Origin of the sequence: Kitasatospora sp. MAA4 (assembly GCF_029893355.1) — a bacterium.
Taxonomy (GTDB): Bacteria; Actinomycetota; Actinomycetes; order Streptomycetales; family Streptomycetaceae; genus Kitasatospora.
The window spans coordinates 55691-111752 of sequence record NZ_JARZAI010000015.1 but is presented as its reverse complement, the minus strand read 5'-3'; the positions used below and the strand labels follow the sequence as shown (position 1 = coordinate 111752).

Genomic DNA, 56062 nt, shown 5'->3' with positions numbered 1-56062 from the left:
GCGCGGCCGGGTGTTGGGCGGCACTACGGAGTGCCACCGAAGCGCGAACCCACCCCTGGCCGCGAGGTGGGCGAGCTGGGAGGACAGAGGTGGTGGCCAGGGCGACGACGATAGTCAGCCCGGACCCGGATGGACGCCCCGATACACGGGCTAACCGAGTTGGCTGGCCCGGACCAGTCGGCGGTGTTGGCTGGCGGGACGCTGGATGGGCGGCTCGCCCGCGGTTGGTAGGTTGAGTGGATGGTGGGCTGTGTCTCCTGGTGTCCGGCGCCGGCGGCACGGTGTGCACTGCAAGTACGGTGCCCGCCTCTGGTCCTAGGATGGCTCGTCAAGACGAGAGCATGGCGGACTCTGTACGGCTGGGGGCGGCATGGCTGGCTACACCTTCATTGAGCTCACTGCATTGCCTACCAAGCCGCGAGGCACAGCGATCAGTCCGGCGTGGCGGTACCTCAAGGGTGCCCATGCCACCGTTCAGGGAGTGTTCGACGGGCTCACCGCTGTTTGGGTTGCCAAACAGAAGGATGACCCCCGTGGTCGGCTTGGCAGGGATGAAGCGGATCTGCTGCGGGCCGCCATCGTCTTCACCTCCAGCGGTATCGATGCCTGCGCCAAGAGGCTACTCCGGGACACCGTCCCGCTGCTGATCAATGGCAATGCCAATGCCGCGAGAAAGTTCGATGACTATGTGAAGCAGGATCTTGCTGAGGGGCCATCAGACTCTATGTCCAAAGCGATCCTCAGCCTGAATCCGCGCGAGGAGATGGTCCGGCTGTACGTCGCAGCACGCGCTAAAGCCAGCTTTCAAGGCAGTGGCGACTTGAAGTCGCGCCTCTGTGACACCCTCGGCCTGACCAATGCTCAGATGCCAGCGGCGAAGCTCAAGGCTCTCGATGACTTCTTCATCGCGCGAAACGCCATTGTGCACGATCTTGACTACGTCAACCCGAGCGGGACGAGTGAGGCCCGAAACGTGCGGAGTCTCGATGGTGTGTGGGCAGAATGCGACGCAGCTCTGGTACTGGTCGCCGAAATCATCGCCGAGGTCGCGGTGAACATTCGAGCTCTACCGAAGGTGTGAACCACCCCGCTGCCTCTGGTGGTACCTGGCGGCTCCCGCTTGGCTGAACTGGGCCAACGGCAGGAACGAGGTCTTCTACGAGTAGGCTGTGAAAATGATTGATATCGCAATCCCAAGGAAAATTCCAATGCCAAGCCACCGAAATCTTCCTTCCCAGTCGGGGAGGACTATTGGGGGAGGTGGCGTTACTCTTGCCTCAACTCGTTTCGCGATCTCCGCAAGTGATACAGTCACTTGCTTGAGCTCTGCTGTGTGGATGCTGCCACCTTTTAGATGATTAATTTGATCTGTTGCAGTGCCAAGGATTTCAATGCTGCTTTCGAGTCGGACTGCGAGCTCGTCGAGGCTGCCATTGTTGTGAGATCCGAGAATTCCCTCAAGGCGCCTAACTAGATTAGCAAGCGATTCGAAGTCGATTCTTGTAGAGAGCCGGGAAAGCTGATCCGCGGCTTGGGCTATCTGGCCTGCCACGTCTTCGTTGATGCTGCGGCTTGCATGGGTGAGAAGGCCGGCGACGTCCTCATTTATCCGATGTGAGGCGTATGTGAGCCGGTCGGCTACGTCTTCATTTATACTTCGGGCGGCCACGGAGAGCTGGCTGGCCGTGTCGGGTGAGATTATTCCGTCGCGCAGGGCATTTTCGAGCAGCTGGGAAAGCCTAGGTGCCGACTTTCCCAGCTTTGCGAGTGTGGCCTTGGTTTTCGGGTCGATCTCATGGTGAATATTGATATCGCCATGCTGGTCGCCGCCGATAAATGCACCGTTGCCGTAGTTGTTTTGAACCGGCTGCGACTTTTGAGGCACTGGGGCGTCGGCGGTCACCCGCCGTTCCGGGTGCTGATATTGATTTCACCATAGTGATTGTTGCCGATGAACACCCCAGAGCTGTAGTTGTTTTGAGAGCCGATGGTATTCGCCCTGTTTGGTGCTGCGCTCGCGAGTTCCTCGATATCGGCCCGGGCGTCGGTGTGGGCACCAAGAAAAGCTGCGAACAGCTCGGTCCAGTTGTCGGTGACGGCGCGCTCAGTAATCTCGCGCCGGCTCAGCGCTTCCGCGTGCTCATTCAGCATCTGCAAGGCGGAGGTCTCCTCGTGGGGGTTGCTACTGCGACGGAAGATGGCTGAGATCCGAGTGCTCAGTACGTCGACCTGGCCTTGGAGTAGGTAGGAGAGAACTCCACTGGCGGCTCCCGTGCTCACTGCCATAACTGCTTCTCCGTACATGGGACGGTTCTCCTTTGAAGTAGCTGGACAGCCCTCGAATGGGTTGCACAACCCGGCCTGGACCGTCTTGCGTGCCAGGTTCGTCGACAGTATCGGCCGTAGTGCGGTCCTGGCCGGGCAACGTTGAGCGCTGTCTGAAAGGCGATGCTGGGATGTCTGTGCACCGCGTCTACTGCGCGGACAGGTGCCTTCCTCACTCACGAGGTACCTGGGCCAGGTCGACACGGGTGGGGAGGACGGCCGGAACGATGCCGCCGTGGGAGGGCGATGACGACGCCGTCGAGTGTGACCTCAGTCGGGAAGCAGGCGGTGCAGGGCGCTGGCCTGATCGATCAGGAGCGGGACGAGCAGGGTGACAGCGGCGCAAGTCCCGGCGACGGTAAGCACCGCGATGAGCAGGCCAAGGATGACGGGGTGAGCAGGACGGCGGTGAACCGAGCGGGTGGCGCCCGCGGCTCGACGGCTGGTCAGCTCACGGGTCCGGTCACGGACGGTGGCGAGGCCGATGTTGAGCAGGCCAAGCGCGGCGGCCAGGAGCGTGGTCAGAGCGATGCCGAGGAGGGCCTTGTGGAGGCAGGAAGGTCCTCGGCGAGTTGGGTCGGCGGTGTGGGCACGCCGGACTTCTACCTCGCCCGGGTCCAAGCTGTTGGCGTCGCTGCGGAGGAGGTTCCAGCCACTGCGCCAATGGTTCACCGCGCGGCTACCCGGCAGCAGTAGCCTCCCATGGTTGGCCCGCCGCCCGACGCAACCTCCCTTTCCGGGCGGGCTCTTGGCGTACTGCTGATAGCATCAACGGCCAACCGGGCACCTTCCGGCGCATCAATCGCAGGAGGCGTTGTGCTGCACCAGCCGGTCCAGTCCACTAATGTCCTGTCCGTCGGCTACGACGACTGCTCCAGCACTCTGCAGATCGCCTTCCACAGCGGATCGCTTTACGAGTACACGCGCGTGCCCGCGCAGGTGCACACCGCACTGATGGCTGCCGCGAGCAAGGGCGGGTTCGTGGCCCGGTATATCAAGGGACGGTACCCGACCCGCAAGCTTGCGGGCTGACCCGGCTCTGAGTCCCACTCGTTCCTGGCCAAGTCGAGGCGTGCGTGCAGATTTGTGATGTGTCGGTCGAGGGTTTTCGCTGCCTCGCGGAGATCAAGCAAGTGCCGGTCTTGCGGCAGACCGTACTGACCGGCCAGAACGAGGGGGGCGGGAAGACGGCGCTGTTGGACGCCCTCGCGTTCTTGTTGAAGGGCACGGCACTCAGCGAGCGTGACCTGACCTACCTCGGTGAGGGTGAAGCCGAGGATGCCGGCGTACAGGCACGCGTTGCATTCTCCATCGTTCGGCACTCTCATGAGATGACTCGCCCATGGGGCATCCGGTCGCTGCTACCGAGCCCGCGTCGGTGCTGATCGAGAGATTTGGGAGCGCTTGGACTCGACGGCGAGTCCACCCGTGAGTGGGATGCCCGGGGATCGGCGTGTCGACGGCTTCGGGGTACGCCTTTCGCACAGAGCCTCCCCTGTTACCCGTGCGGAGTAGCCTCCCGCTGTGGACACCCAGGAGCTCATAAAGCGTCACCCGGTGCTCTGGCACATGGCCGACGCCCGCGCCGAACAGCTGATCAACCAGCACGGACTTCTCAGCACCGCGGTGCTCCTCGACCTCTTCGAAGTCGACGACGCCCAATGTGCCCGAATCCTCGGCACCGTCCGGCGCTCCAGCATCCAGATCAAGCACCCCGTCCACGGAAGCGCCATTATCCGCGACCAGACCCCGCTGATCGGCCTTGAGGACAACCTCGCCGACGGCACCACCGCCCAACAGTTCCTCGACGCCCTCAACTCTCGCGTCTTCCTCTGGGCCGACCAGGACCGGCTGACCAAACTCCTCAATAGCTCCCGGTACAGGCCCATCCGGCAGACCGTCTTCAGTATCAGCACCGCCGAACTGCTCAAGCGCCACGGCGAGCGCGTCCAGCTCAGCGCCTTCAACTCCGGCGCCATTCCCCAAGGCAAGAACCTCCCCCGCGACGCACGCTTCTTCACCAGCCCCGAAGACTTCCCCGGCCCCGCCGTCCTCACCCGCAGAAGCAGTCGGAAGGTCGCCGAGGTCACAGTCCTTGACGCCATTCCCGACCTGGCCGAACTGACCACCGCCACCAAGCACTGGCAGCACGGCATCAGCCTCGACTGAACTTCATCACACGAGTCACCCGAAAGGAGTTCTAAGTTCGGGTTTCTACGACAGAAGGACAAGTAACTCAGAGTGACCGAGTTGGGTAGCCCTCCATCTGGAGGGCTACGAACTCGGCACGGGCCTGCCGGACGGCTTCGGGGTACGCCTGGCGCTTCTCGTGTTCGGCGAGCGCCCGGTAGATGCTAGGAGCGTGTCCCAGTAACGGGCAACCCGCCTTCGTTTCGTGATCTTTCGTGCGAGATGATGGCGGTATGCGTGGTGGGGATGGGCTGTTCGAGGTCGAGCCGGTCGAGAAGAAGCAGCCGCAGGACCGTCCGGCGGCGGTGGACAAGCGGTTCAGGGCGTTCGACCCGCACCAGGTCCTGCTGCTGCCGCCGTCGCTGGACGACTGGCTGCCGCAGGACCACCTCGCCCGGTTCGTGGCCGACCTGGTCGACGAGGTACTGGACCTGGGGCCGGTCCTGGCGGACTACACCGAGAAGCGGGGCTACCCGCCGTATGACCCCAGGCTGATGCTGCGCCTGCTGATCTACGGCTACACCACCGGGGTCCGCTCCTCGCGGGCGATCGAGCGCAAGTGCGCCGACGACGTCGCGTTCCGGTTCCTGGCCGCCGACCAGGCCCCGGACTTCCGCTCGATCTCACGGTTCCGCCGCCGCCATCTGGACGCTCTCGCCGGCTTGTTCACGCAGTTGCTGCACCTGGCGCAGAGGCTGGGCATGGTCAAGATGGGCCGCGGCGCCCTGGACGGCACGAAGCTGGAGGCCAGCGCCTCCAAGCACAAGGCGATGAGTTACGGCCACCTGGTCGACAAGGAAGAGCGAATCAAGGCCGAGATCGCCACCCTGGAGGCCATCGCCGCCGCCCTGCTGGCCGCCGCCGAGGCGACCTACACCGCCGAGGACCAGCGGTTCGGCGCCGACGGCAAGGACACCGACCTGCCCGCCGAGCTGGACCGCCGCGAGAAGCGCCTGGCCAAACTGCAGGCGGCCCGCGCACAGATCGAGGCCGAAACCGCCGACAAGGCCCGCGCCCACGCCGAGGAGAAGGAACGCCGCCGCCAGGAGCGTGCCGGCGCCGACGACGCGCAGGCCGTGACCGACGCCGGCGAGGCGGCCGCCGCGAAGTCCCGTCCCAAGCCCAAGGCCCAGGCCAACTTCACCGACCCCGACTCGCGGATCATGAAGAACGGCGACGGCGCCTTCATCCAGGCCTACAACGCCCAAGCCGTCGTGGACGCCGAACACCAGGTCATCACTGCCGCCGACGTGACGACCAACGCCTCCGACGCGCTGAACTACACCACCATGCTCGACCAGTGCGCAGCCAACACCGGCGCCCACCCCAAGCAGGCACTGGTCGACGCCAGCTACTGCTCCCAGACCAACCTCGAAGCCGCGAGAGAGCGCCAAGCGCCAACTGACCGGAAAGCAGAGGGTTTGCCGGGCAGCACGGGATGGCCCGTCGGCGGTCGGTGCCGGCGGGCTGGGTAGCGAGGCTGTCAGGCGGTCGTGGGGGTCAGGGTGACGTCGTGGCCTAGGGCGTTGAGCTGGCGGACGAGGTCGCGGGTCTTACGGGCGGGATCTTGGTGGCGGGTGTGCCAGTCGGAGCCGAGGTCACGAAAGCGGCTGTGGGGGTTGGTCATCAGGTGCCAGACGATGACGAGGATCGAGCGGGCGACGGCGACCAGGGCCTTCATGTGGCCGCGGCGTTTGACCAGGCGCCGGTAGCGGGCGCCGAGGAAGGTGCCGGTGCGGGCCGCGGAGATCGCGGCCTCGCCGAGCGCACCGCGCAGCCAGGGGTTGCCCTTGCCGGTTTTGCCGGAGGTGTTCTTGTTGCCGGACTGGATCGTGCGCGGGGGCAGTTTCGCCCAGGAGACCAGGTGCCCTGGGGTGAGGAAGACCGCGGCGAGGTCGAGTCCGGTCTCGGCGAGGATCACCTGCGCGGTGCCGGGTCCGATGCCGGGGATCTCGTCGAGCCGCTCGATGTCGGACATCGGCACCAGCAGGCCCTGCCCCGTGCCGTCCGTGGAATCGGTGTCGGTGAACGTGGTGGGCGCGTGGTCGGCGAACAGGTGCGTGATCCGGGCGGTGAGCTTGTCGATCTGCATGGTCAGGTGGTCGATCATGTCGAGCAGGGTGCGCATCATGAAGGCGTGGTGCTCCTCGAAGCCGCCGCGCAGGGCCTCGGCCAGCTGGGCCGGGGAGGCCTTCACGGTGCCGTGGGCCAGGGAGGCCAGCGCGATCGGGGACCGTTCGCCGGCGATCAGCGCTTCCAGCATGGCCCGGCCGGAGACGCCGTAGATGTCGGAGAGCACCGTGGCCAGCTTGATCTGGGCGTGGTGGCCGAATCTGTTGTAGCGCACGGGGAGCACGGTGCAGGTCACCGGAGTCGACATATACGTGAACCATCCCGAGTTGCACTTGGGGCGACCGACTGGGTTCAGCTTTCCCTCGCGCTGGAGGCAGCCCCGCAGCCAGCTGCGAAACCCACGTGGCAATACGGCTCCGAGCCCAGCGGGGACTCGTCAAAGTAGTCTCTTCACGGAGCCCCAGAGGCAGGACAGCGAACGACCCGACCTGGCATTCACCACAGTCTTCGACGGCTCGCTCCTGCTGTCTGACGGCCGCATGGCCGTCGGTGACGTCGAACAACTGCCCCGTTTCGTCTACCAGGTCGGCCACCGCAGTGAGTTCGACGTGCGTGTCGCAGTGGATTCGCCGGGGGTGATTGCCGGCGCCATCGACGTCACGATCACCCGACGCAGCGGCTAATCCGGGGAGGACGACCAGCCCAGTACGCGCTGGCCACTCAGTCTCCAGTCCCCTCCAGCAGCAGGATCATGATCTAACACTGGAGTTCTATGACATGAACGCTGTACGGACCACTGCCTGGCTGACGGCCTCATAGAATTCGGCGTCCTCCGGACGGCTGGCGCCTTTCAGCGCATTGAAGACTGCGATGATCTCGCCAATGCCGTGTCCATCATTCTCATCGAGAAGCAACTGGCCGATGCGAAAGCGGGCCTCAAGCAGCAGGCGGTCATCCGACGCACGACACGAAGCCAGGTCGTCCACGAGCATGCGGAGATGATTCAGCGCCTCCTTCAGGTGCCCCAGGTGCGCTAGGCAACAACCGTGCCTGAAACGACACCACGCGGCCTCTTCTGCATAATCACGCCCAAGCGCCTCCAACTCTCCTTTCAGGTGGGCGAAGCGAGGAAGCGCCTCACCGATCTGGCCCCGCTCAAAGAGGACCTGAGCCTGTGTAAGTCGCACATCGATCGGCATGGGATCGTTCGGGACGGCTGGTGCCAGCACCTGGGCATAGTTCAGTAGCGTCGGAACCCTCGGACCGACTGCGTTCCGTCCCACGGAGTTGAGCTGTTCACGATATTCCTGAGCAGACGCTGGGCGGTCGCTCATCCGTTTCGCCAGCCCGGCCATGATGACCTCTTCCAGCACGGGGTCGACACCAGGGCACAGCAGACTTAGCGGATTCGGCGCGCGCTTTAGGTGCTTAAGCATGACACTCGCGACATCGCCGGAGAATGGCGGTTGGCCAGTGAGGAGTTCGTAGAGTACACAGGAGAGGGAGTAGAGATCGCTACGTGGATTTACGTCGCGGCCCTCGAGTTGCTCTGGGGGCATGTAGGTCACGGTGCCCAGGACCCTGTCGCCCTGGGTCAGCCGCGCTTGATCCGTTCTGAACATCCTGGCCACCCCGAAGTCCAGGACTATGATTCGCTGGTCGCCGGTAAGCATGAGGTTGGCCGGCTTGATGTCGCGGTGGATGACCGGGACTGTGTGGGTGTATTCCAGGACGTCGCAGATCTGAACAGCAATAGACACGACCTCCTGCTCGGTAAAGCTGCCTCCTTTCCCGATAATCTCTGCGAGGTCTCGACCGAGGACATGTTCCATTACAAAATAGGATCTATCTTGGCCAGATCCCATCCGGGCGCCAAGGAATGCCGGGATACCCGCGTGCTTCAACTGCGCGAGCAGTCGGGCTTCCCGCGTGAAACGCTCGGCCAGCTCGTCCGGGGGGCAGGAACCCAACAACTCCTGATGGATTAGCTTGACGGCGACGGATTGCCGCGAGTCTCGATCACGCCCGAGCCAGACCTCGCCCATGGCGCCGCTTCCGAGTAGCTGACGGAGCTCGTAGCGTCCGTCTATAAGGCGCCATTCACTCCGCACCAGAACCGTCGCCCATTGCGTCCGTGTCGGTCAGGATTTCCTCAGCAAGGTCAGTGAGCGTACCCTCGCCCGGCAAGTACCAACGAGCCGTGCCCTGTACTGCAAGAGGCCGTTCGACCCACCCGGCCTCTTCCCACATCTGCATTACCAGCGCCGACGGCGAGTAGCGCTTATCATCTACCGCCCAGATCAGGGGTTTGCGAACGTCATTGACCCAGGACGCTAGGCCCCGTTCCGGAGCTCTGCTCAACCAGTGGTGAAGTGCAGCCCTCTCTGTGTCGTGCGTGGGCCGGTAGATTAGTTGAGTTCCGTCCTCAATGCGACCATGCTCCACCAGCACAGGAACGGAGTTAGGGCGTCGCTGCTTACGACCTGGCTGCTGAGGAGTAGAGGGACGTTGATCGGCACCTTGCTCCATGGATAGCAGTACACCCGACACCAGGTGTCGGCAGCTCTCCGCGCTGCGAAAAGTCAGGTTGACAATTCTGTATTGGCCGTATCGGGCATTCAGTTGATCGCGGAGTCTGTCGAGAATAGCACCGGTCCGTTTAGCGGTAGGTTCGAGCCGTTCTTCCCAATCGTCACCCGGATCGTCGATACCATCGATGCCAATCAGCTGGAATGCGATGTGGATGATCAGCAGATCGGCCTGTTCGGCAATGACACGGTCACGGCCTTCAAGGTTTTCATTAAGGGTGGCCAGTTCATTGCGGACCCCACGCATAAACCTGACGGATCGCCAGATCTGCAGAGCTGAAGGTCGGCTACCGAAAATCTGAGAGTAAATCCCATCGGGGCCTTGGCGCCACAGGACATCCATGTCTTGCCGAATGCGGGCGGCCATCGACGCATCCGGATGCGAACAGGCCAGGGCAAGAGCGGCTTCGACTACGCTGCAACCTGCGGCAGGTGCCGGCTCCTGCACGCCTCGCTTGAGGACGTACGACTTCCCCAACGACAGAGAAAAATCCTCACGGATAAGCTCCTGCTGAGGATCGAGCGCAGCAAAGTCCCTTTCCTGCACACTATTTTGCTTATTGGTGGCCTGGGTGATCCGTTGTGCGAGGTCAACAGGAGCGCCGTCCAGACAGATTACTCGGATTGAGACGGCTGCATCCTGGACGGCCCCGGAGTCTCGCGTGTGGGCGTAATGAAGAGAAGCAACAGTCTGCGCGCCATTGACGACCCGGGCGTTAATCATCTCAAGATGTACCGGATGGCTTGTCGGCTGCCGAAGGCTGGAAAATCTAGTGCGGATCGAATCACACAGAACCGTGATCCCATTATTGAAGTACCAGAATTCATGGGGGCTTTCCAGCAAAGTTTCGACCATGCCTGCGTTGACACTGGTGAGACCCAGGGAGTAACGGACATTCTGGTCAAAGAGCTTTTCCCCGTGTTCCGCATACCATGCCGCCGGCTCGTCGGCGGCCACGGTCCCAACAAACGTCTGATAGGGAATCGTATTCGTGTGCCAGCCCTGGGTCAGCATGGCTTTGACCGATACCGGAGCTGGGCGAGTATCTTGCCGGGCGGCCGCATGGAAGTCGGCGAATCCCAAGACGCGGAAGTCGAGTAGCTCTCCGTGCGCGTTGTACTCCGCCACTGCCCTGTCTAGTAGATCTTGACCCTCGAGTGTCAGGCCATTTTCGCCCAAGGCCGCCAGGACAAGGTGGATTCGCGGCGTATATCCATTAAGCACCGAATTGACTTGACCAACGAGCCGCTGAAACTTCCCGTTGAACCGGTCGTATTGATAGTCAACCAGCCGTTCGAGGCCCTGCAGTAGCTTTGAAACGGCTGTTCCGTCCAGCCGTGCCGCTCCCCTGTTGCTCCACTTTGCCTGGACCAGCCAGATCTCAGCAGTGACGGGTGAGATCAGCACAGCGTCGATGCCGTGGTCGTCGGCTCCGTCGGTCACCGCCTCTGCCGCCTCCGCCGCTGTGTAGTCGGCGACCAGCATCGCTGCCTTTGCAGCCAGGGCTCGTGAGAGGAAGACTTGCTCGCGCTGTGCCTCAGGGAGACCTGGGAGGTCGGTCAGGTCCAAGAGGTCTGCGAACTGCCGGGTCAGGGCGTGGCGCACCTGACGAACCTGCAACGGCATGCCGGTCCGATCTTCCATCGTGCCCCCCTTCAGGTCGATTGCTTAGGGAAACGCTGTGGCGTGCCACGCGCAATAGGTTAAGCGTGCTGCTGCACGTACTCCACGACCAGCGGGCTCGCCACCACGCAGCCGACGTCAGTGGATGTCCCTTCTAGCACTGCGCTGACTCGGGCGAGGCCGGTCACTACAGCGGAGGTGCTGACCTCGGTGCGCTCGGCGTCAAGTGCTGCCAGCAGGTCACGAAGGCCCTTGCGGGGCAGCGGAGCGATCGGCTCAGGGAAGGGCTCAGCGTCTGCCCCGGCCTCCGGTCCAAGCTCATCCGGGGAATTAGCCAGCACGTCAACAACCTGTCCAGCGCTGGTGACGAATATCGTCCCGGCGCTGTAGCCGCCGTCGATCCCAGTAAGCGCAGGACCGTCAACCTGGGTTGGCAGCCGACCAAGCAAGTGTCGGGCCGATCCGTGCAACAGCAGTCGACGTTGGCCTCCTGCCTCGTGACTGAGATCCGAGTCCACAAACAAGACCAGGCCCTGATACCTATCCCGCAGCGTGACCCAGTCCAGCCGTGTCTCGAATTTGATCCAACTGCCGGTACCAATATTGGCATCTGTGTGGTACCGCAATTTGCGGGCCAGGGTTTTTTCTACCTGCTTCAAATGGCGCCGCAGATCGTGGACATTGTTCGAGGTGGGCGTCGTCACGCCTACCCCAGCAAAGGGCAATCCAGCTTTTAGTGTGACAGAGGGAAGAGCTCGGCGCGGCTCTGGCAGGAACTCCCTAAGCTTGCCCTCGGATAGGTAGATGACCTCACGCACTGGACCCCCCAGGCTCTCTGCTTGTCTTGTCCGCACTGTACCCGAGAGGCGGTGAGAAACTGTCAGTTGTGGCCGGTCCTGTACGGAGGTATCGGCCCGGCGCCGCTGTCGAAGGTGTCCGCACTGCCCAAGCTGGCGGCGATGTCGAGCTCGGCTCTGCTGGCCGTCCTGGCGATGCAGCTCCGCTGCGGGGCTTCGTCAGTGAGGCCACCGACATACCCAGGGCGCTTTCGAACGTGCCAAGGCGAACGCGCCCCCAGGGTGCCAGTCGCGGTTACCAGCGTGGATCAGTCTCGGGGCTTGGGCGACAACTCGGTGACGTTTCCAGCGTGATGATGCTCGGTTCGTAGAAGCTGGTTGTCGTGGTGCAGGGCCGCGATCACCGTGGCGGCCGCCGTGAGCCGGTGGTTCAGCTCGGTGATCTCCGCCTTGGCGTCAGCGAGCTTGCGCCGAAGTTCCCGCAGTTCCGCGTCCCTGCGAGCCTCCCCCGGGGTGACGGCGCCGTGCTCGGCGACGTGAGCGTCCCACTCGGCCAGCACGTCCTTGGCTCGGAACACGGTGGCGGGGATGACCCCGGCCTCCCGGCCGAGGTTGTCCTTGGTCAGCCTACCGTCCGTACGTCGCGGCTGACCGGTGAACAACCGCGCCATGGCCTCACGCAAGGACCGTTCGGCGGCGGCGGAGACACCCGCTCCTGTCGTCACTGGACGGCCTTCCGCAGGATGGCCTGAGTCTCGGCGCGCTGGCGTTCCAAGGCCGCCCGCCGCCCCGGCGGCAGGCCCGGAGACTCCAACAGGGCCGCCAGGCCGCGTTCCTCGCTCTCCCAGATCGGGACGTGCTGGGTACCGATCATGCTGTTGCCGCACCGCTCCGGACGGCAGCGGTCCACCAGCGGGCCCGTGTGGCCAGGCGGGATGACGGCCTTCTCCAGGCATGCGGCGCCGGCCGGACTGGCCTCGTCGAACAGGCAGTTGTTCAGGGTGCCGAACCTGATGGAGATCCGGGCCCGCCGCAGCATCCCCTCCTCGACCAGCGTGTCCCCGCCCTGGGCGGCGACCGTCTCCCTGATGCTGTCGAAGGCGTCCTTGAGCTGTTCGGCACCGGGGCCGAAGCCGATCGGCTGCCCCTCCCGGTGGAGGGCGAACAGCTCGCGCAGCCCCCGGAACCGGGCGGCTTCGACAGCCTGCTCCAGGAACCGTGTCCAGTCCGCCGCGGGGGCGGCGTATCCCTGGGTGACGCGGTTCGCCAGCGCGCGGGCCGCCGTGTGCTTGAGCTGGATGCCGAGCGCGATCTCCGAGCCGGGGAACTGGTCGGTGAGCATCGCCATCGTGCGGCGGAACATGTGCGGGGAGACGTTTCCGGCGCCGATCTCCGACAGCCCCGTCCACCCGGTGGTTGCGTTGACGTGCGCGATGAACGACATGATGCGCTCAGCGGCGGCGAACGTCTCGGAGCCGTCGGTGCGGCTGCGGACGCCGGTGAACACCCGCTCCTCGTGCGGGGAGAGGTGTTCGGCGACGGCGATCGCCCGGGCGACGGGCTCGATGATCCACCAGTGCTTGACGGGGAAGTCCTCCTCTCCCTTGTGCTTCGCAGAGGCGATGGCGGGTACCTCGAAGTACTGGACCACCGACCCCTTCGTGATCTCCTGGATTACTGGCGGGAGGGGGTTATTCCGACCGTGCACTATTCCCACCTCTCCCACAGAACTCGTTCGGCTCAGCCCGGTTCCAGCGAGTCGGCCCGCCGCTTCAGGTCTGCCGCGATGTCGTCCCAGTCCGGTCCATGCAGCCAAAGGTTTTCGGCGGCCTCTCGCAGCAACGCCGGCTCGTCCGGCCGCTGCAGGAGCACCAGACGGTAGGCCAGGTTGCGAACCCAGACCGGCAGATGGCCATCAACGACGTGCGAGCACAGCTCACACAGCATGGCGAGGATCGAATCTGCGTCAGCGAAGGTCAGCTCTTCGACGAAGTAGTGTTCCTGGTGGTCGCCGTCGCACTTCGGTGTAGGTCGGTACTCGTCTCCGTAGAGACACCGGGCGTGCTCCGTCAGGGTGCTGTGCATGCCCTGGAGCCTATGCCGCCTCGATCCGCCGGACAGAGCCTGCCCGGACCGCTCCGCGATGGTGATCCGTTGGGCGATGACCGTAACGGTGCCCCGACGCTTCTCAGCCGCTCGTCTGCGAAAATCGCACAGTGCTGCGAACCGTTGAGATCACCGCCGAATTGACATTGCCCCTCCGAGGTGAGGTCTTCCACAACCTCCACTGGCAGAAGAAACTGGACCTGAGCTTGGACTGCTTCATCTGTAAGCGCACCGGGCGTACCACTCACCTCCGATATGGCGAGGAATGCGCGGTTTGTTCAGGTAGTCAGAGAGCGGAGCATCCGGCTGCGGGTCGCGTTGCCGCCTTCGACGTCACCGACGAGCGGGAGCGGACGGCACTCCGGGCCGTCGTCGACTACTGGTGGGCGCCGTTCCATGACACCAAGCGAGACGAGCCAGCAACCGCGCTGACGCGCGCACCATGGGTCCGGCTGTACCTGGGATACCGCTGCCCAGAATCGCAGCAGCCGAAGCATTCAGTATCCAGAGCAACATGGTTCGCCCCGTGAGCCAAGCCTGCACCCACTGTGCTCACCCCCTCGCCGCCAGCGCGCAGGCCCCCAACATCCGCTTGTTGTCTTGATTCCGGTCGGTGTGTTGTTCGGCGAGCGCGTGAGTGTCGTTTCCGGTCGCTATGGTGCGGCGCATGAAATCGCTGATCACCGCCATTGAGGTGACCCCGGCGATGTGGACACACCTGACAATGGATCTTGTAGATCCAGGAAGGTGAAGATCCGCGTGGCAAGGCCATCGAAGTACAGTCCGGAGTTCAGAGCCGACGCGGTCGCGCTGTGGCGGGCATCGGCGGGCAGGCGGACGTTCAAGTCCGTCGCCGACGACCTCAACATCAACCACGAGACCCTGCGCATCTGGGTACGCGAGGCTGAGGGGGAAGCGTCCTCCGGTGGCAGGCCGCAGGCCGGCGGGTCCGAGGACGAGCTGGCCCGGCTGCGGGCGGAGAACGCCCGGCTGGTCAAGGCGGAGAAGGAGTGGCAGTTGGAGCGGGAGATCCTGCGCCGGGCGGCCGCCTATTTTGCCAGGGAGATGAAGTGACGCCCCGCCGCTGGGACTTCATCTCCGTCAACGCCGGGGCCTTCGGCGTGCAGCGGCTGTGCCGGGTGCTGGGAGTCTCGCGCTCGGGCTACTACCGTTGGCAGGCCGGCACCCCGGCCCGTGCCGCGCGCCAGGACGACGAGGACGCCCTGGTCGAGGAGATCCGGGAAATCCACGCCGAGCACAAGGAGACCTACGGCGCGCTGCGGGTCCATGCCGAACTTCGTGGTTACGGAAACACCGTGAACCGCAAGCGCGTGGCGCGGCTGATGCGCAAGCATGGCATCGTCGGCCGCCACCTGCGCCGCAGGAAGCTCACCACGATTCCCGATCCGGTCGCGCCGCCGGTCCCGGACCTGGTCCAGCGCGACTTCACCGCCACCGACCTCGACGAACGCTGGTGCGGCGACATTACTTACATCCAGGTCGGCGCGACGTGGCTCTACCTGGCCTGCGTCGTCGACATCCGCTCACGCCGGGTGCTCGGCTGGTCGATGGTTCCCCCACATGCGGGCCGAACTCGTCATCGACGCGCTGCGGGCCGCCGTCGCGGCTCGTGGCGGGAACGTGGGCGGAGTGGTCTTTCATTCGGACCGCGGGTCGCAATACTCGTCGGCCGCGTTTGCGCGGGTCTGCGACTCGCACGGCGTCCGCAGAAGCATGGGGCGGGTCGGCTCGAGCTACGACAACGCCCTGGCCGAGAGCCTGTGGCAGGGGCTGAAGCGAGAGGTGATGCACAGGAAGCTGTTCCTGACCATGAGCCAGGCTCGGCTGGAGATATTCCAGTGGCTCACCTACTACAACGCTCGCCGGCGCCACAGCGCGCTGGGCTACCTCTCCCCGATGGAGTTCGAACAGCAGCACCACGCAGCAGCTAAACTCTCACTCGCAGCATGAACCCTGTGTCCACAATCCGGGGGTCACCTCACGGCGCCTCGACCTCCACAACGCCTTCGTCTCACTTGCCTGCGCGCTCATTTGCTGGCGACAACTCAACACCCAAGGCCAGTGATCGTGTTACGAGTTCTAAGCACAGGAACGCGATCATTCACGCGGGTGTGGTCGATGGGCAGTTCGACATCGCGGACGCGCAGCGTTGCTTCGTGCTGTGCTTCATGGAGCTGGCCAACAGGACGGCACACCTCGCCGCCCGCGAAAGCGAACCCATGCGCACGATGACCGGCGATCTCCCTGATCTTGTGCCTACCTCTTGAGGCGAGCGAGGAACCCGTCAACGAACCGCTCGACCTGGAGCGGTTGAGTCGAGTCCTCTACGTTCAAGCGATCGACGTGCTTCACTCCGGCGTTCAACAGCAGGCGGCTGCGGCTGTGGTCGTAACCTGCGTGTCCTCGGTGCTGTGGGCCATCGATCTCGATCACTCCGACATACCCGCAGTACGTGATCAACAGGTCCGGTTCAAAGGTGTGGCCACGTACTCGCATGCCTCCGAGTGGCATGATGCCGATCGTCTCGTTCTCATCCATGCTCTCCTGGCGCCTCTTGAGGGTCTGGTACACCCTCAGCTCCCACTCGTTAGTGAAGCGGAGCTGGTCCTGCACGGGGTGGCCTGGCTCAAGTTGGTGCTTCCGACCCTGATTGCTGACCTTGGGGCCGTCGGTGGCCTTGATCTGGCTGCGCCAGGCGGGACCGAGCCGGAGGATCGACGGGCGAGCATCGACTTCGTCGATGTCCTTTCCCGACCCCCTGAGCACTTGCCGCATAACGCCAGCGATGTTGCCCTTGACCGCCTCGTTGTCATACGCGGGATACAGGCTGGGGTCCACCACGAGCACGATCCGGTATCCCTCATGGTCGTAGTCGGAGTTCCAGAGCCGGACCTCTGCCACCATCACGTCAGCGATCATCCTCGCCGTGTCGGCCTGCCCGAGGTGGTGAGCGAGCACGGCGCTCGTGCCGAGCAGCCACTCACTCACCAGGGGCGCGTTCGCATCAGCGTCCAACGGCAGGGACATGTTGGGTGACGCCAACTCAGCACTCATGCATGGAATTGTGGCAGGTGATACCAACAACTTGCCTACCTGGAGGCGATTTCACTCAGCATGTGCCGTCGGCAACATCCGCAACCTTGGCGACCGCGCCATGCTCGGCCTGGCGCCGTACGGGGCGGTGCCCAAAATGCCAGGAGCGATATCGGCCGACCCGCTGTCTGGCACCCTCCCCGGTGCTGGCTGGTGCCAGTGTTGCTGAGCCGTGTTGAGGCCCGGTTGTACGGGAGCTCGACCGCGGGCGGCTCTTCTCGGCGCCCGAGCCCGCCGCGGCGCGGCTCCGCAGGGTGGTGGTGCTCGGCTTCGCGCAACCGAGCCAGTGCTGCGGCGTACTGCTCGGGGGTGTGCTTGCGCAGTTTGGTGTCGCTCTCCTGGTCCAGACGGTCGGCGTACTCGCGCAGGGTGGCGGCGCTGTGCTGAGGGATCGAGGTGAGCGAGAGAGGATCTACGGACACGGCCGGGTTCGCTCTCGATTCCCACTTGGTTGTGCGTGTGCTGAAGGCGGGAGTCGGCAGTCTCCGCCGGGTCGCCGGTGCGTCTCCTGGACGCATGTGTGCCCGCCGCGGACGGGTCGGTGGCGGGCGCATGGCACGTGCGGTGGATCAGTTGGCGTAGCTGAAGTCACCGGCCAGTGCTGCGGCGATCTTGTCGACACCGTTCAGGGCGGTGAACGTGGTGACCGGGGTGGGGCTGCCGTGGTGGTGCCGTTGCCGATCTGGCCGGAGCTGTTGGCGCCCCAGGAGCGGACCGTGTTGTCACCCAGCAGGGCGATGGTGTGCTCATGGCCGCCGGCCACCATGCGCACGCCGGTCAGGCCCGGCACGGGCACCGGCTTGTTCCGGGTGTCCGCGGTGCCGTCACCGTGCTGACCCGAGGTGTTCAGCCCACAGGCGTGGAGGCTGTCGCCGGTGCCGGTCTGTGGTTGCTGCCAGCCGCGATCTGCGACCCCTCGCCGGCCCCGAGCGCCGTCTCCACGGGCGTGAGTCGATCGATCGTGCTCCCGTCGCCGAGCTGGCCCGCAGCGTTGCAGCCTCGGTGGCCGGCGTCTCAGGCCGAGGTCAGGCGCCGCCGACCTGGCTCAGGAGCGGACCTTCCGCGACTGCCGCCTGCTCGGGTCCGGGCTGCAGCGGCAGGAAGTACTGAACAGCAGGCTGACTGTTCCTCAGAAGCTCCTGTACGTTCGCCAGGAGGGCGATCAGAAGAGCGGGCGGGTTGCCCTCCGTACTCCGAGCGGCCTCCCGGTAGGTGGCGGCGTTCTTGCCGGGGAAGCCGTCGCCGGTGGCGATGAGTTCCTGCAGCCGCGCCGTCCACGTCGGCCATGCGCCCTTGAGGTACTCCTCGAGGTTGTCCTCGAAGACGGTGTAGGCCAGCTGAGACACCGACGCCGGCCAGGGGACCTTTGTCGTCGCGTCGAGGTAGTTGAGCAGTTGGCCGTTCAGCCTGGCGGACTTGTCCGCAGCCTCCCGGATCTTCTTCTCGGCCCGGGCGCGCTCGTCGCCGACCTTCCCCTGGATCGAGGCGAGTTTGCGCTCTGCGACACCGTTGTCACCGTCGAACACGACGTGGCACGGGACTCCGAGCGCGGTGAGGATTGCGTGGCACAGGAAGATGCCCTCCTTGCCATTGACGTCGATCACGCTCACCCCCTGGGCGGCCAGGTTGAGGTTGAGGTTCTGGGCGCAGCCGGTGATCAGCCCTACGTCGGTGGCGCCCTCGACGAGGATGGCGGCCTGGGCGAAGATCCCTCGGCGAGTGTGTCGGCGCAGCGGAGGCCAGCTTGGCGGCGGATGCTGTCCAGCTCGACGTAGCCCGAGAGGGTCTCGCACAGGTCGTCCACGGTGACTCGGTTGGTGCGGGTGGTCGGGTGGCCGTCGACGAAGTCTCGTCGGAGGCGACGAACCTGGTGGAAGGCCCGCTGATCGATGAAGACCGGACTGTGGGTGGCATAGGTGACCTGGACCCGGCTGCCCTCGGTGTCGGCCAGATCGGTCAGGACATCGGCGAACACCCTGGCCTGGGAGGGGTGCTGGAAAAGCTCGGGCTCCTCGATCGCCAGGCAGACCGTCCGCGTCTCCCCGGCCGGCCTGCGGGTGTCGGCGAGGAGCTTCAGCGCGGCGATGATGAGCGCGCGCTGGAAGCCGTGGCCCTGCCGGCTCACGGGTGTTTGGGCCGCGCCGTCCCGGATGCTGACCGTGAAGGTGGTCTTGGCTGCCTTGGGGGCGTGGATGACTGGGGCCAGGGTGACGTCGCGTCCGGTGGTGAAGTGAGCGAGCTCCTTCGAGAGCGCGGTGGAGATGCGCGAGAGGACCGGGTTGTATGCCTCGTTCTGGATGCGCAAGCGCTCGATGTGTGCGGCTGCCTCGACCTTGTTGAGCTCCTCGATCTCCTGGGTCCGGTCCACGGCATGGTTGAGGATGCGGCCGAGGGCGGAGTTCTTCTGGTCCTCGGCCTCCTCGACGGCGCGCAGGTCAGGGGAGACGAAGACGAAGTCGATCAGCTCGGAGAGCTTGCTCTGGCCCGCGAAGCCGAAGAAGTGGGTGTCGTACCGGTCGGTGCGCTCCAGCAGGTCCCGGTGATCACGCTCCCAGGCCAGCAGGGCGTCGAGGACGGCGGACTCCGAACCGGCGGACGGAAGTCCGAGATCAGGTCGCTGCTCGCGCAGCGTCTTGTACGCCGTACGCTTGGCCGTCGCGTTGGCGCCCGCCCGGACCGCCTCGAACGGCGGATAGGCCAGCGCCTTGCCGCTGATGATGTCCTCGCCGTCCTCCCACGTGCGCCAGATGATCACAGTGTCGACGTCCGCGGGGGCGTAGCTGCCGAGCACGCTGCGGTCGTGGACAGTGAGTTGGTCGAACTCGACCTCTACCACGATGCGACGGTCGTCCGCCGAGGAGTGGAGGTCGCTGTCGTCCAGGGAGATCGTCTTCTCGCCGTTGAAGAACCAGTCGAGTGCGCGCAGCACGGTGGACTTGCCGGCGCCGGTGGGGCCAATGAAGCACGTCGTCGCATCGAATTCGATCTCTACCTCCCGCAGGCTGCGGAAGTTCTGGATGCGTACGCGCTTGATCTTCATCGAGTTCCTGTGACGTGCGAGGAGAGGGATGGAGCTGAGGCCAACGTGGCCACGGTTCATGCTAGTAGGCCACCTGACAGGCAGTTGGAGAATTGGCTGAGACCGTGGGCGACTGGCGGATTCGGCCAGGGAGCATACGGGTAGTGCTGCCGAAGTCGGAGCGATGGCCTGGCCGTGTCAGGATTCGGCGAGGTCGGTGCTCAACCGGGGGAGGGGTGTTGGCACGGCGCAAGACGGTACCTGAGTTGCTGGCAGAGGCGCTTCTGGCGAAGCAGCAGGCGAAGCTCGCCCAGTCCCAGCCCGCGCAGCCGGCACCGGCTCGGCGCCGCCCGCGGCGGCCGCGGACGCCGGATCCGCTGGCTGAGCACGCCCGGCTGCTGGCGGCGGGGGAGAAGCTCCTCGCCAAGCAGGACGCCGCCAAGGCCAAGGAGGCGGCCCGGATCGAGGCTGACCTCGCCAAGCGCCAGGGCGCCCGCGAGCGCGAGGCACAGCAGCGCCGGCACGAGCAGGAACGAAGCGAACGCGAGCAGAAGCGCCAGCAACGCGACTCCACGAAGCAGGAGTTGAAGGATGAGGCCGACCGCCGCAACCGCGAGATCGCCACCGAAGCTGCCGAACTCGAAGCAGTCCTGCGGGAGCGACCAGACGGCCTGGAGGACTGGCACCCGCTGCTGGAGCGCGCCTTCGCCCACGACGGCGCCAACGGGGTCGCCGAGGTGGTGGAGGACCTGCTGCGCCGCTCGCCCCTTCCGCCCGGCTGCCGTGACGGCGCGGTCGTCGGCTACGCCCCGGAGTCCGCGCAACTGCTTGTCGACATCGGCCTGCCCTCCCAGGACGTGGTGCCGACGGTGGCCGGCTACCGGTTCGTCGCGCAGCGCGCCGAGATCATCCCGCAGCTGGTGAAGGAGGCGGACCACCAGGAGACCTACCGCAGGCTGCTGGCCCGCCTGGCGCTGCGGGCACTGGACGAGGCGTTCTCGGTGACACCCCCTCAGATGGTCGACACGATCCTGCTGAACGGGCACGTTGCCACCACCGACCCGGCGACGGGGCAGGCGGTGCGACCGTGCGTGGTGAGCGTGGTGGTGGAGCGCGCGGACTTCGCCGAACTCGTCCTGGACGAGCCGCGGCTGGATCCGCAGCGGTGCCTGCGCAATCTCGGGGCGGTGGTCTCCCAGCACCCGCACGACCTCGAACCGGTCCCGCCGGTCGTCGAGTTCGACCCCAGCCGGTTCAAGCTCGCCGCGGACACCGCCGTGGTGGGCGCGCTGGACAGCCGCCCGGACCTGCTGCAGATGGACCCGTACGCGTTCGAGCGCCTGGTGCGCGAGCTGTTCACCGCGATGGGCTACGAGACCTGGCGAACCCAGAACTCCCGCGACGACGGCCTGGACGCGGTCGCGATCCAGCGCGACCCGCTGGGCGTGACCGTCTTCGCCATCCAGGCCAAGCGCACCAAGAACGTGGTCAGCCCTGAGGTCGTCCGGGCCCTGCTGGGGACGCTCAAGGACAAGCAGGCCACCAGAGGTGTGCTGGTCACCACCTCCTGGTACGGCAAGACCAGCCGCGACTTCGCCCATCGCCACCAGCTCGACCTCATCGACGGCCGCAACCTCAAAGCCCTACTCCTCGACCACCTCGGTATTGACGCCTTGATCGGTCTGCCGAAGATCCCGCTAGGCTGGCAGCAGAGCGACCTCACTTGAGCAACACACCAGGACCAGTGCGGCACGAACACCCTGCCCGGCGGCGCGGGTGGACGTCGCCTGGTTCGCGGTGGCGTCCACCAGTACTTCAACGTCCTCGCGGCAACGAGCCTTCCGGCCGCGGAGCCGGTGCACGACGATGAGCCGTGTGATCAGCGAACCGGACGGGAACCCGCAGGGCCGCTGCGCGGAGAGCAGACCGTCCCCGCCGACCAGACACGGGAGTTCCGCCAAACCCCGTGCCTTAAGTGCCCATGGCGGCTGGACAGTGACCTGACTCTGTTCTCCGACGCGGAGATGGAGATGCTGCGCCGGGCCGACGGCCGGCCCGGCGCGGAGGCCGCGCCGGACGCTCCCCTGGTGGCGTGCCTCCAGGACCAGCCCGGTACCGCCCATGCCTGGCGGCTGTGCGCGGGCGGGCTGCCATCTCGCCGCCCGGATCGCGCTGATTACCCAGGCCCCGCCTGTCGAAGCGATGGCACCCGGTGATTGAGGTGTCGACCAGAGCGTGGACACAGGGGTGGCCCCCGCATCTCCGAGCTCGGCGACATCGTCGCCACCCCACCCGTCTGGGCAGCTCGCGACGCCGGGCTGACGGCCCGTCCGATGTTCGAGCGCCTCACCCCCACCGGCCCTGCCTGGACCGATGGCACCACCTGGCCGGCCGACACCGTCATCTGGTGCACCGGCTTCCGGCCCGCCCTCGCCCCGGCCGGCCCGCCCTCGCCCCGGCCGGCCTGCGCCGCCCCGTCGGCCGGATCCCGCTGGAGGGCACCCGCAGCCTGGAGGACCCCCGCGTCCACCTGCTCGGCTACGGCGACTGGACTGGCCCCGCTTCCGCCACCCTGATCGGGGTGGGCCGCACTGCCCGCACCGCCGTCACCGAGACTGTCGGCCTGCTGCACTGACCACCCAGGCGTCGCCTGCGCCAGGCGGGTTCGCGAACTCTCGCTGCACACAGATCACTTCTGGACAGCTCTCCCGCTGACGTGCTATCACTTGAAGCACCCTCGGGTAGACTCCGGGGCCCCGCAGGGTAGATCCCCCGGGGTGCTCGCCTGGAGCAGCCAGTCCAGGGAGGCCCGGCCGCAACGGCCAGGCCACAGTTTTCGGAGCCGCAACGGCTCCCTTCGGGTCCCGCCCGCGATGGGCAGGACGGCCCCTTGTGCGAACGGGAGCGCAATGCTCCCTCTCAAGCAGGCGTTACTCGATCTCTCGCAGATCTCAACGAACACACCGCGATGGTGTGGATGCAGCCTCGGGCCCTGCGTCTTGACAGGTCATCTGTCGTCGTTGGGGTTCTGCCACCGCACGGGTGCCCCTTCGGCGGATGACTCCACCCACACCGTCAAGGAGTCCAATCCCATGTGGTCCGCTCTCACGGAGCTGGCTTCCGTATCCCCCTGCATCGTGGCCGTGCTGCTGTTCATCGTGGCACTCGCGTTCGTCACCGCACTCGCGCTCGCCCTGAACGGCACAGGGGTGGGTGAACGCGCCGCCGTCATCCGGGCGTTCGCCGAACTTGTGCGCTCGGTGCGAGGCACCCGCCGGTAAGGCCAGGGGCTGTCCGGCAGTCTGACCGGACAGCCCCGGCCCTGCCGGGGCAGGTACTTCAGTTAGTCCGCAGCGCGTACATGATCACGGCGACGCTGGCCAGGCAGATGAGTGCGCCGATCACGTCGGCGCGATCGGGCCGGTAGCCGTCCAAGGCATGGCCTAGGCCAGCGACGCAGCGACGAAGACACCGCCGTAGACGGCTAGGATGCGTCCGAAGTTCGCGTCGTCCTGGAGAGTGGCGACGAAGCCGTAGGAGCACGGTTCCGGCGGCTGACAAGGGCGATGTCACCGCGACAAGGAAGCCGGCACCCACACGGTGTGGGTGCTTCGCCGCAGCCTTACCGGCTCCACCTTCGGCGTCGGCACCGCCGACCAGCTCCCCGCCCGCGGAGCCCTCGGTCTCGCCGCCAAGGCCGCCGTCGAAGGCGGCCACGCCACCGCGCTCACCGGCTCCCGCACCGCCGCCGTCGAACGGGCCGCCGACGGCAAGCTCACCCTGGTCGCCGAGGACGGCACCCGCGCCGAGGACCTGGACGAGATCATCGTCCTGACCGGCCTGCGCCCCGATCTGTCCTTCCTCGCCGAGCTGCGGCTCGGCCCCGACGACCGCCTCCAGGCCCCGCTTGAGCTGGCCCCGCTGATCGACCCCAACCAGCACTCCTGCGGCACCGTCTACCCCCCACGGCGCGAACGAGCTCTCCCACCCCGAGCAGGTCTACCTCGTCGGCATGAAGTCCTACGGCCGCGCCCCCACCTTCCTCGCCCTGACCGGCTACGAGCAGGTCCGCTCAGTGGCCGCTGCCCTCGCCGGCGACCACGAGGCCGCGGCCCGCGTCGAACTCACCCTTCCCGAAACGGGCGTCTGCGGCGGCGTCGGCCTCTATGACCAGCCCGCCGCCGCCCAGGAGCAGGACGGCGGCTGCTGCGGAGCCCCCGCTGCACCTCAGCTCATCACCCTCGACGTTCCTTCAGCAGGCAGTTCCTGCTCATCCGAAGGCGGCTGCTGACCGTCGAGGAAGCCATCCAGCGGGGTCGTGACCGAACTGCTCGTCCGGTCGCGGCCCCGCGCCGCGCTGTCCGCCATTTGCCTGACCCAGACCACCGGCTGGGAAGCGCTCCACTACACATTCCCCCATGCGGCTGCCTCCATCGCCCCGTCCACTGGACGGTTCACCCCGACGACCACCGCAGGGCTCTCGTCGGCGCTGCCGACCTCCGCGCGGGCCAGAATCCCGATCACCCGCCTCGCTGAACCGGCGCGGCCCGATGACGGCGATGACAGCGGGCTCCGCTGTTTGGCGAGCACGGGTGACACCTCGCCCAAAGGGGCGCAGTGCCGGTAAGAGATCGAACCCATCAAGTCGGGAGCCCGAGTGATGGCTACTGAGAGTAGCTAGACGGCGTACTGCCCAGTGCTGGCAAGGGCAAGAAGGCGTCATCGCGAGTTCGATCTACCCCTGCTCATTTCACACTCATTTCACATCGCGAGCCCCAGAGGTACTGCAGCCGCCCCCCTGCTACGCGTTTCCGCAGGTCAGGACCTTGCCTGACCTGCGGAAACGGTGAGAGGTCAACAAGCGTTTCCGCAGGTCGGAGGGGCCTCTACAGGTCGTAGTAGAGCTCGAACTCGTGCGGGTGCGGGCGCAGGGCGATGGGGGCGATCTCGTTGGTGCGCTTGTAGTCGATCCAGGTCTCGATCAGGTCGGGCGTGAAGACGCCGCCGGCGAGGAGGTACTCGTGGTCCTCCTCCAGGGCGTCCAGGACGGCCGGGAGGGAGGCGGGGACCTGCGGGACGCTGGCGTGCTCGTCGGGGGCGAGCTCGTAGAGGTCCTTGTCGACCGGCTGGAGCGGCTCGATCTTGTTCTTGATGCCGTCCAGGCCCGCCATCAGCATCGCGGCGAAGGCGAGGTAGGGGTTGGAGGACGGGTCGGGGGCGCGGAACTCGATGCGCTTGGCCTTGGCGTTCGAGCCGGTGATCGGGATCCGGATCGCCGCCGAGCGGTTGCGCTGGGAGTAGACCAGGTTGACCGGGGCCTCGAAGCCGGGGACCAGGCGGTGGTAGGAGTTGACCGACGGGTTGGTGAAGGCGAGCAGCGAGGGCGCGTGCTTCAGCAGGCCGCCGATGTAGTAGCGGGCGGTGTCGGAGAGGCCGGCGTAGCCCTGCTCGTCGTAGAAGAGCGGCGCGCCCTCGGCCCAGAGCGACTGGTGCACGTGCATGCCGGAGCCGTTGTCGCCGAAGATCGGCTTGGGCATGAAGGTGGCCGTCTTGCCGTTGCGCCAGGCCACGTTCTTGATGATGTACTTGAACAGCATCAGGTCGTCGGCGGCGTGCAGCAGGGTGTTGTACTTGTAGTTGATCTCGGCCTGGCCGGCGGTGCCGACCTCGTGGTGCTGGCGCTCGACCTCGAGGCCGGAGGCGGCCAGCTCCAGCGACATCTCGGCCCGCAGGTCGGCGAAGTGGTCCACCGGCGGGGTCGGGAAGTAGCCGCCCTTGTACTTGACCTTGTAGCCGCGGTTGCCGCCCTCCTCGATCCGGCCGGAGTTCCAGGCGCCGGCCTCGGAGTCGATGTGGTAGTACGACGCGTTGGCGGTGGTCTCGAAGCGGGCCTCGTCGAAGACGTAGAACTCGGCCTCGGGTCCGAAGAAGGCGGTGTCGGCGATGCCGGAGGAGGCGAGGTACGCCTCGGCCTTCTTGGCGACGTTGCGCGGGTCGCGGCTGTAGGCCTCGCCGGTGATCGGGTCCTGAATGAAGAAGTTGATGTTGAGGTGCTTTTCCTTGCGGAACGGGTCCAGGCGAGCGGTCGCCAGGTCCGGGACGAGCGCCATGTCCGACTCGTGGATGGCCTGGAAGCCGCGGATCGACGAGCCGTCGAACATCAGGGTCTCGGCTGGGTCGAACGTTGCCGCAGGCACCGCGAAGTGCTGCATGACTCCGGGCAGGTCACAGAACCGCACATCGACGAACTTGATGTCGTTCTCCGCGATGTACGCCTTGACCTCGGCGGCGTTCTTGAACATCAATCCTCCTCAGCCCGGCTGCTGAGAGCCGGGTTCAGACGTTCACGGACCAGTCGTCCCAACCGGCCGTGGTGCGGCTCACGATAGGAACCAGCCGTTTCCTGGTCGTGACCCTATCGTTTCGCCCATGTTAACCGGCTGCCTCGAACGGGCCGCAAAGCCGCACGGCTACGGGCAAATCGCATCCCGGCCCAGGCCGGGGTTCCGAAGTGGTCTGGACCACCCGGAAAGAGCCGGAGCGGCGGATTCACCCGCAGGGGGAGTCGCTGGGGAGTCGGCGGGGAGCAGCTGGGGAGTCGATGCCGGTCGGCACGCGCTGCCCGGATAGTGTGGATTCGTGGACAGCAGAGAAGCTTTGGGATCGTGGATCGACGGGCCGAAGGCCGCCGCCGAGCGGATGGGCGCCGACTTCGGCTACCGGGGCGAGCGGCTGGGCCTCCCGCGGGAGGGCACCGGCTCGATGGCCGGTGCGGGACGGCGGATCGGCGCGCTCTTCGTCGACGGGTGGCTGTGCAGCCTGGTCGCGTACGGCTGGCTCGCGCACGGTGAGCAGTCCCGGGCGAACCTGTGGACCACCCCGCTCTTCTTCACGGTCACCGCGCTCCTGCTCGCGACCACCGGAACGACCATCGGCAAGCGCCTCTTCGGTCTGCGCGTGGTGCGGCTGGGCGGCACCCGGGCCTCGATCCCGCAGGTGCTGCTGCGTACCTTCCTGCTCTGCATGCTGGTGCCCGCGCTGGTCTGGGACCGCGACTCGCGCGGCCTGCACGACAAGGCCGTCGGCACCGTCGAGGTCCGAATCTGATTGCCGGCCCCGCGTCGGAAGCACAACGAGAGGCCCCGCCGCGGAGATCCGCGGCGGGGCCTTGGGATGTTCGGAGGTGCTGGGGCTCAGCGGCCCTGGCCGCCCTTGGGCATCCTGGCACCCTTGGGCATCGGGCCCTTGGGGATCGGCGCCTTGGAGAGCAGGTCGCCCAGCGCCCGCAGCCGGTCGTTGGTCTCGGTGACCTGGGCGGGGGTGATCGCGCGCGGCAGGCGCATCAGGTGGATCTGCAGCTTCTTCAGCGGCACCTCACCCGGACCGTCACCCACCACGATGTCGTGCACCGGCACGTCGCCGACCACGCGGGCCATCTTCTTCTTCTCGGCGGCGAGCAGCGGGCGCACCCGGTTCGGGTTGCCCTCACCGATCAGCGCGATGCCGGCCCGGCCGACCGCGCGGTAGATCGCGTCCTGGTTGCGGGTGACCGCGACCGGGGTGGGGTTGCTGCTCCAGCCGCGCTTGATGTTGTTCAGCACGGCCGCCGCAGCGCCCGGCTGTCCCTCCATCTGCCCGAAGGCCGCGCGCTCGGCCCGCCGTCCGAAGACGATCGCCATGGCCAGGAACGCCACGATGAAGCCCAGGATGCCCAGGTAGATGGGATGACCGATCAGGAAACCGATGGCGAGGAACACGCCGAAGGTGAGGAGGCCAACGCCCCCGATAATCAGGCCGATCTTGGTGTCGACCTTCCTGGTCATGCTGTACGCCTGGCGGATCTGCTTGAGCCGCCCGGGATTCTCGGTTGTTTCCCTCGCCATGAACGTCATGGTACGTGGCGGGGTGATCGGATCACGAAGCCCGGTCCCGATTGGACGGGAACTGTGATCCAGATGGTCTTACTTCGCAATCGACGCGGTCCTGGCCGCCTCGCGGTCCGCCGCGTACCGGCGGTTCTCGCAGACGGAGGTCCAGGCGTTGAGCCGGGCCTGCTTGCGGCCGCCGGCCAGCAGCACGCTCTCCGCCAGCCTGATCGCCGTGCCGATGGTGGTGGTTCCCATTGCCGGGCATCTCCTCTCGCTGGGCTCGGGCCCAGTCTCCGCCGCCGGTGTTTCCGGACAGTGACCAAGCGGTCAAACGCGGATGAAAAGATGAAAGCATCAGGGCCCGGCCGCCACTCGGCAGCCGGGCCCTGATGCGTCCGAATGACGTCAGACGGCGGTGCGCTCGCGGTGCTCCAGCGCCTGCCGGTACAGCCGGCCCGCGCGGTACGACGAACGGACCAGCGGCCCGGACATCACACCGGCGAAGCCGAGCTCCTCGGCCTCCTCCTGAAGCTCCACGAACTCGTGCGGCTTCACCCAGCGCTCGACGGGGTGGTGGCGCACGGAGGGCCGCAGGTACTGCGTGATGGTGATCAGCTCGCAGCCGGCGCCCACCAGGTCGGCCAGCGCCTGGCTGACCTCCTCGCGGGTCTCGCCCATGCCCAGGATCAGGTTGGACTTGGTCACCAGGCCGGCCGCCCGGGCCTGCGTGATGACGTCCAGCGAACGCTCGTAGCGGAAGGCCGGACGGATCCGCTTGAAGATCCGCGGCACCGTCTCGACGTTGTGCGCCAGCACCTGCGGGCGGGACGAGAAGACCTCGGCGAGCTGCTCGGGCACCGCGTTGAAGTCCGGGATCAGCAGCTCGACGCCGGTCTGGCCGCCGCTGCGGCCGGCCGTCAGCGCGTGCACCTGGCGGACCGTCTCGGCGTACAGCCAGGCACCGCCGTCCGGCAGGTCGTCGCGGGCCACGCCGGTGATGGTGGCGTAGTTCAGGTCCATCGTGACGATGGACTCGGCGACCCGGCGCGGCTCGTCGCGGTCGAAGTCGGCCGGCTTGCCGGTGTCGATCTGGCAGAAGTCACAGCGGCGGGTGCACTGGTCGCCGCCGATCAGGAAGGTCGCCTCGCGGTCTTCCCAGCACTCGAAGATGTTGGGGCAGCCGGCCTCCTGGCAGACCGTGTGCAGGCCTTCCTTCTTGACCAGCGACTGGAGGGCGTTGTACTCCGGGCCCATCTTCGCCCGGGTCTTGATCCACTCCGGCTTCCGCTCGATGGGGGTCTCGCTGTTGCGGACCTCCAGGCGGAGAAGCTTCCTGCCGTCGGGGGCGACAGCGGACACGTGCGACTCCTAGAACTAGACGGGGTACCCCCAGGGTACGCCTGTGCTTGTACGGTCTTGGCCGAGCCTGAGCCCCGCATTCGCAGGGCAACAGTCGAAGCGGGTCAGGGATTCCCGACCAGTGCGGGTTCCGGCAGTTCGGCGAAGACCTCGGCCAGGTAGCGCTCGACCACCGGCAGTGCCTCTCCCACGGGGACGTCCCGGCCCAGTTCGGTGGAGAGCGAGCCGACGCCGGCGTCCCGGATCCCGCACGGGATGATCCGGTCGAACCAGGTCATGTCCGGGTTGCAGTTGAGCGCGAAGCCGTGCATCGTCACGCCGCGCGCGACCCGCACCCCGATCGCCGCGAGCTTGCGGTCGTCGCCGCGCTGGCCGGCGTTGGACGGCGCGTACTCGGGGCCGGCCAGCCGCGGATCGATGCCCAGCGGCAGGCCCATCCGCAGCGTGAGGCGGCCGATGTCGACCACCTGGGACGGGTCCACCCGGGCGTCCGGCAGCTCCTCGCCCAGCACCCAGACGCCGCTGCGGCCCTCGACCCGGCTGGACGCCACGGCGAACTCGGTGCAGGCGCGGATCAGCGCCTCCTCCAGGCGGCGCACGTACGCGACCACGTCCATCGGCTCCGGCAGCTTGACGATCGGGTAGCCGATCAGCTGGCCGGGACCGTGCCAGGTGCCCTCGCCGCCGCGGTTGACCTCCACCACGGGGGTGCCGTCCAGCGGCAGGTCCTCGGGCTTGGTGCGCCGACCGGCCGTGTAGACCGGCTGGTGCTCCAGCAGCAGCACGGTGTCCGGGATCTCGTCGGCCCGCCGCAGGGCGTGCAGCCGCTGCTGCTCCTCCCAGGCGACCTGGTACGGCACCGCGCCTTCGCCGATGCCCATGCGTATGAACCGCACGTTCTCGCTCACCACTGCTCCTTGCCCAGGCGTTCGAGACCAACCTGGCTAGCGTACGCCCGGTCGCTCGGCTACCCGAGAGCAGCTGGAGCCCATGTGGTGAACCACCACCATCAGCCGCCCCGACATGGGCGTGCACGCCATGAGGTCTCCGAGGCGCGAAACGCGAGCAGACCCAAACCCCAAGTGGGCCACCTTCCCCACAACGGGCGCCCCTGCTTCACCCGTTCGGAGGATTGCCCGCCCAGATCCACCCATAGCGCCCGAATGCTCGCTACATTCACGCCGATTCCCGACAGGGGGCGCCGCGCCGGGCAGCGGGGGATTGGACTTCCCGGTGCGCCGTCCGAGAGGTGTTGACTGACATGTCCCAACGGCCTGCGACCGACAGCCCGGCCTACGGTCCGCTCGACCCGCACGAACGGCGGACCGCGCGGTCCCTGCCGGATGCCTCCCTGTCCGCCCCGCCGGACGACGAACGTGCGGACGAAGCCGCCGGCGGCCGGACGCCCGTCGAGCGCGCCCAGAACGTCGAGCGCGCCCAGAACGTCGAGCGCGCCCAGAACGTCGAGCGAGCCCAGAACCCGGCGCTCGCCGCGCTGATCGAGGAGGCCGGCTTCTCCCATGCCGGCCTGGCCCGCCGGGTGGACCAGCTGGGCCTGGAACACGGGCTCGACCTGCGCTACGACAAGACCTCGGTGACCCGCTGGCTGCGCGGCCAGCAGCCGCGCGGGGCCACTCCGGCGCTGATCGCCGAGGTCTTCACCCGGCGGCTGGGCCGGCGCCTCTCGGCCCAGGACATCGGCCTGGACGCCTGCGCGCCGGTCTACGCGGGCCTGGAGTTCGCGCAGACCCCGCAGGAGGCCGTGGACATCGTCGCCAGCATGTGGCGCAAGGACACCGGGCCGCAGTCCGAGCTGCGCCGGATCGCCTTCACCCCGGCCGGCCTGGTGGTCCCCAGCCGGGACTGGCTGATCGGTCGCAGCGACGAGCAGGTCGCCCGGGACGGTTCGGCCGGCGGTTACCCGGCGGGGCCGGGCGTCACGCCGGACCAGGCCGACCACCACCCGGACCATCCGCCGCAGCGGCCGGGCGGCGTGCCCGCCGCCCGGTCGGTCAGCACCGGACGGGTCCCCTCGCAGAGCCGGCGCCCGCTGGTCTCCGAGCTGAGGTCCCCGCAGCCCGCGGCGGCCCCGCCGCCCGACCCCGGTGTCCGGGCGCCGCGCCCGGGCCTGCGGGTCGGCCGCGGCGACATCGCGGCCGTCCGGGCGGTCGGAGACCTGTTCCGAGCCCTGGACCACGCCTACGGCGGCGGGCACGCCCGGCAGGCGCTGGTGCGCTACCTGGAGAGCGAGGCCGAGCCGATGCTGCGCGGCCGCTACGGCGAGCAGATCGGCCGGGCGCTGTTCGCCGCCGTCGCCGACCTGACCAGGCTGGCCGGCTGGACGTCCTTCGACATCGCCGCCCACGGGCTGGCCCAGCGCTACTTCGTACAGGCGCTGCGGCTCTCCCAGGCGGCCGGGGACCGAGTGCTCGGCGGGTACGTGCTGATCACCATGAGCCAGCAGGCCGTGCACCTGGGGCACGGCCGCGAGGCGGTGCAGCTGGCCCGGGTCGCCCAGCAGGGCGTGGGGACGGCGGCGCCGGCCGCGGTGCAGGCGCTGATGCACGCCGCCGAGGCCCGCGGGCACGGGATACTGGGCGACGTCCGCTCCTGCACCACCGCGCTGGTGCGCTCCGAGCGGGCCCTCGCGGTCGCCCGCGGCGGCGACGAACTCCCCTCCTGGGCACGGTACTTCGACGAGGCCCAGCTGGCCGACGAGTTCGCCCACTGCTATCGCGACCTGCAGCAGTGGCGGCCGGCCGCGCAGCATGCCGAGAAGTCGCTGCGGCTGCGCTCGGCGGTGTACGCGCGCAACCGGGTCTTCTGCCGGATGGTGCTGGCCGCCGCCCGTCTCGGTATGGGCGACCTGGAGGAGTCCTGCGCGATGGCCACCGAGGCGCTGCGCGCGGCGGGGGAGATGCGCTCGGCCCGGACGGTCGAGTACCTGCGCGACTTCCACCGCCGGCTGGCGCCGTACCGCGGCAGCCCGGTGGCCCGCGCCTTCGAGGAGGCCGCCCGTCAAGCCGGGGTGATCTAGCAGTACCCGTGCCGCAGGCGGCCCGTCACCAGCTCTCCGCCTGCGGCCGGGCCACCCCGACCGGCAGCTCGCTCTCGCCGCGCAGGTGCTGGGCGAGCAGCGGGAGGACGAGCACCGAGAGCATCCCCGCCCCGACCAGCGCGGCCGCCGTGGAGGCGGCCAACTGCTGGCCGGGGCGGCGCGCGTACGCCACCGCGAGCGCGGTGGTGGTCAGCGCCAGCCCGGCGAAGGCGCCGGTCAGCGCCGACCGGTTGACCAGTGCCCCGGCACCCAGCGCGACCACCAGCGCGACCAGCCAGGCCGCGCCCGCCCGCCGCAGCGGGCCGCCGCGCCGCCGGGGCTCAGGCCGCCTCGCGGGCCTCCCGTGCCCCGGAGTCGCCGGCCGCCCCGAGGTCGCGCAGCGCGGCCAGCGCCGCCCGCCGCCCCGAGAGCAGCGCCCCCTGGGCGCTGCTGGTGTCCCGGTGGTCGCCGCAGACGTACAGGCCGGCCAGCACCCGCACCGGCCGGCGGAAGTTGTGCGGGGGCGGCATGGCCGGGACGGCGTCCGGGAGGTGGCGCACGCTCAGGAACTCCCACTCGCGCGCCGACACCCCGTACAGCTCCACCAGCCGGGCCCGGACCGCCGGTTCGAGCCCGGCCGGTCCGCCCGCGTCGAAGCTGCGCCGCCCGAGCACGGTGGTGGCCACCAGCGAGCGCCCGGCCGGGGCGTAGGACGGGTGCACCTCACTGAGCACCAGCGAGTGCGACACCGGGGCCGCGCCGCTGGGCCGCTCGGCGTCCAGCAGCAGCACCGCCTCCGCCAGCGGCGAGCCGGCGGTCGAGTGGTAGTAGGTGGTCACCGGGTGGAACTCCGGCAGCCGCAGCCCGGGCAGCAGTTCGGCGGCCGAACGGGCGTCGGTGGCCAGCAGGACGGCGCGCGCACCGATCCAGCCGTGCTCCTCGGTCAGCACGCCGCCCGCGCCGACCGAGGTCACCCGCACGCCCAGCCGTACCGTGCCGGGCGGCAGCGCCTCGGCCAGCCGCCCCGGCACGGCGGCCGTCCCTGCGGCGGGCAGGCAGAGCGGCCCGCGGGCGTAGCCGCGCAGCACCAGGTCGGCCACCCGGCTGCTGGTGCTCAGCGCCGGGTCGCTGAGCAGTGCGGTCAGCAGCGGGCGCAGGAAGCCGTCCACCATCCGCGGGGAGAGCCCCCGTTCGGTCAGCGCCCGGGCGGTGGTGGTCTCCGGACGGGCCATCAGCCGGGGCACCGGGGTGGCGGCGAGCCGGTTGAGCGCCGAGCCGAGCCGGGCCTTGTCCAGCGAGCCGCCGAGCGGTGCGCGGGCAGCGGTCTGGCGGGGTGCGGGCGGCTGCGGCCCGACGGTCCGGTAGCGGCGGCCCGCGCTGTGCACCTGGACCCCGGGGGCCAGCGTGCAGAGTTCGAGCTCGTCGAGGTCGAGCCGGCGGATCAGCTCGGGAAAGTCGGTGTTGAGCAGCTGACCGCCGTGGTCCAGCCGGTAGCCGTCCAGCTGGTGGTCGGCCATGCGGCCGCCGATCCGCTCGGTCGCCTCCAGCACCTGGACGTCGAGTCCGGCGCTGATCAGCGCTCCGGCGGCGGCGAGGCCCGCCAGGCCGGCGCCGACCACGACCACGTCGGGGTCGGCGGGGCGGCTGCGGCGGGTGATGTCATATGCGGTCACGGGCGAGCTCCCTCCCTGGTCCCGGAGCTCCGGCCGGCTGACGGCTGCGGGGTGCCGGGACGGTCCGAACAGGTGATGCCCCGTCAAAGCCTTGTTCAGGCAAGGGCATTCGGTCGGATCTGGACGGTCTTCGCCATGCGGTGGCACGCCCGTCGGGAACGGCGGCGCGCCGTGCGCTGTCGGGCGCCGTGGAGTGCTCCCGTGCGCCCCCTCTGCGGCCCTGCTGGCGCACGGCGCCGCCCCCCGGGCCAACCGTGCGCCAGCGCCGTACTGGGGCTCCCTAGCGGGCGGCGCGGGCCGCCGCGTCCACGGTCGGGTGGGCGAAGCGGAACCCGGCGTCCAGCAGCTTGCGCGGCACCACCCGGTGGCTCCCGACCACCTCCACCGCCATCTCACCCAGCGCGATCCGCAGCACCGCCTCCGGCACCGGGAACGGCGTGGGCCGCCCCAGCGCCCGGCCCAGCGCCGCCGTGAGCTCGCGGTTGGTCACCGGCTCCGGCGCGGTCAGGTTCACCGGGCCGCTCAGCTCCTGGTTCTCGATCAGGAAGCGCAGTGCCGCCACCTGGTCGACCAGCGAGATGAAGCTCCAGTACTGCTCGCCCGAGCCCAGCCGGCCGCCGAGACCGAGCTTGAAGAGCGGGAAGAGCCGCCCGCCGGCCCCGCCCTGGGACGTGAGCACCAGCCCGGTGCGCGGGTGCACCACCCGCACGCCCGCCTCGGCGGCCGGCCGCGCGGCGCCCTCCCACTCCACGCAGACCCGGGCCAGGAAGTCGTCCCCGGCCGGCGCCGTCTCGTCGATCACCCGGTCGCCGGTCTGCCCGTAGTAGCCGACGGCCGAGCCGCTGACCAGCACGGCCGGCGGCTTGTCCGCCGCCAGCAGCGCGGTGACCAGGGTGCGGGTGCCGCCCACCCGGCTGTCGTGGATCGTCCGCTTGTAGGTCTCGGTCCAGCGCCGGTCGCCGACGCCCGCGCCGGCCAGGTGCACCACGGCGTCCGTCCCGACCAGCGCGGCCTGGTCGAGCTGGCCGAGTTCGGGGCTCCAGCCGATGCCGAGCGACCCGTCGGGCTGCGGACCGAGCGCGCGGCGGTGCCGGACCAGGCGGACCACCTGGTGGCCGTCGGCCAGCAGCGAGCGGACGAGGGCGGAGCCGATCAGGCCCGAGGAACCGGTGACAGCGATACGCATGCGGCCATCCTGGCAGGCGGTCCCGGCCGCCCGGCCTCCTGGGCCCCTCGGCCCGGGCGTGTCGCCGACCCGTCACCCGCGCTGCCCCGTGTCGAGGGGCACCGGAGGCCCGACGGCCCGTCACCCGGCCGGTCTGTCTGCCGCCGCTCGCGACCGATACGGTACGGCGGTGAGCAACTCGACTCCTCCCGGCTGGTACCCGGACCCGCAGCGCGGCCCCGACGGCGGCGCTGCGCAGGAACGCTACTGGGACGGTGGCGGCTGGACCGCGCAGACCCGCCCGCCCGCCGCGCCGCCGCGCTGGGACGTCAGCGGGCCGGCCGCGCCGCCGGCCCCCCGGTCGGTGGTGTCCGACGCCTCGCCCGCGTACGGCCACCCGGCCGTGCCCGCCCCGATCGAGCCTCCGGGCTACGGCTTCCCCCCGCCGCCCCCGGTCCCCGCCCCCGCGGCCTACGGCTTCCCGCCCCCGCCGCCCACCCCGTACCCGCCGCTCGGCCCGCCGGCCTACCCGGCGGCCGCGCCGTACGGCGGCCCCTACCTCCCGCCGCCGCAGCCCCAGCCCGCGCGCCGGCAGACCGGGGTGATCGTCGGCGTGCTGGCGGGTGCACTGCTGCTGGTCGGCGGCACGGTCGTCGGCGCCGCCGCACTGCTGAGCACGAGCCGCAGCTCCGCCGTCGCCCCCGCGTCGGCCGCCGCCGCGCCGCAGCCCGCCCAGCCGTCCGCGCAGCCCTCTGCCCAGCCCTCTCCGGGTCCCTCGGACCAGCTTCCCCCGCAGAGCAAGGCCCCGGTCTCCCCGGACGGCAGCTCGGTCACCGACGCCACGCACGACTGGACCGTCCCACTGCCGTCCGGCTGGAACTCCGTGGACCGCCCCGCCAGCAGCGCGCTGCTGATGACCACCACCCCGTACGACTGCAGCACGCCCGGCGGCTGCGTCCGCGGCAGCTTCGCGATCGACAGCCTGCCGACCCAGGGCGCCGACGCGCAGTCGGTGGCCCAGGCGACCATGGCGAACTACGCGCCGCAGCTCTACGGCACCCTCGCCTCGCACCAGGAACTGGCCTCCACCCCGATCACCGCGGCGGGCCTGACCGGCTACGCGGTCCGCTGGCACGTGGTCCCGACCAGCGGAGCCAAGGGCTACCTCCTGCTGGTGGCGCTGCCCTCGGCCGGCGGCGGCTTCTCCATCCTGGTCGGCTCGGTCGACGACGACCCCAGCGCGCCGCAGCCTGCGGTGCTCGAACAGATCGTCGCCGGAATCCGGGCCGCCGCGCCGGCCAACAGCGTCTGACGCCGCACCGAGCAGCGCTCAGTCCCCGTACAGCTCCCACAACTTGGGGAATCGTTTCGCCATCTCGGCCGCGTCGTCGAAGTCGAACGGCGCGCCCTCCGGCTGCCGGGGCTGCTGCGTCCCCAGGTCCGGCAGCGGCATGCCCGTCAGCCGCTCGTGCGCCTCGTCGGCGGCGTAGCCGAACTCCTCGGCGTCGCCGTCCTCCTCCTCGTCGAAGTCGGACACCAGCTCGGCGAGGTCGTCCGGGTGGTGCACCGCGCCCTCGAAGACCTCCCGCCCCTGGGCGATCAGCCAGCACCGGAAGTAGTCGAAGGCGTCCTCCGACGCCCCGTCGAGCATCAGGTACGCCGCGCCCCACAGCTCGCGCGTGTAGGCCCGCTGGAAGCGCGCCTCGAACAGCCGGGCGAAGTCGATCACCTCATCCGGCGTCAGCTGCCCGAGCCGCTCCACCAGCAGGTCGGCCTGGTCGTCCGGATCGCCGTCGGCGGCGTCGCGGGTCTCATCGATGATCTGCCAGAAGTCCGTCTCGTACATCACCGCTCCAGCATCCCTGGTCCACGAACCGAACGCACACCCTATGCGCCGCCCGTGCGCGGCGCGCGTCGAGCGGAAAAGCGCCGAGCCCCGGTCCGTCACGGGTACGGACCGGGGCTCGGCGATGGTGCAGATGGTGCAGATGTTGCCTGAAGTGCCTTACAGGCCGAGGTCGCCCTCGAAGGCGCCCTCTTCCAGGCGCGCCTTGACGGTGCCCAGGAAGCGGGCCGCGTCGGCGCCGTCGACGATCCGGTGGTCGTACGACAGGGCCAGCAGGACCATGTCGCGGATCGCGATCGTCTCGCCCAGGTCCGGGTGGTTGATGACCACCGGGCGGCGCACGGTGGCGCCGATGCCCAGCATGCCCACCTGCGGCTGGTTGAGGATCGGGGTGTCGAACAGCGCGCCGCGCGAACCGGTGTTGGTCACCGTGAAGGTGCCGCCGGCCAGCTCGTCGGGCTTGAGGCCACCGTCGCGGGTGCGGGCCGCCAGGTCGGCGACCTTCTTCGCGATACCGGCGATGTTGAGGTCGCCGGCGCCGTGGATCACCGGGACGAAGAGCCCCTTCTCGGTGTCCACCGCGATGCCGATGTTCTCGACGTCGTGGTACGTGATGGTGTCGTCGTCGTTCACCCGGGCGTTGACGATCGGGTGGACCTTGAGCGCCTCGGTGGCGGCCTTGATGAAGAACGGCATCGGCGAGAGCTTGACGCCCTCGCGCTGCAGGAAGCCGTTCTTCGCCTTGGCGCGCAGCTGCATGATGCGCGTGACGTCGACCTCGACCACGGTGGTCAGCTGCGCCGACACCTTGAGCGACTCGACCATGTGCTTGGCGATCGCCTTGCGCACACGGGTCATCGGCACGGTCTGGCCACGCAGCGGCGAGGCGACGACCGGGGCGGCGGCCTTCGCGGCAGCCGGCGCGGCGGCCGGAACGGCAGCAGCGGCGGCGCGAGCGGCGGCAGCGGCCTCGGCGGCGGCGATGACGTCCTGCTTGCGGATCCGGCCACCGACACCGGTGCCGGCGAGCGAGCCGAGCGCGACACCCTGCTCGGCCGCGAGCTTGCGGACCAGCGGGGTGACGTAGGCGTCACCGGCGTCGGCGACCGGCGCGGCGGCGACGGGCGCCGGGGCAGCGGCGACCGGAGCCGGAGCGGCCGGGGCGGCCGGAGCCACCGGGGCGGCGGGCGCGACCGGCGCGGGGGCCGGGGCAACCGGAGCCGGAGCGGCCACGGGAGCCGGAGCGGCGGCGACCGGGGCGGGAGCCGCCACCGGAGCCGGCGCGGCCACGGGGGCCGGAGCAGCCGGAGCGGCCGCGACCGCACCCGCCACGCCGATCAGCGCGAGCTGCGCGCCGACCTCGGCCGTCTCGTCCTCGCCGACCAGGATCTTCACCAGCACACCGGCGACCGGCGACGGGATCTCGGTGTCGACCTTGTCCGTCGAGACCTCGAGCAGCGGCTCGTCGACCGCGACGGTCTCGCCCTCGGCCTTGAGCCAGCGGGTGACGGTGCCCTCGGACACCGACTCGCCGAGCGCCGGCAGCAGGATCGGGGTGGCGTCGGCAGCCGGGGCGGCAGCGGCCACCGGGGCGGCCGGAGCCTCGACGACGGGGGCCGGAGCAGCCGGGGCCACCGGAGCGGCCGGAGCCTCGACGACCGGAGCCGGCGCAGCGGCGGCGGCCGGGGCGGCAGCGGCCACCGGGGCGCCCGAGCCGTCGTCGATGATGGCCAGCTCGGCGCCGACCTCGACGGTCTCGTCCTCGGCGACCTTGATCGAGGCGAGGATGCCGGAGACCGGCGCGGGGATTTCGGTGTCGACCTTGTCCGTCGAGACCTCAAGCAGCGGCTCGTCGGCCTCCACTCGCTCACCCTCGGCCTTGAGCCAACGGGTGACAGTGCCCTCGGACACGCTCTCGCCCAGTGCGGGCAGCGTTACTGAGACCGCCATGGTTTCAGCGACTCCTATCAAGTCTTGCGTTCAGGAAGGGGGAAGTGGAGGGGCGATCAGTCGTGCGAGTGCAGCGGCTTGCCGGCCAGTGCGAGGTGGGCCTCGCCGAGCGCCTCGGACTGCGACGGGTGCGCGTGGATGAGCTGCGCGACCTCGGAGGGCAGGGCCTCCCAGTTGTAGATCAGCTGGGCTTCGCCGACCTGCTCGCCCATGCGCGCGCCGACCATGTGCACGCCCACCACGGCGCCGTCCTTGACCTGGACGAGCTTGACCTCGCCGGCGGTCTTCAGGATCTTGCTCTTGCCGTTGCCGGCCAGGTTGTACTTGAGCGTGACGATCTTGTCCTTGCCGTACACCTCGACGGCCTTGGCCTCGGTGATGCCCACCGACGCGACCTCGGGGTTGCAGTACGTCACGCGCGGCACGCCGTCGTAGTCGATCGGCACGGCCTTGAGGCCGGCCAGCCGCTCGGCGACCAGGATGCCCTCGGCGAAGCCGACGTGCGCCAGCTGCAGGGTCGGGACCAGGTCGCCGACGGCCGAGATGGTGGGGACGTTGGTGCGCATGTACTCGTCGACCAGGACGTAACCGCGGTCCATCGCGACGCCGGCCTCCTCGTAGCCCAGGCCCTGCGAGACCGGGCCGCGGCCGATGGCGACGAGCAGCAGGTCGGCGTCGATCTGCTTGCCGTTCTCGGTGGAGACGCGCACACCGTTCTCGGTGTACTCGACGCCGGAGAAGCGGGCCTTGAGCTCGAACTTGATGCCACGCTTGCGGAAGGCCCGCTCCAGCAGCTTGGAGGAGTTCTCGTCCTCCAGCGGCGCCAGGTGCGGCAGGGCCTCGACGATCGTGACGTCGACGCCGAAGGACTTCCAGACCGAGGCGAACTCGACGCCGATCACGCCACCGCCGAGGATGACGGCGGACTGCGGGATGCGGTCGAGCTTGAGGGCGTGGTCCGAGGAGATCACCCGGTCGCCGTCGATGGTCAGGCCCGGCAGCGACTTCGGCACGGAGCCGGTGGCGAGGACGATGTGGCGGCCCTCGTAGCGCTGGCCGTTGACGTCCACCGAGGTCTGCGAGGAGAGACGGCCCTCGCCGGTGACATAAGTGATCTTGCGCGAGGCGACCAGGCCCTGCAGACCCTTGTAGAGGCCCGAGATCACGTCGTCCTTGTACTTGTGGACGCCCTTGATGTCGATGCCCTGGAAGGTCGCGAGCACGCCGAACTCGGCGGCCTCGCGGGTCTCGTCGGCAATCTCGGCCGCGTGCAGCAGCGCCTTGGTCGGGATGCAGCCCCGGTGCAGGCAGGTGCCGCCGAGTTCGCCCTTCTCGATCAGGGCCACGCTCAGACCCAGCTGAGCGGCGCGGAGCGCCGCGGCGTAACCGCCGCTTCCGCCTCCGAGAATGACTACGTCGAAAACGGTGCTGGCGTCGTTCGCCACGTCACGTCCTCCATGCAATGGGGTGTGGATCGTCCGGGCCGGGGCTGGTCCGGTGTGTCGGGCGGGCCCTTGTGGGGCGCCCAGTCGTGCCGGAAATACATCTTCGCACTTGTTCGCGGCGGCTGATGTCCGGGTCCACTTCGCGAGGGGTGCGCGGTGGCCGGACGGGGGGTGCGAGGACCCCCATTTCCCGCCGTCTGCGCAGGTCAACGCCGCAACGGCGGGGCTTGTTCCAGATGCTGCGCCGATCGTGACCGAACTTGATTCCGCTTTGTGGAACAAAGTTTCGCCCGAAGCGAACACGAAGGTGGGAGTCATCCTGGGGTTACCAATTGGTAACCGGAAAATATGAAACGCCGCAGGGCCCGGCGCCGAGGCGGCCGGGCCCTGCGGGTTCCTGCGTCAGGCCTGCGCGGTCTCCTGCGCCAGCTGCACCAGGGTGCGCACACCGCTGCCGGTGCCGCCCTTGGGGGTGTAGCCGAACGGAGCGCTCTCGTGGAACGCCGGACCGGCGATGTCCAGGTGCGCCCAGTCGATCCCGTCCGCCACGAACTCCTTGAGGAAGAGGCCGGCCACCAGGCCGCCACCCATCCGCTCGCCCATGTTGGCCAGGTCCGCCACCGGCGAGTCCATGCCCTTGCGCAGCTCGGCGGGCAGCGGCATCGGCCAGGACTGCTCGCCCGCGCGCTCGGCCACCGCGTGCAGCTTCTCGCGGTAGGCGTCGCTGCCGGCCATCACGCCGAAGGTGCGGCTGCCCAGCGCCATCACCATGGCGCCGGTCAGGGTCGCCACGTCGACGATCGCGTCCGGGTTCTCCTCGCCGGCCCGCACGATCGCGTCGGCCAGCACCAGGCGGCCCTCGGCGTCGGTGTTGAGCACCTCGACGGTCTTGCCGCCGTACATCCGCAGCACGTCGCCCGGGCGGGTGGCGCTGCCGGACGGCATGTTCTCGGCCAGCGCGAGCCAGCCGGTGATGTTGACGGCCAGGCCCAGGCGCTTGGCGGCGACCACCGCGGCGAAGACCGCGGCCGCGCCGGACATGTCGCACTTCATGGTCTCGTTGTGGCCGGCCGGCTTGAGCGAGATGCCGCCCGAGTCGTAGGTGATGCCCTTGCCGACGAAGGCGAGGGTGGCCTTGGCCTTCGGGTGGGTGTAGGCCACCTTCACCAGCCGCGGCGGGTTGGCGGAGCCGACGCCGACGCCGAGGATGCCGCCGAAGCCGCCCTTGGCCAGCGCCTTCTCGTCCCACACCTCGACCTTGAGACCGTGCTCCTTGCCGGCCGCCTGCACGATGGCGGCGAACGACTTCGGGTGCAGGTCGTTCGGCGGGGTGTTGACGAGGTCGCGCGAGCGGTTCATCTCCTCGCCGAGGACGGTGGCGCGCTCGACAGCGGCCTTGGCGTCCTTGCTGCCCTTGCGACCGGTCAGCACCACGAGGTCGCCGACCGGCTCCTTGCCGCCCTCGGAGGTGCGGTAGGCACTGAAGTCGTACGAGCCGAGCAGGCCGCCCAGCGCGACCGCCTCGATCTCCTCCGCGGACTCGGCCGGCAGCGCCAGGCCGGCCTTCTTCGCGCCGGACAGCGTGCGGGCGGCGACACCGGCCGCACGGCGCAGCGCCTCCAGCGGGTAGCCGCCCTCGGCGGCCTCGCCCAGGCCGACCGCCAGCACGAAGCCGGCCTTCAGACCGGCGGGGGACGGCAGCTTGACGGCCTCGCCCTCAGCACCGTTCGCGCCCAGGGTGGCGAGGGTCTCGGCCAGCTTGCCCTCGAACGCCTCGATGACGGCGTCCGCGCCGGGCGCGACGACGAGACCCTTCGGGCCCTTCGCCACGCCGATCACCAGAGCGTCCGCACGCAGCGCGGCGGCTGAGGAGGTGCTCACAGACAATGCAGTCACGTAATTGCGTCCTGTTCTTTCGCGGTCCACGGCCGGATTGCGGCATGGGTACAGCCCCAGCGTGCTCCGCCAATACGGCGCAGGGCTACGGTGCTCCCCCGCATGGTAGTCCGCATGCTGGGACATCGCCGCCCCCGGTCCTCGCAGGTTACGGACGGGCTACGGGCTCTCACGGACGGCTGAGGGTCAGTCCGATCAGGCAGACCGCGGCGGCCGTCTCGGTCATCGCGCCGAGCACGTCCCCGGTGATCCCCTCGAAGCGTTGTACGCAGCGGCGCAGCAGTAGCCAGGCGGCGAGCAGACCGAGCGTCAGGGCCAACGCGTAGCGCGGATCCGCGCCGAGCAGGGCGAGCGCGACGGCGCTGAGCAGCGAGACCGCGCCCGCGCCCGCGGGGGAGACCGTGCCGGCCACCATCGCGCCGAGGCCGCCGGGGCGGGCGGCGGGCACCGAGCGCAGACAGCCCCAGCCGAGCGCACACCGCCCGGCCACCGCCGCGGTCAGCACGGCCAGTGCCCCGCGCGCCGCAGAGTGCGCGAACTGCCCTTCCAGGCAGGCGATCTGAGCGAACAGCAGCAGAACGATCGTCAGGACGCCGAACGGCCCGATGTCGGACTGCTTCATGATCCGCAGGGCGTCCTCGGCGGGTTTGCCACTGCCCAGGCCGTCCGCGACGTCCGCCAGACCGTCCAGGTGCAGCCCCCGGGTGAGCGCGGCCAGCGCGGCCACCGAGGCGACGGCGGCGAGCAGCGGAGCGCCGCGCCAGGCGGCCACCGCGCCCAGCGCGCCGGCCAGCGTGCCCAGTACCAGCCCGACCAGCGGCGCCGCGAGCATCGCCCGCCCGGCCGAGGCCCGGTCCCAGCGCTCGACCCGGACCCGCAGGACGGAGAGCGTGCCGAAGGCGAAGCGCAGGCCGTGCAGCACGACTCAGCCCTTGCCCAGCAGCTCCAGCGCGGTCGGCAGCTTGACCGGCGCCTTCGGCAGCAGCGGCGCCGCCGGGCCGGCCGTGCCCTGCTCGGCCAGCGCGTCCGAGGCCGCCTGAAGCATCGGCAGGGCCATCAGCGCGCCGACGCCCTCGCCCATGGTGATCTGCTGGTCGTGCAGCGCGGTCAGGGTCAGCCGGTCGTACGCCTTGGCCAGGGCCGGCTCACCGGTCAGCAGACCGGCCCGCCACCACTCCGGCGCGCGGAACGAGACCCGCTGGGCGACCAGGGCGCAGGCCGCCGAGACCACGCCGTCCAGCACCACCGGAAGCTTGCGCACCGCGGCCTGCAGCAGGAAGCCGGTGATCGCCGCGAAGTCCGCGCCGCCGGTCGCCGCGAGCAGCGCCAACTGGTCGCCGAGCACCGGGCGGGCCCGCCGCAGCGCGTCGCGGATCGCGGCGCACTTGACCATCCACACCTTGTCGTCGATGCCCGAGCCGCGCCCGCAGACCGCCGCGGCGTCCGTGCCGCAGAGCGCGCCGATCAGGACGGCGGCCACGGTGGTCGAGCCGACCCCGAGGTCGCCGAGGACCACCAGGTCGGTGCCGAGGTCGGCCTCCTCGTCGGCGACCGCCATACCGGCCGCGAACGCGGCGGCGGCCTCCGCCGGGGTCACCGCGTCCTCGACGTCGATCCGACCCGAGCCGCGCCGCACCCGGTGCCGCACGACCTCGGCGGGGAACTCCGCCGGATCCGCGTCCACCGAGAGGTCCACCACCCGCACGTCCGCGCCGAACCGGCGGGCCAGCCGGGCGACCGGCGCGCTGCCGTCGAGCACCGCGTGCACCCGCCGGGCGGTGCCGCCCTCGGCGGGCAGCCGCGAGACGCCGAGCGAGGCGATGCCGTGGTCGCCGGCGAAGAGCAGCACCTTGGGGGCGGCGATCGCCCGCACCGGGGACTGCCCCTGGACGGAGGAGAGCCAGCTGCCCAGCTCCTCCAGCCGGCCCAGGCCGGCCCGGGGCTTGTCGAGATCGAGCCAGCGCTCCTCGGCCGCGCGACGGGCAGCGTCGTCGGGGCGCTCGACAAGCGAGGCGAAGGTATCGAGATCCACGGTGGTGTCCATCGCGGGGAACATTACCAACCGGTGCTCACGCTGTCCGGTGCCCGGGCCCCGCAACATCTTTGATGGTAAGTACCTGTCCCGCCACCACCAGCAGCACCCGGTCGGACTCCTCGGCCACCGCCATGTTCAGCCGGCCCAGCGCATCGCGGAACCGGCGGCCGGCGGCGGTGCCGGGCACCACGCCCATGCCCACCTCGTTGCTGACCGCGACGACCTGGCGATCCGTCAGCCGCCAGGCCTCGGCCAGCGCGGCGCAGCGCTCCTGCACCGCCTGCTCGGCGCCGGCCGCCCAGGCCCGGTCGTCCCAGGCGTCGGCCTCGTCCATCACGGCGGTCAACCAGAGCGCCAGGCAGTCGATCAGGACCGGAGCGGGGTCGGCCCGGTCGGCCAGCACGGCCGTCAGGTCGCAGGTCTCCACGGTCCGCCAGCTCGACGGGCGGCGCTCACGGTGCAGCGCGACGCGCTGGGCCCACTCACCGTCGCCGTCCCGGTTCCCGCTGGTCGCGACGTAGCAGACGTCGGGGTGGTCGAGCAGCAGCTGCTCGGCCCGGGTGGACTTGCCGGACCGGGCGCCGCCGAGGATCAGGGTGCGTGCCATGGCCGTCATCCTGCCCGAATGGGTTGACACCGATCACCCCAGGGCAGCCTGAGGGTCTGAGCAGAGGCGATAGCCTGCGCGCTCAAGCATTTCCGAGGGAGGAGCCGGGCATGGCGTGGACGTGGCGGTACGAGGCGGCGGACGGTTCGGTCATCACCCCGGCCGAGGAGCCTGAGGACTTCCCGGGCCAGGGCGACGCGGAGTCCTGGATCGGTGAGGAGTGGAAGCAGCTCCTGGAGCAGGGCATCGAGAAGGTGGCGCTGCTGGACGACGGCCGGGAGATCTACACGATGAGCCTGCGCGAGAGCTGACGCCCGGGTGGGCACGGAGTTACTTCGTGCCCACCAGGTGGATCAGCGCGGCGACCTGCCGGTACGGGTCCTCGCGCCCGGCCCGCTCCTCGGCCTCCAGCAGCTGGGCGAGCTGGCGCCCGTCCACGGGCAGTGCGGCGTGGTCGGGGGCGGCGTCGGTGAAGACCCGCACGCCGTACCAGTGCCGCAGCGGTACGGAGACCTCGGAGAGCGTGCGGGCCAGGTCCGCGAGCCGGTCGGCGCGTGCGGTCAGGCCCAGCCGGTTGGCGTAGTGGTCGTTGTCGAAGGCCTGCAGCGCGGCCCGCCAGTCGCCGGTCAGCCCGGCCCGCATGGCCAGCGCGTCCCCGTTGCGGGCCAGCAGCGAGAGCAGTCCGCCGGGGGCCAGCATCCGGGCCAGCGAGGCGATCATCGGATCGGGGTCCGGCAGGTACATCAGCACGCCGTGGCAGAGCACCAGGTCGAAGCTGCCGGCGCCGAACCAGCGCCCGCACTGGTGGCCGTCGCCGCCCAGCAGCCGGACCCGCTCGCGCACCTGCGGCGGCTCGGCCGCCAGCTGCGCCTGGGCGGCGCCGAGCGTGACCGGGTCGGAGTCGAGGCCGGTGACGAAGTGGCCGGCCCGGGCCAGCCGCAGTGCCTGGGTGCCCTGGCCGCAGCCGACGTCCAGCACCCGCAGCGGTGCGGCGGTGGCGCGCTCGCCGAAGTGGGTGCCGATCCGCTCGGCCAGCTGCCGGGCCACCATCTCCTGGCGGACCAGGTTGCGCAGCCCGCCCTGCCGGTCCAGCCAGGCCCCGGCGCCGCCCGCGAACGAGCCGCTGCGGGCCGGCACCCGGCCGTGGCCGCCGGCCCGGTCGTACGGCGCCAGGTCGTAGCCGGCCCGCTGGTCGTACTCCGGGTAGCCGGTGCGCGGCTCGTAGCCGCCCCGCTGCTCGTAGCCCGTCCGCTGGTCGTACCCGACGCGCTGCTCGTAGCCGGTGCGTTCGTGCCCGCCCGCCGCCTGCCCGGGCAGCGCGTACAGACCGGGCTCCTGCGCGGCGGGGGACCAGTCGTACGGCAGCGGCTCGGCGGTCAGGGGCGCTCGCCCCGCTTCACGCGCGGCTTGGGCAGCCGCAGCCGGCGCATCTGCAGGATGCGCATCAGCGCGTAGCCGACCGCGCCGCGGCTGTTCTGGCCCGGGAACCGCTCAGCGAGCTGCTTGCGCAGGCCGAAGCCCAGGCGCAGGAAGTCCAGCACCACGAGCACGAAGAAGAGCAGGAACAGCACGGTGGAGAGCAGCTGCAGGGCCGGCACCCGGACCACGCTGAGGATCAGGATGACCACGGCGAAGGGCAGGAAGAACTCGGCCAGCGACCAGCGGGAGTCGACGAAGTCGCGGGCGAACTTGCGCACCGGACCCTTGTCACGGGCGGGCAGCGCCCGCTCGTCACCGTTGATCAGCGCGACCCGCTGCTTCTCGCGCTCGCTGCGCAGCCGCTCGCGCGACTGCTTGGCGGCCTCCTTGCGGTCCTTGGGGACGACCACGCGGGTGCGGCGGTTGGCCTCGGCGTCGCTGCGCTTGGGTGTCGGGCGGCCCTTCTTGGCCTGCGGATCGCGGGCCTGGGTCGCGTCATCCTGCTCGGCCAGCGCAGTGGCGGAGGAGGGGGCTTCATCTGAACGGCGTCGGAACACACCACAAGCCTACGTGCTGGTCCAAGTGGACTCGGGGTGATGCAGGACCCAAACCCGTATCGATCTCATGGAGTACCACTCAGGGACACCCTGACCTGGGGACCGACTCCACATCCACCCACGGGATGACGTCGTGCGGCGATATCCGTAGCAGTCTTGTGGCAGGCCGGTGTACTGCGGTGGATGGCACGCTGCAACTACACTCGCACTAGATTTGGTACGAGATAGAAACCGCAGGCCGGAGAAGGGGGCACCCGAGGCCCATGAGCGACGGAATCATGAAGCGTATGGGGCTGATCTTCAAGTCCAAGGCCAACAAGGCCTTGGACCGTGCAGAAGATCCGCGAGAGACGCTCGACTACTCGTACCAGAAGCAGCTGGAGCTGCTGCAGAAGGTGCGCAGGGGCGTGGCCGACGTCGCCACGTCGCGCAAGCGCCTGGAGTTGCAGCTGACCCAGCTGCAACAGCAGTCGTCCAAGTACGAGGACCAGGGCCGCAAGGCCCTGTCGCTGGGCCGCGAGGACCTCGCCCGTGAGGCGTTGACCCGCAAGTCGGCGATGCAGTCGCAGATCAACGACCTGGAGGTGCAGTACCAGCAGCTCCAGGCCGAGGAGGAGAAGCTCACGCTCGCCTCCCAGCGGCTGCAGGCCAAGGTGGACGCCTTCCGCACCAAGAAGGAGACCATCAAGGCCACCTACACGGCTGCCCAGGCGCAGACCCGGATCGCGGAGTCCTTCTCCGGGATCTCGGAGGAGATGGGCGACGTCGGTCTCGCGATCCAGCGGGCCGAGGACAAGACCGCGCAGATGCAGGCCCGCGCCGGTGCGATCGACGAGCTGCTCGCCTCGGGCGCGCTCGACGACTCCAGCGGTCTCGGCCGCAAGGACGACATCGAGGCCGAGCTGGAGCGGGTGGCCGGCGGTTCGGACGTCGAGCTCGAACTGGCCCGGATGAAGGCCGAGCTCGGCGGCGGGTCCTCGGGCCCGGCCGCGATCGAGCAGGGCAACGGCGGGGCGGCCCAGCAGGGCGGCCAGCACGGTGGTACGCAGGGTGGCGCTCCGCAGGACACTCCGCCCACCATCAACTACCACAAGTAAGAGGCCCGTCGACAGCAGGGAGAAACGCCAGCATGATCATGAGGATCATGGGTGAGGGTCAGTTCCAGGTTGCCGACGAGCACCTGAACCGGCTGAACCAGCTCGACGACGAGCTGCTCACCGCTCTGGATTCAGGGGACGAGACCGCTTTCCGCACCGCGCTGGGCAGTCTGCTCAGCGCGGTCCGCGAGGTCGGTGCTCCTTTGCCGGACGACTCCCTGGAGCCGTCCGAGCTGATCCTGCCGGACGACGGCGCCACCCTCGACCAGGTCCGCGAGCTGCTGCGGACCGAGGGCGACGGGCTCATTCCGGGTATCCCGGAGTAGGCCCGCAACACAGCACCACGCGAGAGGGGCGGCACACCGACCGGTGTGCCGCCCCTCTCGCGTGTTCGACTGCGCTACGGCAGGGCCAGCATCCGGTCCAGCGCGGCCTTGGCGAACTTCTCGGTCTCCGGGTCCACCGTGATGACGTTCGGCACCCGGCCCTCGACCAGCGACTCCAGCGCCCAGACCAGGTGCGGCAGGTCGATCCGGTTCATCGTGGAGCAGAAGCAGACGGCCTTGTCGAGGAAGACGATCTCCTTGTCCGGGTGGGCCTTGGCCACCCGGCGCACCAGGTTCAGCTCGGTGCCCACGGCCCACTTGGAGCCGGGCTCGGCCGCGTCCAGCGCCTTGATGATGTACTCCGTCGAGCCCACCTGGTCGGCGGCCGCGACGACCTCGTGCCGGCACTCCGGGTGCACCAGGACGTTGACGCCCGGGATCCGCTCGCGGACCTCGTTGACCGAGTCCAGAGTGAAGCGACCGTGCACCGAGCAGTGCCCGCGCCAGAGGATCATCTTGGCGTTCCGCAGCTGCTCGACGGTCAGGCCGCCGTTCGGCTTGTGCGGGTTGTAGAGCACGCAGTCGTCCAGCGAGAGGCCCAGGTCGCGCACCGCGGTGTTGCGTCCCAGGTGCTGGTCCGGCAGGAACAGCACCTTCTGACCCTGCTCGTACGCCCACTCCAGCGCGCGCTTGGCGTTGGAGGAGGTGCAGATGGTGCCGCCGTGCTTGCCGGTGAAGGCCTTGATGTCGGCGGAGGAGTTCATGTACGCCACCGGGACGGTGGTGTCGGCTATGCCGGCGTCGGCCAGCACGTCCCAGCACTCGGCGACCTGCTCGGCGGTGGCCATGTCGGCCATCGAGCAGCCGGCCGCGAGGTCCGGCAGGATGACCCGCTGGCTGTCGCCGGTCAGGATGTCGGCGGACTCGGCCATGAAGTGCACGCCGCAGAAGACGATGAACTCGGCCTCCGGACGGGCCGCGGCATCGCGCGCCAGCTTGAAGGAGTCACCGGTGACGTCGGCGAACTCGATGACCTCGTCGCGCTGGTAGTGGTGGCCCAGGATGAAGACGCGGTCGCCCAGCGCGGCCTTGGCGGCGCGGGCGCGCTCGACCAGGTCGGGGTCGGAGGCGGGCGGCAGGTCGCCAGGGCACTCGACGCCCCGCTCGCTGTTCGGGTCGGCCTGGCGGCCGAGCAGCAGCAGCGCGAGCGGCGTCTGGCTCGGCTCGGCGAACCCTCCGACGGACGGGGTCTCAACGGTGGTGGTCACGGGCGGGTGCCCTCCTGTGCGGCCGGAGGTTCCCAGCCTTCTCGTCTTTCTGACGTTATCTATGATAACCCGTTCGCGTCACTCTGACGATGGCCATCGTGTCGATGTGACGCGATCCGCTCGACAGGACGTCGGTGGACCGGTCGTGTTCGCTGGGTCCATGAAGGCAATCGCGATCCGGCAGTACGGCGGCCCGGAGGCCGTCGAGTACATCGAACTCCCCGACCCCAGGGTCGGCCCCGACTCGGTGCTGGTCAGGGTCAGGGCGGCCGGGGTCAACCCGGTCGACTGGAAGATCCGCGAGGGCTACCTCGACACCGCGATGGACGTCCACTTCCCGCTGGTGCTGGGCTGGGACGTGGCCGGCGTGGTGGAACGGGTCGGCCCGTCCGTCACCGAGTTCCGGCCCGGCGACGAGGTGGTCGGCTACGTCCGCAAGGACGCCGTCGAGCATGGCACATACGCCGAACTCGTCTCCGCGCCGGTCCGCTGCCTGGCCCGCAAGCCGCCCTCGCTGGACTGGGCACAGGCCGGCGGGCTGCCGCTGGCCGGACTGACCGCCTACCAGGGGCTGGTCAAGGTGCTCAGGGTCCGGGCCGGCGAGACGGTGCTGGTGCACGCGGCGGCCGGCGGCGTCGGCGGCTTCGCGGTGCAGATCGCCCTGGCGCTCGGCGCCCGGGTGATCGGCACCGCCAGCGAGCGCAACCACGCCTACCTGCGCGGCCTCGGCGCCGAGCCGGTGGCGTACGGCGACGGGCTGGTCGAGCGGGTCCGGGCGCTGGCGCCGCAGGGCGTGGACGCCGCCCTGGACCTGATCGGCGGCGACGCGGTGGAGGTCTCGCGCGCCCTGGTCGCGGACCCCGATCGGATCGCCTCGGTCGCCAACCACGAGGTGCTGGCGGTCGGCGGGCACTACCACTTCGTCCGCCCGGACAGCGCGGACCTCACCGCGCTGGGCGACCTGGTCGAGGCGGGCAAGCTGGCCGTCACCGTCGCCTCGACCTTCCCGCTGGCCCAGGCCGCCTCGGCCCAGGCCCTCAGCGCCGAGGGACGGACCAGAGGCAAGATCGTGCTGATGGTGGACTGATCGGCGGAAGTCGTCAGAATGGGACCACACCCCCACTGTCCCTGGCTCGATCCCGTGGAGACCCCGCACCGATGAGTACCACCCGACCGTCCGAACCGGCCGGTGTCTCCCTGGACGAGACCGACCGCCTGCTGCTGGCCCACCTGGCCAGGGACGGGCGGGCGTCGTACGCCGAGATCGGGGTGCTCAGCAACCTCTCCGCCACCGCCGTCCGGCGTCGGATCGACCGGCTGCGGGCCCGCGGAGTGGTGCGCGGGTTCACCGTCGTCCTGGACCCGGCGATGCTCGGCTGGCAGACCGAGGCCTTCGTCGAGGTCTACTGCCGCGAGCGCACCGCGCCCGAGGAGATCCTGGCCAGCCTGCGGCAGTTCCCGGAGGTGGTCGCGGCCTGGACGGTGACCGGCGACCCGGATGCGCTGGTGCACCTGAGAGCCGCCGACACCCGGCACCTGGAGGCGGTGATCGAGCGGATCCGCAAGGAGCCCGGCGTGCAGCGCAGCCGCAGCTCGGTGGTGCTGTCGCGGTTGATCGGCTGACCGTCCGGAGCAGCGCAGGATTCCTGCGCCCCGGCGGTCGAACACGCTCGAATGCTGCCCGGACCGGCGCATTTCGACGCGCGGGCGCACGCCCCCGCTGCCTACGCTGATCAACAGGCCCAGCGGCCTGCCCTCAGCCCGATCGAAAGGCCCGGACGTGTCCGCAGCACCGCACCGTATGCACCAGCCCGACAACGAGCTCGTCGACCTGGTCTTCGGCTACATGCGAGAGCGCCTGCAGTACGACCCGGTCCCGCTGGACCACCCCGGGGATGGCGAGCACCTGCGCTCCCACCTGGCCGGCCTGCTGAACGAGCGCGGCAACCCGGCCGCCGACGTGCTCAAGCTCTACGACCACGAGCTCTCCCGCGCGGTGATCTCCGCGGACAGCCCTCGCTACCTCTCCTTCATCCCGTGCGCCCCGACCAAGGCCGCGCTGCTCTTCGACATGGTGGTCTCCTGCGCCTCGCTGCAGGGCATCTCCTGGCTGGAGGCGGCCGGCGCGATCGCCGCCGAGAACCAGGTGCTGCGCCTGATAGCCGACCGCGCCGGCATGCCCGCCTCGGCCGGCGGCACCTTCGTCTCCGGCGGCTCGGCCGGCAACCTGTCCGCGCTGGTGGTCGCCCGCGACGTGGCCCGCCGCAAGCTGGGCGTGGGCCCCGAGGCGCGGCTGCGGGTCGCGGTCGCCGACCAGGTGCACTCCTCGGTCAAGAACACCTTCAACATCATCGGCGTCGAGGCCTTCAAGGTCCCCACCGTGGACCGCCGCTTCACCGGCGAGGCGCTGCGCGCCGCACTGGCCGCCGACCCCAACCCCGAGACCGTGATCGCGGTGGTCGGCACGGCCGGCACCACCAACGAGGGCATCATCGACGACCTGGCGGGCCTCTCCGAGGTCACCCGCGAGCGCGGCATGTGGTTCCACGTGGACGGCGCGTACGGCGGCGCGGGCCTCTTCGCCCCCTCCGTGCGCGAGCGCTACAACGGCATCGAGCACGCCGACTCCTTCGTGGTCGACCCGCACAAGTGGCTCTTCGCGCCCTTCGACTGCGCCGCGCTGCTCTACCGCGAGCCGCAGCTGGCCAAGGCCGTGCACACCCAGGACGCCTCCTACCTGGACGTCCTGCACCACGAGGGCGACGAGTGGAACCCCACCGACTACGCCTACCACCTCACCCGCCGGGCCCGCGGCCTGCCGCTCTGGTTCTCGCTGGCGGTGCACGGCACCCAGGCCTACACCGACGCGATCGAGGAGGGCCTGACGCTGGCCCGGGAGACCGCCCAGCTGGTGCGCGAGACCGAGCACCTGGAGCTGCTCCAGGACCCGCAGCTCTCCGCCGTCTGCTTCCGCCGCACCGGCTGGAGCGACCAGGACTACTACGCCTGGTCGCAGAAGCTGCTCGCCGACCAGATCGGCTTCGTCACCCCGACCGGCTGGGACGGCGAGACGGTCGCCCGCTTCGCCTTCCTGCACCCGGGCACCACCATGGAGATGGTCCGCGAGATCCTCGACACGATGGTCTGAGTCACTCAGAGGAAGCCGCCGCTCGGCAGGTAGGGAGCCGGCGGCTTCATCCCGCGCAGCGCGAGGTAGCCGGTGCTCTCCAGGGTCAGCCCCAGCTCCAGGCCGACGTCCACCGCCCACTCCTGCTCGGCGGTCAGGTGCTCCACCCGAGCGTCCGTGCCGTCCGGCACCCGCGCCAGCGCCTCGCGCAGCAGCCGGACGGCCAGCCGCTTGGAGGTGGCGGCCAGCAGTTTGACGGCGCCGCCGACGCGGTAGCAGTACCCGCTGCCGGCCAGGGTGTCCGCGATCAGCAGCTCGTCGTAGTGGGCCAGCATGAAGTCGTGCTCGGGCCCGTGCGCGGCTCCGCGCAGCCGCCGGTCCACCGAGTCCAGCAGGTGCTTGTGGGTGGCGTTGCCGGGGTGCACGGGGATGTCGCCGGCGTCCAGCAGACCCGTCCGGTCCACCCGCCCGGAGAGCTTCATGGTCGGGTGCAGGGTGAATCCGGCCATCCGGTAGCGGCGGGCGGCGCCCGGGTCGGGGGAGGCGCAGATCATCCCGCGCAGGCAGCCCCGGCCGTGCGCCGCGGCCGCTTCCAGCAGCAGCTTGCCGATCCCCTTGCCCTGCGCCTGCGGCAGCACCGCGAACAGGCTCAGCATCCACAGGCCCTCGCGCCGCATCGACAGCGCGAACCCGACCGCCCGGCCGTCCTCCTCGGCCAGCCAGCAGCCCTCCGGGTCGGTGACCGCCAGGTGCCTGGTCCGGGCCAGGTGCGCGGTGATCTCCGCCGCGCTCTCCGGGGGCAGCGCAGAGCCCCCCGGAAGGGCCCTGAAGGCGGCACCGGCGATCTCTCGGACGGCGGCGGCGTCGGCGGGGGTGTCACGGACCTGGCGCAGGATCATGGACCCATCCTGACCGCCGGACGCGGCCCCGCGCCGCCGGTTCCGCGATTCCCGGGGTGATCGGCGGCACTGCCCCCGGCGGTCGCTGCGCCGTGACCAGGGTCCCGCGGTGTGCGAGCATGGACGGGTGGGGCGAGCGGGTCACCGTACGCGCACAGATTTCACCGCTCGGAATCAATCCGGGCAACCGTTGGTTGGCACCGGCGGCAGACTTGTCGTCACAGACCGGGAGTAACGAGATGACCGTCCAGGACGAGACCACCGTCGAGAGTGGTCTGCTCCTTACCGACTCAGCCGCGGCCAAGGTGAAGGGCCTGCTGGAGCAGGAGGGTCGCGACGACCTCGCGCTGCGCGTCGCCGTGCAGCCCGGCGGCTGCTCCGGCCTGCGCTACCAGCTCTTCTTCGACGAGCGCTCGCTCGACGGCGACGTGGTGAAGGACTTCGGCGGCGTCAAGGTCGTCACCGACCGGATGAGCGCCCCCTACCTCGGCGGCGCGACGGTCGACTTCGTCGACACCATCGAGAAGCAGGGCTTCACGATCGACAACCCGAACGCGACCGGCTCCTGCGCCTGCGGCGACTCGTTCAGCTAGTCGCTCGCAGCGACACACCGAAGGCGGCCCCGGAGACTTCCGGAGGCCGCCTTCGGCATGTGTGCGTGCGGTCAGTTGCCGGCGCTGACCGGGCCGCCGTTCGGCACCGACTCCAGCGGGACGTTCGCGCCGGTGTCCAGGTCAACCACCGCGCGGCCGTCGAGCGGGTGCGCAAGGGTGGCCTGGACGCCCTGCTGCTTGACCAGCGCCGGGCAGGCCTGGCCGGCCGGGGCCTTCTCGGTGATCACGATGCTGACGCCGACCTGGCCGGCCTTGCTCTCGTCGGCCTTCAGCCCGTACTTGTCGCAGACGCCGCCGAAGAAGAACACCGTCAGCTGGGTGCCGCTGCTCAGGTAGTTGTTCGGCTTGAGGTGGCTGGGCAGGTCGGGCGCGCTTCCGCCGCCGACCGGCGGCACGGTGGGCGTGATGGGCTTGGCGGGCCGGGTGGGCGCGGGGCCGGTCGGCGCGGTCGACCCGCCGGGCGCCGATCCGGGCGCGGTCGCCGTCCCGGCCGGGGTGCTCGGCGAGGGCGCCGCCGAGCCCGCGCTGGGCGCGGCCGAGGCGGAGGCCGCGGGGCTGCTGCTGCCGGCCGCCGCGGTGGTCTTGCCGCTGTTGCAGCCGCTGACGGTCGCCGCGACGGCCAGCAGCAGGGCGCCGGCCGCCAGCGCCCGCCGTCGGCGTCCGCGCGGACCGGCCGCTGCGGCACCGCTGACGGCGGGGTGGGCGAGCGGCTCGGCTGCGGTCTTGTCGTCCATGGTGCGACGTCCTCCAGAGTCTGCGGATTCCTGACGGGCAGCTGTGGCTGCGCGGTTGTGACGTGTCACGGCGGAATCCGGTTCCCCGGGGCGGACAGACGGCTTCTACAGCCCGAACTCCGCCATGCCGGCCACCAGGTCGCGGGTGCGGGCGGGCACCGAGATGCCCTTGCCGGGCCGGCTGGCGGGCTGCGGGCCGGTGGCCAGCTGCGGCCAGAAGACGCCGAGTCGGCGGGAGGAGTCGAGCAGGGCGTCCAGGGTGTCCGGGTCGGCCTCGCCCTGGAGGGCACCGGGGACCTGAACGGGGGAGTGGCTGGGCAGCATGGCTGGGACTCCGATCGCCGCCGCGGCCTCGTCGCCGCGGGCCTGGGGGGCTGCGACGAGCCCCTCTGATCGCGACCCTAGGCCGCCTTCCGGGGCCCGGCCAGACCTACCCACAGGTAGTCGTCAATTCGGACATCTTCCGAGCACGGTGTCTTGACAGCGGGGGCTGCGGCTACCGTTAGGGGGTTGTCCCCGTTGTCCCCGTTGTCCGCGTCCCCCTGTTGTCACCCCGCGGCCCTTCCTTCCTACCAAGGAGCCTTCGTGCGCATCGCCGTCGCCGGTTCGATCGCCTCCGACCATCTGATGACCTTCCCCGGCCGCTTCGCCGACCAGCTGGTCGCCGAGCAGCTGCACACGGTCTCGCTGTCGTTCCTGGTCGACACGCTGGACATCCGCCGCGGCGGGGTCGCGCCGAACATCACCTTCGGCATGGGCGTGCTGGGCCTGCGCCCGGTCCTGGTGGGTGCGGCCGGCGCGGACTTCGAGGAGTACCGGGGCTGGCTGGAGCGCCACAACGTGGACACCGAGTCGGTGCACATCTCGGAGACCCGCCACACGGCCCGCTTCATGTGCACCACGGACGAGGACCACAACCAGATCGCCTCCTTCTACACCGGCGCGATGGCCGAGGCCCGCTACATCGAGCTGAAGCCGATCGCCGACCGGCTGGGCGGCCTGGACCTGGTGCTGATCGGCGCCGACGACCCGCAGGCGATGGTCCGGCACACCGAGGAGGCCCGCAAGCGCGGCTACCCCTTCGCCGCCGACCCCTCGCAGCAGCTGGCCCGCCTGGAGGGCGACGCGATCCGCGAGATCGTCGACGGCGCCGCGTACCTCTTCAGCAACGAGTACGAGGCCGCGCTGATCGAGAGCAAGACCGGCTGGGAGGCCGCCGAGATCCTGGAGCGGGTCGGCACCCGGATCACCACCCTGGGCGCCAAGGGCGTGCGGATCTCGCGCAAGGGCGAGGAGGACATCTT

The 56062-nt window shown here is 69.5% G+C and carries 55 protein-coding genes and 6 pseudogenes (1 of these 61 only partly in view); 23 read left to right on the top strand and 38 right to left on the bottom strand.

The window, feature by feature from the left end:
- Positions 1 to 370 precede the first annotated feature (370 nt).
- A complete protein-coding gene (locus tag P3T37_RS21125; RefSeq protein ID WP_280725307.1) occupies positions 371 to 1081 on the top strand; it encodes a hypothetical protein in 711 nt (236 codons plus the stop codon).
- 75 nt (positions 1082 to 1156) lie between these two features.
- On the opposite strand, the gene P3T37_RS21120 is transcribed toward P3T37_RS21125, so the two are convergent.
- The 3 genes from P3T37_RS21120 to P3T37_RS21110 form a co-directional block, all read right to left on the bottom strand.
- Complete coding sequence (locus tag P3T37_RS21120; protein ID WP_280725306.1) at positions 1157 to 1903, bottom strand: hypothetical protein; 747 nt, start codon at positions 1901 to 1903, stop codon at positions 1157 to 1159.
- Positions 1900 to 2157: a hypothetical protein gene (locus P3T37_RS21115; protein ID WP_280725305.1), complete on the bottom strand. Its 258-nt coding sequence runs from the start codon at positions 2155 to 2157 to the stop codon at positions 1900 to 1902. The genes P3T37_RS21120 and P3T37_RS21115 overlap by 4 nt, the downstream gene beginning before the upstream one ends.
- Before the next feature lie 438 nt (positions 2158 to 2595).
- Positions 2596 to 2997, bottom strand: a complete 402-nt coding sequence (locus tag P3T37_RS21110; RefSeq protein ID WP_280725304.1) for a hypothetical protein — start codon at positions 2995 to 2997, stop codon at positions 2596 to 2598.
- A 144-nt stretch (positions 2998 to 3141) separates the two neighbouring features.
- Here P3T37_RS21110 and P3T37_RS21105 point away from each other — a divergent pair, with 144 nt between their 5' ends.
- The 4 genes and pseudogenes from P3T37_RS21105 to P3T37_RS21090 form a co-directional block, all read left to right on the top strand.
- Positions 3142 to 3357, top strand: coding sequence for a KTSC domain-containing protein (locus tag P3T37_RS21105; protein ID WP_280725303.1), 216 nt, complete (start codon positions 3142 to 3144; stop codon positions 3355 to 3357).
- A gap of 59 nt (positions 3358 to 3416) precedes the next feature.
- Entirely contained in the window at positions 3417 to 3710 is a 294-nt protein-coding gene (locus P3T37_RS21100; RefSeq protein ID WP_280725302.1) for a hypothetical protein, read from the top strand.
- Positions 3711 to 3849: 139 nt separating this feature from the next.
- Positions 3850 to 4494, top strand: coding sequence for a hypothetical protein (locus tag P3T37_RS21095; protein WP_280725301.1), 645 nt, complete (start codon positions 3850 to 3852; stop codon positions 4492 to 4494).
- A 272-nt stretch (positions 4495 to 4766) separates the two neighbouring features.
- A pseudogene (locus P3T37_RS21090) lies at positions 4767 to 5909 on the top strand (IS1182 family transposase); the annotation flags it as partial.
- An 89-nt stretch (positions 5910 to 5998) separates the two neighbouring features.
- Here P3T37_RS21090 and P3T37_RS21085 read toward each other — a convergent pair.
- Positions 5999 to 6862: a transposase gene (locus P3T37_RS21085; RefSeq protein ID WP_280725300.1), complete on the bottom strand. Its 864-nt coding sequence runs from the start codon at positions 6860 to 6862 to the stop codon at positions 5999 to 6001.
- A 265-nt stretch (positions 6863 to 7127) separates the two neighbouring features.
- Here P3T37_RS21085 and P3T37_RS21080 point away from each other — a divergent pair, with 265 nt between their 5' ends.
- The gene (locus P3T37_RS21080; protein WP_280725299.1) at positions 7128 to 7271 is read left to right on the top strand and encodes a hypothetical protein; all 144 of its coding nucleotides are present in this window, start codon (positions 7128 to 7130) and stop codon (positions 7269 to 7271) included.
- A gap of 87 nt (positions 7272 to 7358) precedes the next feature.
- Here P3T37_RS21080 and P3T37_RS21075 read toward each other — a convergent pair whose 3' ends face one another.
- The 7 genes from P3T37_RS21075 to P3T37_RS21045 form a co-directional block, all read right to left on the bottom strand.
- Complete coding sequence (locus tag P3T37_RS21075; RefSeq protein ID WP_280725298.1) at positions 7359 to 8699, bottom strand: serine/threonine-protein kinase; 1341 nt, start codon at positions 8697 to 8699, stop codon at positions 7359 to 7361.
- Entirely contained in the window at positions 8689 to 10821 is a 2133-nt protein-coding gene (locus P3T37_RS21070; protein WP_280725297.1) for an AIPR family protein, read from the bottom strand. Before P3T37_RS21070 ends, P3T37_RS21075 begins: the two co-directional genes overlap by 11 nt.
- Positions 10822 to 10880: 59 nt before the next feature.
- Complete coding sequence (locus P3T37_RS21065) at positions 10881 to 11618, bottom strand: SAVMC3_10250 family protein (protein WP_280725296.1); 738 nt, start codon at positions 11616 to 11618, stop codon at positions 10881 to 10883.
- A gap of 287 nt (positions 11619 to 11905) precedes the next feature.
- Positions 11906 to 12268 (bottom strand): hypothetical protein, encoded by a 363-nt coding sequence (locus P3T37_RS21060; protein WP_280725295.1) that lies wholly within the window; start codon positions 12266 to 12268, stop codon positions 11906 to 11908.
- A 50-nt stretch (positions 12269 to 12318) separates the two neighbouring features.
- Entirely contained in the window at positions 12319 to 13248 is a 930-nt protein-coding gene (locus P3T37_RS21055) for a hypothetical protein (protein WP_280725294.1), read from the bottom strand.
- Positions 13249 to 13337: 89 nt separating this feature from the next.
- Entirely contained in the window at positions 13338 to 13682 is a 345-nt protein-coding gene (locus P3T37_RS21050; RefSeq protein ID WP_280725293.1) for a hypothetical protein, read from the bottom strand.
- A 573-nt stretch (positions 13683 to 14255) separates the two neighbouring features.
- A complete protein-coding gene (locus P3T37_RS21045) occupies positions 14256 to 14393 on the bottom strand; it encodes a hypothetical protein (RefSeq protein WP_280725292.1) in 138 nt (45 codons plus the stop codon).
- Between the two features lie 69 nt (positions 14394 to 14462).
- Between P3T37_RS21045 and P3T37_RS21040 the strand changes: the two are divergent.
- Positions 14463 to 15674, top strand: a pseudogene (locus P3T37_RS21040) (IS3 family transposase).
- 161 nt (positions 15675 to 15835) lie between these two features.
- Positions 15836 to 15991 (top strand): hypothetical protein, encoded by a 156-nt coding sequence (locus tag P3T37_RS21035; protein ID WP_280725291.1) that lies wholly within the window; start codon positions 15836 to 15838, stop codon positions 15989 to 15991.
- On the opposite strand, the gene P3T37_RS21030 is transcribed toward P3T37_RS21035, so the two are convergent.
- The 5 genes from P3T37_RS21030 to P3T37_RS21010 all read right to left on the bottom strand — a co-directional run bounded on the left by P3T37_RS21030 (position 15981) and on the right by P3T37_RS21010 (position 19857).
- Positions 15981 to 16778, bottom strand: a complete 798-nt coding sequence (locus tag P3T37_RS21030) for a hypothetical protein (RefSeq protein ID WP_280725290.1) — start codon at positions 16776 to 16778, stop codon at positions 15981 to 15983. The genes P3T37_RS21035 and P3T37_RS21030 overlap by 11 nt on opposite strands.
- A 664-nt stretch (positions 16779 to 17442) precedes the next feature.
- Positions 17443 to 17667: a hypothetical protein gene (locus tag P3T37_RS21025; protein ID WP_280725399.1), complete on the bottom strand. Its 225-nt coding sequence runs from the start codon at positions 17665 to 17667 to the stop codon at positions 17443 to 17445.
- Positions 17664 to 17777, bottom strand: coding sequence for a hypothetical protein (locus P3T37_RS21020; protein ID WP_280725398.1), 114 nt, complete (start codon positions 17775 to 17777; stop codon positions 17664 to 17666). The genes P3T37_RS21025 and P3T37_RS21020 overlap by 4 nt, the downstream gene beginning before the upstream one ends.
- 65 nt (positions 17778 to 17842) lie before the next feature.
- Positions 17843 to 18475, bottom strand: a complete 633-nt coding sequence (locus P3T37_RS21015; protein ID WP_348533267.1) for a TOPRIM nucleotidyl transferase/hydrolase domain-containing protein — start codon at positions 18473 to 18475, stop codon at positions 17843 to 17845.
- Between the two features lie 5 nt (positions 18476 to 18480).
- Positions 18481 to 19857, bottom strand: a complete 1377-nt coding sequence (locus P3T37_RS21010) for an ATP-binding protein (protein ID WP_280725288.1) — start codon at positions 19855 to 19857, stop codon at positions 18481 to 18483.
- Between the two features lie 218 nt (positions 19858 to 20075).
- Between P3T37_RS21010 and P3T37_RS21005 the strand changes: the two genes are divergently transcribed.
- From P3T37_RS21005 to P3T37_RS20995, 3 genes and pseudogenes are all read left to right on the top strand, one after another.
- Complete coding sequence (locus tag P3T37_RS21005; RefSeq protein WP_280725287.1) at positions 20076 to 21563, top strand: restriction endonuclease; 1488 nt, start codon at positions 20076 to 20078, stop codon at positions 21561 to 21563.
- Between the two features lie 531 nt (positions 21564 to 22094).
- A pseudogene (locus P3T37_RS21000) lies at positions 22095 to 22471 on the top strand (pyridine nucleotide-disulfide oxidoreductase); the annotation flags it as partial.
- Positions 22472 to 22928: 457 nt separating this feature from the next.
- A complete protein-coding gene (locus P3T37_RS20995) occupies positions 22929 to 23117 on the top strand; it encodes a hypothetical protein (RefSeq protein ID WP_280725286.1) in 189 nt (62 codons plus the stop codon).
- Between the two features lie 58 nt (positions 23118 to 23175).
- Here P3T37_RS20995 and P3T37_RS20990 read toward each other — a convergent pair.
- Positions 23176 to 23372, bottom strand: a pseudogene (locus P3T37_RS20990) (YnfA family protein); the annotation flags it as partial.
- Between the two features lie 49 nt (positions 23373 to 23421).
- On the opposite strand from P3T37_RS20990, the pseudogene P3T37_RS20985 reads away from it, so the two are divergent.
- Positions 23422 to 24127 (top strand): annotated as a pseudogene (locus tag P3T37_RS20985) (flavoprotein); the annotation flags it as partial.
- Positions 24128 to 24722: 595 nt separating this feature from the next.
- Here P3T37_RS20985 and glnA read toward each other — a convergent pair.
- Positions 24723 to 26138, bottom strand: coding sequence for a type I glutamate--ammonia ligase (gene glnA / locus P3T37_RS20980; protein ID WP_280725285.1), 1416 nt, complete (start codon positions 26136 to 26138; stop codon positions 24723 to 24725).
- Positions 26139 to 26475: 337 nt separating this feature from the next.
- On the opposite strand from glnA, the gene P3T37_RS20975 reads away from it, so the two are divergent.
- Positions 26476 to 26943, top strand: coding sequence for an RDD family protein (locus P3T37_RS20975; RefSeq protein WP_280725284.1), 468 nt, complete (start codon positions 26476 to 26478; stop codon positions 26941 to 26943).
- Positions 26944 to 27029: 86 nt separating this feature from the next.
- Here the strand turns inward: P3T37_RS20975 and P3T37_RS20970 are convergent, their stop codons facing one another.
- The 4 genes from P3T37_RS20970 to lipB all read right to left on the bottom strand — a co-directional run bounded on the left by P3T37_RS20970 (position 27030) and on the right by lipB (position 29944).
- On the bottom strand, positions 27030 to 27719 hold the full coding sequence (locus tag P3T37_RS20970) for a DUF4191 domain-containing protein (RefSeq protein ID WP_280725283.1): 690 nt from the start codon (positions 27717 to 27719) through the stop codon (positions 27030 to 27032).
- 78 nt (positions 27720 to 27797) lie between these two features.
- Positions 27798 to 27959 carry a hypothetical protein gene (locus tag P3T37_RS20965; protein WP_280725282.1) on the bottom strand — a complete coding sequence of 54 codons (162 nt, stop codon included), beginning with the start codon at positions 27957 to 27959 and terminating at the stop codon, positions 27798 to 27800.
- 150 nt (positions 27960 to 28109) lie between these two features.
- Positions 28110 to 29063, bottom strand: a complete 954-nt coding sequence (locus tag P3T37_RS20960) for a lipoyl synthase (protein ID WP_280725281.1) — start codon at positions 29061 to 29063, stop codon at positions 28110 to 28112.
- Positions 29064 to 29167: 104 nt separating this feature from the next.
- Entirely contained in the window at positions 29168 to 29944 is a 777-nt protein-coding gene (gene lipB / locus P3T37_RS20955; RefSeq protein ID WP_280725397.1) for a lipoyl(octanoyl) transferase LipB, read from the bottom strand.
- Positions 29945 to 30324: 380 nt separating this feature from the next.
- Between lipB and P3T37_RS20950 the strand changes: the two genes are divergently transcribed.
- Positions 30325 to 32100, top strand: a complete 1776-nt coding sequence (locus P3T37_RS20950) for a regulator (RefSeq protein ID WP_280725280.1) — start codon at positions 30325 to 30327, stop codon at positions 32098 to 32100.
- 25 nt (positions 32101 to 32125) lie between these two features.
- Here the strand turns inward: P3T37_RS20950 and P3T37_RS20945 are convergent, their stop codons facing one another.
- The 3 genes from P3T37_RS20945 to P3T37_RS20935 all read right to left on the bottom strand — a co-directional run bounded on the left by P3T37_RS20945 (position 32126) and on the right by P3T37_RS20935 (position 34959).
- A complete protein-coding gene (locus P3T37_RS20945; RefSeq protein ID WP_280725279.1) occupies positions 32126 to 32383 on the bottom strand; it encodes a hypothetical protein in 258 nt (85 codons plus the stop codon).
- Between the two features lie 58 nt (positions 32384 to 32441).
- Positions 32442 to 33773, bottom strand: coding sequence for an NAD(P)/FAD-dependent oxidoreductase (locus P3T37_RS20940; RefSeq protein WP_280725278.1), 1332 nt, complete (start codon positions 33771 to 33773; stop codon positions 32442 to 32444).
- 280 nt (positions 33774 to 34053) lie between these two features.
- The gene (locus tag P3T37_RS20935) at positions 34054 to 34959 is read right to left on the bottom strand and encodes a TIGR01777 family oxidoreductase (RefSeq protein WP_280725277.1); all 906 of its coding nucleotides are present in this window, start codon (positions 34957 to 34959) and stop codon (positions 34054 to 34056) included.
- Positions 34960 to 35128: 169 nt separating this feature from the next.
- Here P3T37_RS20935 and P3T37_RS20930 point away from each other — a divergent pair, with 169 nt between their 5' ends.
- Entirely contained in the window at positions 35129 to 36250 is a 1122-nt protein-coding gene (locus P3T37_RS20930; RefSeq protein ID WP_280725276.1) for a DUF2510 domain-containing protein, read from the top strand.
- A gap of 18 nt (positions 36251 to 36268) precedes the next feature.
- Here P3T37_RS20930 and P3T37_RS20925 read toward each other — a convergent pair whose 3' ends face one another.
- The 7 genes and pseudogenes from P3T37_RS20925 to cobU all read right to left on the bottom strand — a co-directional run.
- Positions 36269 to 36784 (bottom strand): DUF4240 domain-containing protein, encoded by a 516-nt coding sequence (locus P3T37_RS20925; protein ID WP_280725396.1) that lies wholly within the window; start codon positions 36782 to 36784, stop codon positions 36269 to 36271.
- Between the two features lie 159 nt (positions 36785 to 36943).
- Positions 36944 to 38734 (bottom strand): 2-oxoglutarate dehydrogenase, E2 component, dihydrolipoamide succinyltransferase, encoded by a 1791-nt coding sequence (gene sucB / locus P3T37_RS20920; RefSeq protein WP_280725275.1) that lies wholly within the window; start codon positions 38732 to 38734, stop codon positions 36944 to 36946.
- A gap of 56 nt (positions 38735 to 38790) precedes the next feature.
- Positions 38791 to 40179, bottom strand: a complete 1389-nt coding sequence (lpdA, locus tag P3T37_RS20915) for a dihydrolipoyl dehydrogenase (RefSeq protein WP_280725274.1) — start codon at positions 40177 to 40179, stop codon at positions 38791 to 38793.
- Between the two features lie 402 nt (positions 40180 to 40581).
- Positions 40582 to 42075 carry a leucyl aminopeptidase gene (locus P3T37_RS20910; RefSeq protein ID WP_280725273.1) on the bottom strand — a complete coding sequence of 498 codons (1494 nt, stop codon included), beginning with the start codon at positions 42073 to 42075 and terminating at the stop codon, positions 40582 to 40584.
- A 169-nt stretch (positions 42076 to 42244) separates the two neighbouring features.
- The gene (locus P3T37_RS20905; protein WP_280725272.1) at positions 42245 to 42997 is read right to left on the bottom strand and encodes an adenosylcobinamide-GDP ribazoletransferase; all 753 of its coding nucleotides are present in this window, start codon (positions 42995 to 42997) and stop codon (positions 42245 to 42247) included.
- A 3-nt stretch (positions 42998 to 43000) separates the two neighbouring features.
- A complete protein-coding gene (locus tag P3T37_RS20900; protein WP_280725271.1) occupies positions 43001 to 44119 on the bottom strand; it encodes a nicotinate-nucleotide--dimethylbenzimidazole phosphoribosyltransferase in 1119 nt (372 codons plus the stop codon).
- 25 nt (positions 44120 to 44144) lie between these two features.
- A pseudogene (cobU, locus tag P3T37_RS20895) lies at positions 44145 to 44711 on the bottom strand (bifunctional adenosylcobinamide kinase/adenosylcobinamide-phosphate guanylyltransferase); the annotation flags it as partial.
- Between the two features lie 116 nt (positions 44712 to 44827).
- Here cobU and P3T37_RS20890 point away from each other — a divergent pair.
- Positions 44828 to 45028 (top strand): hypothetical protein, encoded by a 201-nt coding sequence (locus tag P3T37_RS20890; protein ID WP_280725270.1) that lies wholly within the window; start codon positions 44828 to 44830, stop codon positions 45026 to 45028.
- 19 nt (positions 45029 to 45047) lie between these two features.
- Here the strand turns inward: P3T37_RS20890 and P3T37_RS20885 are convergent, their stop codons facing one another.
- Together P3T37_RS20885 and P3T37_RS20880 are read right to left on the bottom strand one after the other, a co-directional pair.
- Positions 45048 to 45767 carry a class I SAM-dependent methyltransferase gene (locus P3T37_RS20885; protein WP_280725395.1) on the bottom strand — a complete coding sequence of 240 codons (720 nt, stop codon included), beginning with the start codon at positions 45765 to 45767 and terminating at the stop codon, positions 45048 to 45050.
- Between the two features lie 326 nt (positions 45768 to 46093).
- On the bottom strand, positions 46094 to 46693 hold the full coding sequence (locus P3T37_RS20880; protein WP_280725269.1) for a DUF3043 domain-containing protein: 600 nt from the start codon (positions 46691 to 46693) through the stop codon (positions 46094 to 46096).
- 278 nt (positions 46694 to 46971) lie between these two features.
- Here P3T37_RS20880 and P3T37_RS20875 point away from each other — a divergent pair, with 278 nt between their 5' ends.
- A complete protein-coding gene (locus P3T37_RS20875; protein WP_280725268.1) occupies positions 46972 to 47790 on the top strand; it encodes a PspA/IM30 family protein in 819 nt (272 codons plus the stop codon).
- A gap of 32 nt (positions 47791 to 47822) precedes the next feature.
- Positions 47823 to 48116, top strand: coding sequence for a hypothetical protein (locus tag P3T37_RS20870; RefSeq protein WP_280725267.1), 294 nt, complete (start codon positions 47823 to 47825; stop codon positions 48114 to 48116).
- A 74-nt stretch (positions 48117 to 48190) separates the two neighbouring features.
- Here P3T37_RS20870 and nadA read toward each other — a convergent pair whose 3' ends face one another.
- Positions 48191 to 49384 carry a quinolinate synthase NadA gene (gene nadA, locus P3T37_RS20865; RefSeq protein ID WP_280725266.1) on the bottom strand — a complete coding sequence of 398 codons (1194 nt, stop codon included), beginning with the start codon at positions 49382 to 49384 and terminating at the stop codon, positions 48191 to 48193.
- A gap of 160 nt (positions 49385 to 49544) precedes the next feature.
- Here nadA and P3T37_RS20860 point away from each other — a divergent pair, with 160 nt between their 5' ends.
- From P3T37_RS20860 to P3T37_RS20850, 3 genes are all read left to right on the top strand, one after another.
- Positions 49545 to 50471 carry an NADP-dependent oxidoreductase gene (locus P3T37_RS20860; RefSeq protein WP_280725265.1) on the top strand — a complete coding sequence of 309 codons (927 nt, stop codon included), beginning with the start codon at positions 49545 to 49547 and terminating at the stop codon, positions 50469 to 50471.
- Positions 50472 to 50542: 71 nt separating this feature from the next.
- Entirely contained in the window at positions 50543 to 51007 is a 465-nt protein-coding gene (locus P3T37_RS20855) for an Lrp/AsnC family transcriptional regulator (protein ID WP_280725264.1), read from the top strand.
- A gap of 178 nt (positions 51008 to 51185) precedes the next feature.
- A complete protein-coding gene (locus P3T37_RS20850) occupies positions 51186 to 52532 on the top strand; it encodes a pyridoxal-dependent decarboxylase (protein ID WP_280725263.1) in 1347 nt (448 codons plus the stop codon).
- A 5-nt stretch (positions 52533 to 52537) separates the two neighbouring features.
- On the opposite strand, the gene P3T37_RS20845 is transcribed toward P3T37_RS20850, so the two are convergent.
- Positions 52538 to 53410, bottom strand: coding sequence for a GNAT family N-acetyltransferase (locus P3T37_RS20845; protein WP_280725262.1), 873 nt, complete (start codon positions 53408 to 53410; stop codon positions 52538 to 52540).
- Between the two features lie 239 nt (positions 53411 to 53649).
- Here P3T37_RS20845 and P3T37_RS20840 point away from each other — a divergent pair, with 239 nt between their 5' ends.
- Positions 53650 to 54003 (top strand): iron-sulfur cluster assembly accessory protein, encoded by a 354-nt coding sequence (locus P3T37_RS20840; RefSeq protein WP_280725261.1) that lies wholly within the window; start codon positions 53650 to 53652, stop codon positions 54001 to 54003.
- 71 nt (positions 54004 to 54074) lie between these two features.
- Here the strand turns inward: P3T37_RS20840 and P3T37_RS20835 are convergent, their stop codons facing one another.
- Together P3T37_RS20835 and P3T37_RS20830 are read right to left on the bottom strand one after the other, a co-directional pair.
- Positions 54075 to 54758, bottom strand: a complete 684-nt coding sequence (locus P3T37_RS20835) for a hypothetical protein (RefSeq protein WP_280725260.1) — start codon at positions 54756 to 54758, stop codon at positions 54075 to 54077.
- 105 nt (positions 54759 to 54863) lie between these two features.
- Entirely contained in the window at positions 54864 to 55082 is a 219-nt protein-coding gene (locus P3T37_RS20830; protein WP_280725259.1) for a hypothetical protein, read from the bottom strand.
- 261 nt (positions 55083 to 55343) lie between these two features.
- Here P3T37_RS20830 and P3T37_RS20825 point away from each other — a divergent pair, with 261 nt between their 5' ends.
- A protein-coding gene (locus P3T37_RS20825; protein WP_280725258.1) for a carbohydrate kinase family protein crosses the window boundary here: on the top strand, positions 55344 to 56062 show its 5' portion. The gene runs 256 nt beyond the window's last position; only the first 719 of its 975 coding nucleotides appear in the window; it begins with the start codon at positions 55344 to 55346; its stop codon lies off the right edge, out of view.

Excerpts from the sequence above, each read along its gene's own strand:
- P3T37_RS21125 (WP_280725307.1), top strand. The coding sequence starts at position 371 with ATGGCTGGCTACACCTTCATTGAGCTCACTGCATTGCCTACCAAGCCG.
- P3T37_RS21080 (WP_280725299.1), top strand. The coding sequence starts at position 7,128 with ATGGCCGTCGGTGACGTCGAACAACTGCCCCGTTTCGTCTACCAGGTC.
- P3T37_RS21070 (WP_280725297.1), bottom strand. The coding sequence starts at position 10,821 with ATGGAAGATCGGACCGGCATGCCGTTGCAGGTTCGTCAGGTGCGCCAC.
- P3T37_RS21060 (WP_280725295.1), bottom strand. The coding sequence starts at position 12,268 with ATGGCGCGGTTGTTCACCGGTCAGCCGCGACGTACGGACGGTAGGCTG.
- P3T37_RS21050 (WP_280725293.1), bottom strand. The coding sequence starts at position 13,682 with ATGCACAGCACCCTGACGGAGCACGCCCGGTGTCTCTACGGAGACGAG.
- P3T37_RS21045 (WP_280725292.1), bottom strand. The coding sequence starts at position 14,393 with ATGGCGGTGATCAGCGATTTCATGCGCCGCACCATAGCGACCGGAAAC.
- P3T37_RS21030 (WP_280725290.1), bottom strand. The coding sequence starts at position 16,778 with ATGAGTGCTGAGTTGGCGTCACCCAACATGTCCCTGCCGTTGGACGCT.
- P3T37_RS21010 (WP_280725288.1), bottom strand. The coding sequence starts at position 19,857 with ATGAAGATCAAGCGCGTACGCATCCAGAACTTCCGCAGCCTGCGGGAG.
- P3T37_RS20995 (WP_280725286.1), top strand. The coding sequence starts at position 22,929 with ATGTGGTCCGCTCTCACGGAGCTGGCTTCCGTATCCCCCTGCATCGTG.
- glnA (WP_280725285.1), bottom strand. The coding sequence starts at position 26,138 with ATGTTCAAGAACGCCGCCGAGGTCAAGGCGTACATCGCGGAGAACGAC.
- P3T37_RS20970 (WP_280725283.1), bottom strand. The coding sequence starts at position 27,719 with ATGGCGAGGGAAACAACCGAGAATCCCGGGCGGCTCAAGCAGATCCGC.
- P3T37_RS20965 (WP_280725282.1), bottom strand. The coding sequence starts at position 27,959 with ATGGGAACCACCACCATCGGCACGGCGATCAGGCTGGCGGAGAGCGTG.
- lipB (WP_280725397.1), bottom strand. The coding sequence starts at position 29,944 with ATGGGCATCGGCGAAGGCGCGGTGCCGTACCAGGTCGCCTGGGAGGAG.
- P3T37_RS20950 (WP_280725280.1), top strand. The coding sequence starts at position 30,325 with ATGTCCCAACGGCCTGCGACCGACAGCCCGGCCTACGGTCCGCTCGAC.
- P3T37_RS20935 (WP_280725277.1), bottom strand. The coding sequence starts at position 34,959 with ATGCGTATCGCTGTCACCGGTTCCTCGGGCCTGATCGGCTCCGCCCTC.
- P3T37_RS20925 (WP_280725396.1), bottom strand. The coding sequence starts at position 36,784 with ATGTACGAGACGGACTTCTGGCAGATCATCGATGAGACCCGCGACGCC.
- sucB (WP_280725275.1), bottom strand. The coding sequence starts at position 38,734 with ATGGCGGTCTCAGTAACGCTGCCCGCACTGGGCGAGAGCGTGTCCGAG.
- P3T37_RS20900 (WP_280725271.1), bottom strand. The coding sequence starts at position 44,119 with ATGGACACCACCGTGGATCTCGATACCTTCGCCTCGCTTGTCGAGCGC.
- P3T37_RS20890 (WP_280725270.1), top strand. The coding sequence starts at position 44,828 with ATGGCGTGGACGTGGCGGTACGAGGCGGCGGACGGTTCGGTCATCACC.
- P3T37_RS20885 (WP_280725395.1), bottom strand. The coding sequence starts at position 45,767 with ATGGTGGCCCGGCAGCTGGCCGAGCGGATCGGCACCCACTTCGGCGAG.
- P3T37_RS20875 (WP_280725268.1), top strand. The coding sequence starts at position 46,972 with ATGAAGCGTATGGGGCTGATCTTCAAGTCCAAGGCCAACAAGGCCTTG.
- P3T37_RS20870 (WP_280725267.1), top strand. The coding sequence starts at position 47,823 with ATGATCATGAGGATCATGGGTGAGGGTCAGTTCCAGGTTGCCGACGAG.
- P3T37_RS20860 (WP_280725265.1), top strand. The coding sequence starts at position 49,545 with ATGAAGGCAATCGCGATCCGGCAGTACGGCGGCCCGGAGGCCGTCGAG.
- P3T37_RS20855 (WP_280725264.1), top strand. The coding sequence starts at position 50,543 with ATGAGTACCACCCGACCGTCCGAACCGGCCGGTGTCTCCCTGGACGAG.
- P3T37_RS20850 (WP_280725263.1), top strand. The coding sequence starts at position 51,186 with ATGCACCAGCCCGACAACGAGCTCGTCGACCTGGTCTTCGGCTACATG.
- P3T37_RS20845 (WP_280725262.1), bottom strand. The coding sequence starts at position 53,410 with ATGATCCTGCGCCAGGTCCGTGACACCCCCGCCGACGCCGCCGCCGTC.
- P3T37_RS20840 (WP_280725261.1), top strand. The coding sequence starts at position 53,650 with ATGACCGTCCAGGACGAGACCACCGTCGAGAGTGGTCTGCTCCTTACC.
- P3T37_RS20835 (WP_280725260.1), bottom strand. The coding sequence starts at position 54,758 with ATGGACGACAAGACCGCAGCCGAGCCGCTCGCCCACCCCGCCGTCAGC.
- P3T37_RS20830 (WP_280725259.1), bottom strand. The coding sequence starts at position 55,082 with ATGCTGCCCAGCCACTCCCCCGTTCAGGTCCCCGGTGCCCTCCAGGGC.